53 protein-coding genes and 1 tRNA gene (1 of these 54 only partly in view) are annotated in these 56,166 nt (G+C 75.5%); 37 read left to right on the top strand and 17 right to left on the bottom strand.

Features of this window, described 5'->3' with window-relative positions; translation table 11 throughout:
• Positions 1-445, bottom strand: partial view of a zinc-dependent metalloprotease gene (locus tag ACPCUX_RS01805; RefSeq protein ID WP_423388067.1) — the 5' portion only. 1,148 nt of this gene lie to the left of the window's left edge; only the first 445 of its 1,593 coding nucleotides appear in the window; the start codon lies at positions 443-445; its stop codon lies off the left edge, out of view.
• A gap of 165 nt (positions 446-610) precedes the next feature.
• Here ACPCUX_RS01805 and ACPCUX_RS01800 point away from each other — a divergent pair, with 165 nt between their 5' ends.
• Together ACPCUX_RS01800 and ACPCUX_RS01795 are read left to right on the top strand one after the other, a co-directional pair.
• Positions 611-1,627, top strand: a complete 1,017-nt coding sequence (locus ACPCUX_RS01800) for an NAD-dependent epimerase/dehydratase family protein (RefSeq protein WP_415298188.1) — start codon at positions 611-613, stop codon at positions 1,625-1,627.
• Between the two features lie 68 nt (positions 1,628-1,695).
• Positions 1,696-2,805, top strand: coding sequence for a YlbL family protein (locus ACPCUX_RS01795; protein ID WP_114553670.1), 1,110 nt, complete (start codon positions 1,696-1,698; stop codon positions 2,803-2,805).
• A gap of 15 nt (positions 2,806-2,820) precedes the next feature.
• On the opposite strand, the gene ACPCUX_RS01790 is transcribed toward ACPCUX_RS01795, so the two are convergent.
• Positions 2,821-3,450: a PPA1309 family protein gene (locus tag ACPCUX_RS01790; protein WP_423388066.1), complete on the bottom strand. Its 630-nt coding sequence runs from the start codon at positions 3,448-3,450 to the stop codon at positions 2,821-2,823.
• 152 nt (positions 3,451-3,602) lie between these two features.
• On the opposite strand from ACPCUX_RS01790, the gene ACPCUX_RS01785 reads away from it, so the two are divergent.
• From ACPCUX_RS01785 to ACPCUX_RS01760, 6 genes are all read left to right on the top strand, one after another.
• A complete protein-coding gene (locus ACPCUX_RS01785) occupies positions 3,603-6,662 on the top strand; it encodes a UPF0182 family protein (RefSeq protein WP_423388065.1) in 3,060 nt (1,019 codons plus the stop codon).
• 132 nt (positions 6,663-6,794) lie between these two features.
• A complete protein-coding gene (locus ACPCUX_RS01780; RefSeq protein ID WP_171467624.1) occupies positions 6,795-7,847 on the top strand; it encodes an aldose 1-epimerase in 1,053 nt (350 codons plus the stop codon).
• A 62-nt stretch (positions 7,848-7,909) separates the two neighbouring features.
• Positions 7,910-7,983 (top strand) — tRNA-Met (locus ACPCUX_RS01775).
• A 197-nt stretch (positions 7,984-8,180) separates the two neighbouring features.
• Positions 8,181-9,059, top strand: a complete 879-nt coding sequence (locus tag ACPCUX_RS01770; RefSeq protein ID WP_076405159.1) for an ABC transporter substrate-binding protein — start codon at positions 8,181-8,183, stop codon at positions 9,057-9,059.
• A 7-nt stretch (positions 9,060-9,066) separates the two neighbouring features.
• Positions 9,067-9,996: an amino acid ABC transporter permease gene (locus ACPCUX_RS01765; RefSeq protein ID WP_423388064.1), complete on the top strand. Its 930-nt coding sequence runs from the start codon at positions 9,067-9,069 to the stop codon at positions 9,994-9,996.
• A complete protein-coding gene (locus tag ACPCUX_RS01760) occupies positions 9,993-10,787 on the top strand; it encodes an amino acid ABC transporter ATP-binding protein (protein ID WP_076405161.1) in 795 nt (264 codons plus the stop codon). Before ACPCUX_RS01765 ends, ACPCUX_RS01760 begins: the two co-directional genes overlap by 4 nt.
• Positions 10,788-10,839: 52 nt before the next feature.
• Here the strand turns inward: ACPCUX_RS01760 and ACPCUX_RS01755 are convergent, their stop codons facing one another.
• Complete coding sequence (locus ACPCUX_RS01755; RefSeq protein ID WP_415298198.1) at positions 10,840-13,041, bottom strand: serine/threonine-protein kinase; 2,202 nt, start codon at positions 13,039-13,041, stop codon at positions 10,840-10,842.
• Between the two features lie 95 nt (positions 13,042-13,136).
• Here ACPCUX_RS01755 and ACPCUX_RS01750 point away from each other — a divergent pair, with 95 nt between their 5' ends.
• The 3 genes from ACPCUX_RS01750 to ACPCUX_RS01740 all read left to right on the top strand — a co-directional run bounded on the left by ACPCUX_RS01750 (position 13,137) and on the right by ACPCUX_RS01740 (position 15,961).
• Entirely contained in the window at positions 13,137-15,140 is a 2,004-nt protein-coding gene (locus ACPCUX_RS01750; RefSeq protein ID WP_423388063.1) for a thioredoxin domain-containing protein, read from the top strand.
• 66 nt (positions 15,141-15,206) lie between these two features.
• Complete coding sequence (locus ACPCUX_RS01745; protein WP_061266925.1) at positions 15,207-15,683, top strand: dsRBD fold-containing protein; 477 nt, start codon at positions 15,207-15,209, stop codon at positions 15,681-15,683.
• On the top strand, positions 15,680-15,961 hold the full coding sequence (locus ACPCUX_RS01740) for an acylphosphatase (RefSeq protein WP_085388322.1): 282 nt from the start codon (positions 15,680-15,682) through the stop codon (positions 15,959-15,961). The genes ACPCUX_RS01745 and ACPCUX_RS01740 overlap by 4 nt, the downstream gene beginning before the upstream one ends.
• Before the next feature lie 31 nt (positions 15,962-15,992).
• Here the strand turns inward: ACPCUX_RS01740 and ACPCUX_RS01735 are convergent, their stop codons facing one another.
• Complete coding sequence (locus ACPCUX_RS01735; RefSeq protein WP_423388062.1) at positions 15,993-17,114, bottom strand: M15 family metallopeptidase; 1,122 nt, start codon at positions 17,112-17,114, stop codon at positions 15,993-15,995.
• A gap of 193 nt (positions 17,115-17,307) precedes the next feature.
• On the opposite strand from ACPCUX_RS01735, the gene ACPCUX_RS01730 reads away from it, so the two are divergent.
• Positions 17,308-18,438, top strand: a complete 1,131-nt coding sequence (locus tag ACPCUX_RS01730) for a DUF2235 domain-containing protein (protein WP_423388061.1) — start codon at positions 17,308-17,310, stop codon at positions 18,436-18,438.
• A gap of 34 nt (positions 18,439-18,472) precedes the next feature.
• Positions 18,473-19,018 (top strand): DsbA family protein, encoded by a 546-nt coding sequence (locus ACPCUX_RS01725; protein WP_043658284.1) that lies wholly within the window; start codon positions 18,473-18,475, stop codon positions 19,016-19,018.
• An 85-nt stretch (positions 19,019-19,103) separates the two neighbouring features.
• On the opposite strand, the gene nhaA is transcribed toward ACPCUX_RS01725, so the two are convergent.
• Positions 19,104-20,519 carry a Na+/H+ antiporter NhaA gene (gene nhaA, locus ACPCUX_RS01720; protein WP_423388060.1) on the bottom strand — a complete coding sequence of 472 codons (1,416 nt, stop codon included), beginning with the start codon at positions 20,517-20,519 and terminating at the stop codon, positions 19,104-19,106.
• 394 nt (positions 20,520-20,913) lie between these two features.
• Between nhaA and ACPCUX_RS01715 the strand changes: the two genes are divergently transcribed.
• The 4 genes from ACPCUX_RS01715 (at position 20,914) to ACPCUX_RS01700 (ending at position 24,777) form a co-directional block, all read left to right on the top strand.
• Positions 20,914-21,393, top strand: coding sequence for a nucleoside deaminase (locus ACPCUX_RS01715; protein WP_034655539.1), 480 nt, complete (start codon positions 20,914-20,916; stop codon positions 21,391-21,393).
• A gap of 59 nt (positions 21,394-21,452) precedes the next feature.
• On the top strand, positions 21,453-22,928 hold the full coding sequence (locus ACPCUX_RS01710; RefSeq protein ID WP_423388059.1) for an NCS2 family permease: 1,476 nt from the start codon (positions 21,453-21,455) through the stop codon (positions 22,926-22,928).
• A gap of 101 nt (positions 22,929-23,029) precedes the next feature.
• A complete protein-coding gene (gene glp / locus ACPCUX_RS01705) occupies positions 23,030-24,331 on the top strand; it encodes a gephyrin-like molybdotransferase Glp (RefSeq protein WP_423388058.1) in 1,302 nt (433 codons plus the stop codon).
• On the top strand, positions 24,328-24,777 hold the full coding sequence (locus tag ACPCUX_RS01700) for a molybdenum cofactor biosynthesis protein MoaE (protein WP_082774251.1): 450 nt from the start codon (positions 24,328-24,330) through the stop codon (positions 24,775-24,777). Before glp ends, ACPCUX_RS01700 begins: the two co-directional genes overlap by 4 nt.
• 168 nt (positions 24,778-24,945) lie before the next feature.
• Here ACPCUX_RS01700 and ACPCUX_RS01695 read toward each other — a convergent pair whose 3' ends face one another.
• Complete coding sequence (locus ACPCUX_RS01695; RefSeq protein ID WP_137280175.1) at positions 24,946-25,218, bottom strand: hypothetical protein; 273 nt, start codon at positions 25,216-25,218, stop codon at positions 24,946-24,948.
• A gap of 98 nt (positions 25,219-25,316) precedes the next feature.
• Entirely contained in the window at positions 25,317-26,423 is a 1,107-nt protein-coding gene (gene moaA / locus ACPCUX_RS01690; protein WP_423388057.1) for a GTP 3',8-cyclase MoaA, read from the bottom strand.
• 257 nt (positions 26,424-26,680) lie between these two features.
• On the opposite strand from moaA, the gene ACPCUX_RS01685 reads away from it, so the two are divergent.
• The 3 genes from ACPCUX_RS01685 to ACPCUX_RS01675 are packed head-to-tail and all read left to right on the top strand — an operon-like array spanning position 26,681 to position 31,832.
• Complete coding sequence (locus ACPCUX_RS01685; protein ID WP_423388056.1) at positions 26,681-27,946, top strand: XdhC family protein; 1,266 nt, start codon at positions 26,681-26,683, stop codon at positions 27,944-27,946.
• Positions 27,946-28,815, top strand: a complete 870-nt coding sequence (locus ACPCUX_RS01680) for an FAD binding domain-containing protein (RefSeq protein WP_423388055.1) — start codon at positions 27,946-27,948, stop codon at positions 28,813-28,815. The genes ACPCUX_RS01685 and ACPCUX_RS01680 overlap by 1 nt, the downstream gene beginning before the upstream one ends.
• Complete coding sequence (locus ACPCUX_RS01675) at positions 28,812-31,832, top strand: molybdopterin-dependent oxidoreductase (RefSeq protein WP_423388054.1); 3,021 nt, start codon at positions 28,812-28,814, stop codon at positions 31,830-31,832. Before ACPCUX_RS01680 ends, ACPCUX_RS01675 begins: the two co-directional genes overlap by 4 nt.
• 51 nt (positions 31,833-31,883) lie before the next feature.
• On the opposite strand, the gene ACPCUX_RS01670 is transcribed toward ACPCUX_RS01675, so the two are convergent.
• The gene (locus ACPCUX_RS01670) at positions 31,884-32,570 is read right to left on the bottom strand and encodes a nucleotidyltransferase family protein (RefSeq protein WP_423388053.1); all 687 of its coding nucleotides are present in this window, start codon (positions 32,568-32,570) and stop codon (positions 31,884-31,886) included.
• Positions 32,571-32,747: 177 nt separating this feature from the next.
• On the opposite strand from ACPCUX_RS01670, the gene ACPCUX_RS01665 reads away from it, so the two are divergent.
• Together ACPCUX_RS01665 and ACPCUX_RS01660 are read left to right on the top strand one after the other, a co-directional pair.
• Positions 32,748-33,899: an SPFH domain-containing protein gene (locus ACPCUX_RS01665; protein WP_423388052.1), complete on the top strand. Its 1,152-nt coding sequence runs from the start codon at positions 32,748-32,750 to the stop codon at positions 33,897-33,899.
• 2 nt (positions 33,900-33,901) lie between these two features.
• Positions 33,902-34,978 (top strand): hypothetical protein, encoded by a 1,077-nt coding sequence (locus tag ACPCUX_RS01660; RefSeq protein ID WP_423388051.1) that lies wholly within the window; start codon positions 33,902-33,904, stop codon positions 34,976-34,978.
• 5 nt (positions 34,979-34,983) lie between these two features.
• On the opposite strand, the gene ACPCUX_RS01655 is transcribed toward ACPCUX_RS01660, so the two are convergent.
• Positions 34,984-35,391, bottom strand: a complete 408-nt coding sequence (locus ACPCUX_RS01655) for a winged helix-turn-helix transcriptional regulator (RefSeq protein ID WP_031316645.1) — start codon at positions 35,389-35,391, stop codon at positions 34,984-34,986.
• 143 nt (positions 35,392-35,534) lie between these two features.
• Here ACPCUX_RS01655 and ACPCUX_RS01650 point away from each other — a divergent pair, with 143 nt between their 5' ends.
• Complete coding sequence (locus ACPCUX_RS01650; RefSeq protein WP_423388050.1) at positions 35,535-36,413, top strand: SDR family oxidoreductase; 879 nt, start codon at positions 35,535-35,537, stop codon at positions 36,411-36,413.
• Positions 36,414-36,463: 50 nt separating this feature from the next.
• On the opposite strand, the gene ACPCUX_RS01645 is transcribed toward ACPCUX_RS01650, so the two are convergent.
• Positions 36,464-36,847 (bottom strand): universal stress protein, encoded by a 384-nt coding sequence (locus ACPCUX_RS01645; RefSeq protein ID WP_034653722.1) that lies wholly within the window; start codon positions 36,845-36,847, stop codon positions 36,464-36,466.
• Positions 36,848-36,892: 45 nt separating this feature from the next.
• Positions 36,893-37,750, bottom strand: coding sequence for an IclR family transcriptional regulator (locus ACPCUX_RS01640; protein WP_423388049.1), 858 nt, complete (start codon positions 37,748-37,750; stop codon positions 36,893-36,895).
• Between the two features lie 70 nt (positions 37,751-37,820).
• Here ACPCUX_RS01640 and eda point away from each other — a divergent pair, with 70 nt between their 5' ends.
• From eda to ACPCUX_RS01610, 6 genes are all read left to right on the top strand, one after another.
• Complete coding sequence (eda, locus tag ACPCUX_RS01635; RefSeq protein WP_423388048.1) at positions 37,821-38,480, top strand: bifunctional 4-hydroxy-2-oxoglutarate aldolase/2-dehydro-3-deoxy-phosphogluconate aldolase; 660 nt, start codon at positions 37,821-37,823, stop codon at positions 38,478-38,480.
• Between the two features lie 3 nt (positions 38,481-38,483).
• Positions 38,484-39,605, top strand: a complete 1,122-nt coding sequence (locus ACPCUX_RS01630) for a sugar kinase (protein WP_034653729.1) — start codon at positions 38,484-38,486, stop codon at positions 39,603-39,605.
• Between the two features lie 86 nt (positions 39,606-39,691).
• Positions 39,692-40,087 (top strand): hypothetical protein, encoded by a 396-nt coding sequence (locus ACPCUX_RS01625; protein WP_423388047.1) that lies wholly within the window; start codon positions 39,692-39,694, stop codon positions 40,085-40,087.
• A gap of 112 nt (positions 40,088-40,199) precedes the next feature.
• Positions 40,200-40,664: a zf-TFIIB domain-containing protein gene (locus ACPCUX_RS01620; RefSeq protein WP_137280189.1), complete on the top strand. Its 465-nt coding sequence runs from the start codon at positions 40,200-40,202 to the stop codon at positions 40,662-40,664.
• Positions 40,665-40,689: 25 nt separating this feature from the next.
• Positions 40,690-41,460: an SDR family NAD(P)-dependent oxidoreductase gene (locus ACPCUX_RS01615; protein WP_085388304.1), complete on the top strand. Its 771-nt coding sequence runs from the start codon at positions 40,690-40,692 to the stop codon at positions 41,458-41,460.
• Between the two features lie 48 nt (positions 41,461-41,508).
• Entirely contained in the window at positions 41,509-42,486 is a 978-nt protein-coding gene (locus ACPCUX_RS01610; protein ID WP_144680469.1) for a bile acid:sodium symporter family protein, read from the top strand.
• Between the two features lie 102 nt (positions 42,487-42,588).
• Here ACPCUX_RS01610 and ACPCUX_RS01605 read toward each other — a convergent pair whose 3' ends face one another.
• Positions 42,589-43,050, bottom strand: coding sequence for a SufE family protein (locus ACPCUX_RS01605; RefSeq protein WP_021482841.1), 462 nt, complete (start codon positions 43,048-43,050; stop codon positions 42,589-42,591).
• 182 nt (positions 43,051-43,232) lie between these two features.
• Positions 43,233-44,144, bottom strand: a complete 912-nt coding sequence (locus ACPCUX_RS01600; RefSeq protein ID WP_021483735.1) for a sulfurtransferase — start codon at positions 44,142-44,144, stop codon at positions 43,233-43,235.
• A 136-nt stretch (positions 44,145-44,280) separates the two neighbouring features.
• Between ACPCUX_RS01600 and ACPCUX_RS01595 the strand changes: the two genes are divergently transcribed.
• Positions 44,281-44,811, top strand: a complete 531-nt coding sequence (locus ACPCUX_RS01595) for an SAM-dependent methyltransferase (protein WP_251177101.1) — start codon at positions 44,281-44,283, stop codon at positions 44,809-44,811.
• Positions 44,812-44,818: 7 nt separating this feature from the next.
• Here ACPCUX_RS01595 and ACPCUX_RS01590 read toward each other — a convergent pair whose 3' ends face one another.
• Positions 44,819-46,213 carry an aspartate aminotransferase family protein gene (locus tag ACPCUX_RS01590; protein ID WP_423388046.1) on the bottom strand — a complete coding sequence of 465 codons (1,395 nt, stop codon included), beginning with the start codon at positions 46,211-46,213 and terminating at the stop codon, positions 44,819-44,821.
• A gap of 90 nt (positions 46,214-46,303) precedes the next feature.
• Between ACPCUX_RS01590 and ACPCUX_RS01585 the strand changes: the two genes are divergently transcribed.
• From ACPCUX_RS01585 to ACPCUX_RS01560, 6 genes are all read left to right on the top strand, one after another.
• Entirely contained in the window at positions 46,304-47,224 is a 921-nt protein-coding gene (locus tag ACPCUX_RS01585) for a LysR family transcriptional regulator (protein WP_423388045.1), read from the top strand.
• A 68-nt stretch (positions 47,225-47,292) separates the two neighbouring features.
• Positions 47,293-48,606, top strand: a complete 1,314-nt coding sequence (locus tag ACPCUX_RS01580; protein ID WP_423388044.1) for a transcriptional regulator — start codon at positions 47,293-47,295, stop codon at positions 48,604-48,606.
• Positions 48,607-48,786: 180 nt separating this feature from the next.
• Entirely contained in the window at positions 48,787-50,310 is a 1,524-nt protein-coding gene (locus ACPCUX_RS01575; RefSeq protein WP_423388043.1) for an aldehyde dehydrogenase family protein, read from the top strand.
• A 162-nt stretch (positions 50,311-50,472) separates the two neighbouring features.
• The gene (locus ACPCUX_RS01570) at positions 50,473-50,946 is read left to right on the top strand and encodes a DUF779 domain-containing protein (RefSeq protein WP_423388042.1); all 474 of its coding nucleotides are present in this window, start codon (positions 50,473-50,475) and stop codon (positions 50,944-50,946) included.
• A gap of 81 nt (positions 50,947-51,027) precedes the next feature.
• The gene (locus ACPCUX_RS01565) at positions 51,028-51,312 is read left to right on the top strand and encodes a DUF6412 domain-containing protein (RefSeq protein WP_034653680.1); all 285 of its coding nucleotides are present in this window, start codon (positions 51,028-51,030) and stop codon (positions 51,310-51,312) included.
• Between the two features lie 115 nt (positions 51,313-51,427).
• Complete coding sequence (locus ACPCUX_RS01560; RefSeq protein ID WP_423388041.1) at positions 51,428-52,219, top strand: YidC/Oxa1 family membrane protein insertase; 792 nt, start codon at positions 51,428-51,430, stop codon at positions 52,217-52,219.
• Between the two features lie 142 nt (positions 52,220-52,361).
• On the opposite strand, the gene ACPCUX_RS01555 is transcribed toward ACPCUX_RS01560, so the two are convergent.
• Positions 52,362-52,727, bottom strand: coding sequence for a DoxX family protein (locus ACPCUX_RS01555; RefSeq protein WP_144722427.1), 366 nt, complete (start codon positions 52,725-52,727; stop codon positions 52,362-52,364).
• 154 nt (positions 52,728-52,881) lie between these two features.
• Here ACPCUX_RS01555 and ACPCUX_RS01550 point away from each other — a divergent pair, with 154 nt between their 5' ends.
• Complete coding sequence (locus ACPCUX_RS01550; RefSeq protein ID WP_144722428.1) at positions 52,882-53,319, top strand: winged helix-turn-helix transcriptional regulator; 438 nt, start codon at positions 52,882-52,884, stop codon at positions 53,317-53,319.
• A 45-nt stretch (positions 53,320-53,364) separates the two neighbouring features.
• On the opposite strand, the gene ACPCUX_RS01545 is transcribed toward ACPCUX_RS01550, so the two are convergent.
• Positions 53,365-54,228 (bottom strand): hypothetical protein, encoded by an 864-nt coding sequence (locus ACPCUX_RS01545; RefSeq protein ID WP_423388040.1) that lies wholly within the window; start codon positions 54,226-54,228, stop codon positions 53,365-53,367.
• 177 nt (positions 54,229-54,405) lie between these two features.
• On the bottom strand, positions 54,406-56,121 hold the full coding sequence (gene aceB / locus ACPCUX_RS01540; protein ID WP_423388039.1) for a malate synthase A: 1,716 nt from the start codon (positions 56,119-56,121) through the stop codon (positions 54,406-54,408).
• Positions 56,122-56,166: the final 45 nt, after the last annotated feature.

The following is a 56,166-nucleotide window of genomic DNA, read 5'->3' as shown; positions in this document are numbered from 1 at the left end:
CGGGGAGCGTGTGCTCGACCCACTCGGACCGGCTCCACGCCTGGCTCTTCCCGCCCGACGGCGGCAGGTCGGTGACGGCGTCGAGCCAGAGCTCGGCGACGGACAGCGCCTCGGTGACCGCGCGCTGCTGCGCCGGCGAGATCGACGGGTCGCCCTCGGCGACGGCGACCTGGCGCGCGACGTCGTGCGAGACGTCGGTGTTGACCGGGCCGTCGCTCGGCGTCGAGAGCATGCGCTGCACCTGCGCGAGGACGTGCTGGAAGAGCTGCGGGTCGGCCGCGCCGCCCGCGGCGAGCGCCTGCGGGTCGAGCCCGCGGGCACGCAGCTCGCGCAGCGCCTCGTCGGCGTCGGGCCCGAGCATCGAGCGGAGCAGCTCCTCGAACCGCGGGTCGAAGGGCGTGTCGTCGTCCGGTCCGGGCGTGCGGTCGGGGGGAAGGCTGCTCATGGCGACTCCTCACGGTAGCGTCGGTGATCACCGTAACCACGATCGAGCGCCGAGAACGGGGGCTGGGCCATGTCCGAGGGCCGGGTTCGCTCACGGCGCAGCGAGGCGCTCCCCGCGGCGGGCGAGCCCCCGGCCGGTCCGGGGGAGGACCCCACGGCGAGCGGGGTGACCGCCCCGGCGGACGAGGTCGCCGACCCTCACCCGGTGGTGGTCGTCGGCGTCGGGCAGGTCGCGGACGCGGTGCGCGCGGGCCTGGGCGCCGCCGAGGCGTCGCCCGTGGACGCGCTCGTCTGGCCCGCCGGGGCGCGACGGCTCGTCGTGGTCGCGCCCGCGGGGGAGTTCGGGACGCCGCGCGCCCGGACGGACGCCGAGCAGCGCGCGCGCCTCGCGCTCCTGGGCCGGCGCGCGGGGGAGGCGGCGGTCGCGGCGGGGATCGAGCACGTCGTCGCCGTGTCGTCGGCCGCGGTGCACGGCGCGTCGCCCGAGCGGGGCGTCATCGACGACGACGACCCCGTGGCCGCCGACGACGGGCCCGGCTTCGCGGGCGACCTCGTCGCGTTCGAGGACGCGCTGCGCGACGCGCTCGACGGGGTGCCGCTCGCGCTCGTGCGGCCGGCGGTCGTCGTCGGGCCGGGCGTGGACACCGTGCTCACGCGGCACTTCGAGGCCCCGCGCCTGCTCACGGTGCGTGGCGGCGGCCGCACGTGGCAGCTCGTGCACGTCGACGACGTGGTGGGCGCGGTGCGCGTCGCGCTGGACCAGGGTCTCGTCGGCGGTCTGACGGCCGGGCCGGTGCGCGACGGCGAGCCCGACGCGCTCGACTCGGAGACGGTGGCCGCGGCGGCCGGGATGCGCACGGTGCAGCTCCCGCCCGCGACGGCGTTCGGCACCGCCGAGCGGCTGCACCGGGTCGGCGCGCTCCCGTCCCCGGCGAACGACCTCGCGTTCGTCGTGCACCCGTGGTCGGTCTCGGCGCGGCGCCTGTACGACGCCGGGTGGCGCCCGGAGTGGTCGGGCGCCGCGGCGCTCGAGGTGCTCCTGGCCGAGGTGCGCGGCCGCACGGGCGTCGGGGGCCGTCGGTTCGGCGGCCGGGACGCCGCGGCGCTCGGCGCAGCCGGGGCGGCCGTCGCAGTCCTGGGCACGGCCGCCGTCTGGCGGCAGGCCCGCTCGCGCCGCCCGTAGGGGCGGCTCCCGGGCGGCGTCCACGCCGTCGGCAGGGAGATCCCAGCAACCTCGGGGATGATGTCCCGGTGAGCGACGCCCCCTCCTTCGACGCCCTCCTCACCGAGGACGAGCACGACCCGCCGCCCGTGACCCGGCGGTCGCTGACGTTCGGCATCTCCCTGCTCGCGACGACGTTGCTCGTCGCGGGCCTCGCGATCCTGCCCGCGCCGTACGCGGTGCGGTCGCCGGGCCCGACGGAGGACACGCTCGGCCAGCAGGACGGCACGCCCCTCATCTCGATCACGGGCGCCGAGACGTACGACTCGACGGGCGAGCTGCTCCTGACGACCGTGTCCGTCGCCGGCGGCCCGGGCTACCCGGTGAACCTCGGCCAGGTGGTGCAGGGCTGGTTCGACCGGTCGCGCAGCGTGCGCCCGGTCGAGGAGGTCTTCCCGACGGGCCGCACCAAGGAGGAGACCGAGCAGCAGGGCCAGGCGGAGATGATCAGCTCGCAGGAGAACGCGACGGTCGCCGCCCTCACCGAGCTGGGGTACGACGTGCCCGCGACGCTCACGGTCGAGGGGACGGTGCCGGACAGCGGGTCCGACGGCGTCGTCGAGCCGGGGGACGTCATCGTCGCGCTCGACGGCGCGCCCGTGCGGACGTACCAGGACCTCATCGACGGTCTGGCGGCGGTCGCCCCGGGCGACGACGTGACGCTGCGCGTGCAGCGCGACGGCGCGGAGACGGACCTCACGGTCGCGACGACCGACGGCGGCGACACCGCGCTGCTCGGCGTGTTCATCGACCCCGCGTTCGACTTCCCGGTCGACGTCGAGATCCAGATCGAGGACATCGGCGGCCCGAGCGCGGGCACGATGTTCGCGCTCGGGATCGTCGACCAGCTCACGCCCGAGGACGAGGCGAACGGCGTCGTCATCGCGGGCACGGGCACCATGAGCGTCGAGGGCGACGTGGGGCCGATCGGCGGCATCCAGCAGAAGCTCTACGGCGCGCTGCGCGACGGCGCGACGTGGTTCCTCGCCCCGCAGGCCAACTGCCCCGAGGTCGTGGGGAACGTGCCCGACGGCCTGCACGTGGCGGCGGTCGCCACGCTCGCCGACGCGCGCGCGGCGATGGAGGCGATCGGCGCGGGCGAGGGCGACTCGCTGCCCACGTGCGAGGCGCGCGGCTGACGACGCCCCGGGCCGTCAGTCCTCGAGCGTCGCGCGCAGCGCCTCGACCAGCCCCGGCACGAGGTCCGGTCCGCCCGCGACGTCCGTCGCCGAGTCGTGGGCGCGCGACCGGACGGCGCACCACGTGGTGCCGTCGCGCAGCACGCCGACGGCGAGGCGCACGTCCTGCCGGTCAGGGTGGTTCGTGAGGTAGTCGAGCGCGGCGTCCGGGTCGTCGGGGACGCCCTCCTCGGCGGCCGGCGGCAGCACGATCCGCTCGACGACGAGCGCGGCGCCGTCGACCGTCGCCGGCCACGCGACGCGGGCGAGCCCGTCCTCGAGGTCGCCGTCCACGGCGAAGCCCTCCTGCTCGATCGACAGCAGGTGGTGCGGGTCCGCCTCGGCGGCGGCCACGACGTCGGGCGGGAGCCGGTCGGCGAGCGTCGGGTCGGCGCCGAGGGCGCCTGCCGTCCCGACGAGCGCGAAGAGCCGGGGCGGGACGTCCCAGCCCGCGTCGGCCGCGTGCGACTCGATCTCGTGCACCGCGAGCGCGAGCGCGTGCTGCGGGGTGGGGCCGCCGGGCGCGACCGGGTCGGGACCGGCGTCGCGTCCGGGCACGGGGGTGGTGGCGTCGGGACCGGGGGCGGCGTCGTCAGGCTGGGGCATGACCCCATCGTCCCTCATCGGCGCCGCCCCGCGCCGCCGCGGGCCGGGTGCCGGCCGTCCCCCACGAGGCGCCGGACCGTGGGAACCTTGGGGGAGGACCGGGCGTTGACCCCGGTGCACGCCCGAGCCACGACCGAAGAGGTATACCCACCGTGTCATTCGCCGCAGCGCCCCGCCGGCCGTCCTCCGGGGGGCGGCCCGCCCGGCGCCGGAGCCCGATCGGGATCGCGATCGCCGTCGTCGGCGCCCTCGTCGTCCTCCTGCTCCTGCTCGCCCAGTTCTGGACCGAGGTGCTGTGGTTCCAGCAGCTCGACTTCGCGAACGTCCTGTGGACCCAGTGGGGCACGCGCATCGCGCTGTTCGTCGCGGGCTTCCTCGTCATGGGCGGGCTCGTCTTCCTGTCGTTCTCGCTCGCGTACCGGTCGCGGCCCATCTACGCGCCGTCCACCCCCGAGCAGGCGACCCTCGACCAGTACCGCGAGGCGATCGAGCCGCTGCGCAAGGTCGTCATGATCGTGGCCCCGGCGCTCGTCGGCTTCTTCGCCGGCGCGGCGGCGTCCTCGCAGTGGCAGACGGTCCTCCTCGCGCTGAACTCGGTCCCGTTCGGCACGACGGACCCGCAGTGGGGCATCGACCTGTCCTTCTACGTCTTCACGCTGCCCGCCCTCCGGTTCGTCGTGAGCTTCCTCATGGCGGTCGTCATCATCGCGGGCATCGCCGCGGTCGCGACGCACTACCTCTACGGCGGCCTGCGGATCGGCGGCGGCTCCGACGCGGGCCCGCGCACGACGACCGCCGCACGCGTCCAGCTCTCGGTGATCTCGGCGCTGCTGCTCGTCCTCATCGGCGCGAACTACTGGCTCGACCGGTACTCGATCCTCACGTCGGGCGGCGCGAAGTTCGACGGCGCGTCGTACGCGGACGTGCACGCGGTGATCCCGTCCAAGGCGATCCTCACGGTCGTCGCGCTCTTCGTCGCGGCCCTGTTCGTGGTGACCGCGGTGCGCGGCAACTGGCGCCTGCCCGCCATCGGGGTGGGCCTCATGGTGGTCTCCGCCATCGCGATCGGCGGGATCTACCCGGCCGTCGTCCAGCGCTTCCAGGTCACGCCGAACGCGCAGGACTTCGAGGAGGAGTACATCCAGCGCAACATCGACGCGACGAAGGCTGCCTACGGCATCGACAACGTCGAGACCGAGCAGTACAACGCCAAGACCGAGGCCGAGGCCGGCGCGCTGCGCGAGGACGCGGACACGACGGCGTCGATCCGCCTCCTGGACCCGGAGATCGTCAGCCCGTCGTTCAGCCAGCTCCAGCAGAACAAGCAGTACTACCAGTTCTCGAGCTCGCTGTCGGTGGACCGCTACACGATCGACGACGAGAGCCGCGACACCGTCATCGCCGTGCGCGAGCTCAACCAGGACGGCCTCGGTGCCGACCAGCGCAACTGGGTCAACGACCACACGGTCTACACGCACGGCTTCGGCGTCGTGGCGGCGTACGGCAACCAGATCGGCCCCGACGGCCGGCCCGCGTTCTACGAGGGCTCGATCCCGTCGACGGGCGCGTTCACGGACGCGGGCGGCTACGAGCCGCGCATCTACTTCTCGCCCGAGGCGCCCGAGTACTCGATCGTCGGCGCGCCCGAGGGTCGTGAGCCCTGGGAGCTCGACTACCCGGTGGACGACGCGGGCGGCCAGGTCAACAACACGTTCCCCACGGACGAGATCGAGGCCGGGCCGAGCGTCGGGTCGTTCGTCAACAAGGTGCTCTACGCCCTGAAGTTCGGGTCCGAGCAGATCCTGTTCTCCGACCGTGTCACGGACGAGTCGCAGATCCTCTACGACCGCAGCCCGCGCGACCGCGTCGCGAAGGTCGCGCCGTACCTCACGCTCGACGGGCGCGTGTACCCGGCGGTCGTCGACGGCCGCGTGAAGTGGATCGTGGACGGCTACACCACGTCGAACGCCTACCCGTACTCCACGTCGGAGTCGCTCGAGGACTCGACGCGCGACTCGCTCGTCGCGGCCAACTCGGTCGAGGCGCTCGCCCCGCAGCAGGTGAACTACATCCGCAACTCGGTCAAGGCGACCGTCGACGCGTACGACGGCTCGGTCGACCTGTACGCGTGGGACACGGAGGACCCGGTCCTCCAGGCGTGGTCGAACGTCTTCCCGAGCTCCGTGCAGCCGCTGTCCGAGATCTCGGGCGACCTCATGAGCCACCTGCGCTACCCCGAGGACCTGTTCAAGGTGCAGCGCACGCTCCTCGCGAGCTACCACGTGGACGACGCGAACGAGTTCTTCTCGGGCCAGGACTTCTGGCGCAGCCCGGAGGACCCGACGGCGAGCGGGAACGTCAAGCCGCTCCAGCCGCCGTACTACCTCACGCTGCAGATGCCGAGCCAGGAGGCGCCGACCTTCTCGCTCATGTCGACGTACATCCCGGGCGGTGGCTCGGACCGCAACATCCTCACCGGGTTCCTCGCGGTCGACGCGGAACCGGGCAGCGAGGCCGGCGTGCGGTCGGAGGACTACGGCACGCTGCGGCTCCTCGAGCTGCCGCGCAACGCGACGGTGCCCGGACCGGGCCAGGTGCAGAACAACTTCAACACCGACCCCACGGCGGCCGACGGCCTGCTGGCACTGCGCCGCGGTGACTCGACGGTCATCAACGGCAACCTGCTGACGCTGCCGGTCGGTGGCGGCCTGCTCTACGTCCAGCCGGTGTACGTGCAGTCGACCGAGGGCACGCGGTTCCCGCTGCTGCGCAAGGTGCTCGTCTCCTTCGGTGACGAGATCGGCTTCGCCGACACGCTCGACGAGGCGCTGGACCAGGTGTTCGGCGGCGACTCCGGCGCGAACGCCGGTGACGCGGACGGCGGCGTCGAGACCGAGGTCCCGGACCAGCCGGCCGACGGCGAGTCGCCGGACGCGGGCACGACCGACCCGGACACGACCGACCCCGGCACCGAGCCCCCGGCCACCGAGGAGCCGGCCCCGCCGGCCGACGGCGGCACGGTCGACGGCGGCGCGCGCGCCGAGCTCGACCAGGCGCTGCGCCAGGCGCAGCAGGCCATCGAGGACGGCCAGGCGGCGCTCGCCGAGGGCGACTTCGCGGCCTACGGCGAGGCGCAGGACCGCCTCCAGCAGGCGCTCGAGTCGGCCCTCGCGGCCGAGCAGGCGCTCGACACCGAGTCGTCGGCGGGCTGACTCACCGGTCGCGCGAGCGACGCAGCGCCACGGGCGGGCGGGGACACCAGCGAGTGTCCCCGCCCGTCCGTCGTCTGCGGCCGACCGGGACGGAGTTGTCATTTCCCGCGCCGGGCGGGAGGATCGCTCCTCGTGACTTCTGCAACGGTTTGCAGCAACGCTTTCAGCGCGGCGGGCGACGAGACCACGACCGTGCCGGCGGTGCGGCTGCACCACACCTCCGGCGCCGAGCTCGTGGTCACGCTGCGTGGCGCCGCCGTCCTCGCGTGGCGCGCCCCCTGGCGCGGCGCCGACGGCGTCGAGCGCGTCGAGGACCTCGTCGACGGGTACGCCGACGAGGCGGAGGTCGCCGCGCACGACGCCGCGCGGTCGGCGCTCATGGCGCCGTTCGTCAACCGCCTCGCGGGCGGGGAGTACGTGTTCGACGGCGTCCGGCACCACGTGCCCCCGGTGCTCCCCTGGGAGCCGCTCACCATGCACGGGTTCGCGCGCACGCTCGACTGGACGGTCGTCGAGGACGCGGGGGAGGGCGGGGTCGCCGCGCGCGACACGGCGGCCGCCGACGGGGCGGAGCGGGAGTCCGTGACGCTCCGGACGGTCGTCCACGCCGACGCGCACGCGGGCTACCCGTTCGCGCTCGTGCTGGAGGTCCGGTACGTCCTCGGCGCCGGCTCCCTCGACGTCACGCTGTGCGCCCGCAACGTCGGGACGACGGCGGCCCCCGTCTCGCTCGGCTGGCACCCCTACCTCCGGGTCCCCGGGCACGGCACGGTCGACGCGCTGGAGCTCACGGTGCCGGCCCGTCGCGCCGTCGTGACCGACGGCGGGATGCTCCCGCTCGCGGGGGAGGCCGCGTTCGGGGCGATCGACGGCGTCGGTCCGCTCCCGCTCGCGGGCACGAGCCTCGACCACGCGTTCGCCGACCTCCGGGCCGACGCCGACGGCCGCGCGCGCACGGTCGTGCGCGACCCCGCCACGGGGCAGGGGCTCGCCGTCTGGCAGGAGCGTGGCCTCGTGCACGTCTACACGGGCGACGGTCTGGCGCGGCGGGGCCGCGCCGCCATCGCGGTCGAGCCGGTGGAGACCCTGACCGACGCGTTCAACCGTCCCGACTGCGCCGCCGACGTGCGGCTCGAGCCGGGGGCTGTCCGCGAGTTCGGCTTCGGGGTCGAGGTCCTGGCGTGACCCACGTCTCGTCCACCCGATTTGGCCTGGTCCGGAACCTCACGTAGAGTAGTGATCACCGACGCGGGGTGGAGCAGCTCGGTAGCTCGCTGGGCTCATAACCCAGAGGTCGCAGGTTCAAATCCTGCCCCCGCTACTCCTGAGAGGCCCTCGGTCAGCAGACATGCTGACCGAGGGCCTCTCGCTTTCTCCGGTGCGGGTCAGCGTCCTCGTGCTGTGACGCGCCCCACCCGGCCGAGGTACGGGCGGGGGAAGCCCGGCCCACGGCCCGGCGTTATCGTCAGTGGCCGGCGCCCACCACTCCCGCGGGCGCCCGACACCCGGAAGGTCACCATGCGCCGTCTGCGTCCCCGTCCCGCCGTCCTAACCGCCGTCACGGCGGTCGCCGCGCTCACGCTGGCGGCCTGTTCGTCGGGTGCCGACGACGGCGGCGACGCCGCGAGCCCGAGCGAGAGCGCGTCGGGCGACGCGCAGTGCGAGCCCGGTGCGCTCCCGACGCTCACCGACGGCGTGCTGACCGTCGGTGCGGGCGAGCCGTACTCCCCGTGGTACGTGGGGGAGCAGGACTCGGGCGAGGGCTTCGAGTCGGCCCTGATCTACGCCGTCGCGGACCGCCTGGGCTACGCGGCCGACGACGTGGTGTGGGAGACGGTGACGTTCGAGCAGATCATCAGCCCGGCCGTGAAGCCGTTCGACGTGGCGGCGTACCAGACGTCGATCACGGACGAGCGCAAGCAGGCCGTCGACTTCTCGAGCCCGTACCTCACGACGCGCCAGGGCGTCATCGTCATGGAGGACGGCCCGTACGCGGGCGCGACGACGCTGGCCGAGCTCGACGGCGCGCGCATCGGGGTCACCGCCGCCCAGACCAGCCTCACGCTCGCGGAGGCCGCGTGGGGCGAGGACGCCGACATCTCGCCGTACAGCGCTGCGGGCGACGGCATGCAGGCGCTGCAGTCCGGAACGATCGACGCGATGGTCATGGACGTCGACCAGGGGGTCGCCGCCTCGACCGAGTACTTCCCGGACTCCGTCGTCATCGGCACCCTGCCGGACGAGGGCGTCGTCGAGCAGTACGGCCTCGTGCTGGACCTCGGCTCGGAGCTCACGGACTGCGTGTCGCAGGCCGTCGACGACCTGGAGGCGGACGGCACGCTCGCCGAGCTGCGCACGACGTGGCTCAAGTCGGACGACATCCCCGTCCTCCAGTGACCCGGCCATGACCGTGCCCGACGACGCGCGCCCGCCCGGGCGCGTCTGGTCGCCCGACGGCGCCACGGCCGCCGCGTGGTCGCCGTCGCCGCTCGCGCTCGACCGGGCTGCGTTCCGGCGTGCGCAGCGGCGGCGCTCGCTCCTGGTCGCGCTCGTGAGCACGGTGCTCGTCGTCGCGGCGGTCGTGCTCGTCGTCGTGAACGCACCGGGCTGGGAGCGCGCGCGGACCGCGTTCTTCGATCCGGCGATGGCGTGGGAGTCGCTGCCCGCGATCCTCGAGGGCCTGTGGCTCAACCTGCGCGTGTGGGTCGTCGCGGGCGTCGTCGGCACGGTGCTCGGGCTCGGCCTCGCGGTCGCGCGCACGAGCCGTATCCCGGCGCTGTTCCCGCTGCGCGCGTTCGCGACGGTGTACGTCGACCTGTTCCGCGGCGTGCCGCTCCTGCTCGTGCTGCTGCTCGTCGGGTTCGGGCTGCCGGCGTTGCGGCTGGAGTGGCTGCCGACGTCGGGCGCGTTCCTCGGCGCGCTCGCGATCGTCCTCACGTACACCGCGTACCTCGCGGAGGTGTTCCGCGCGGGCATCGAGTCGGTGCACCCGTCGCAGGTCGCGGCGGCGCGCTCGCTCGGCCTCACGCGCGCGCAGACGACGCGGCGCGTCGTGCTGCCGCAGGCGGTGCGCAACGTCACCGCGCCGCTCGCGAACAACCTCGTCTCGCTGCAGAAGGACTCGGGCCTCATCTCCGTCCTCGGCGCCGTCGACGCGATCCGCGCCGCGCAGATCGCGACGACGGGCAGCTACAACTTCACGCCCTACGTCGTCGCGGGGATCCTGTTCTTCCTCGTGTCGTTCCCGCTGACGCGCGCGGTCGACGCGTACCAGGCGCGCCGCGGCTGGGGCCGGTCGCTCGCGACGGTGAGCGGAGCGGGGGACATCCGATGAGCGCGTCCGCGACGTCCGGCGCGATCCCCCAGGACGCGCGTCACCTGCTGTCCCTGCGGGGCGTGCGCAAGACGTACCCGGCTGCGGGCGCCCCGGGCGGGCGGCGGGTCGTGCTCGACGGCATCGACCTCGACGTCGACGCCCACCGGTGCGTCGTGCTCGTCGGGTCGTCCGGCTCGGGCAAGTCGACGCTGCTGCGCGTCGTCAACCTGCTCGACGAGGTCGACGACGGCCAGATCCTGCTCGACGGCGAGGACGTCGCCGACCCGCGCCTCGACGCGAACCGCGTGCGGGCGCGCATGGGCATGGTCTTCCAGGCGTACAACCTCTTCCCGCACCTCACGGTGCTCGACAACGTGACCCTCGCACCCCGGCTCGTGCACCGGCGCTCGCGCGACGAGGCCGAGGCGGCAGCGGTCGAGATGCTGGGTCGCGTCGGGCTCGGGCACAAGGTGACGTCCTATCCCGACCAGCTTTCGGGCGGCGAGCAGCAGCGGGCGGCGATCGCGCGCGCCCTCGTCAACGGCCCCGAGCTGCTCCTGCTCGACGAGGTGACGTCCGCGCTCGACCCCGAGCTCGTGGGCGAGGTGCTCGACCTGCTCGCCGAGCTGCGCGCGGAGGGCCGCACGATGCTCGTCGCGACGCACGAGATGGGGTTCGCGCGCCGCGTCGCCGACGAGGTGTGCTTCCTGCACGAGGGCCGCGTCCACGAGCGCGGCACGCCCGAGCAGGTGCTCGGCGACCCGCAGCGCGAGCGGACCCGCGCGTTCCTGCGCCGTCTGCACGCCTGAACCCGCCCCTCGGGACCGCGCCGAGCACCGCCCGACCCGGCCCGAACCCCGGTCAGCCGCGCAGCACGAGCACGACCGTCGCAGCGACCGACGCGCAGGCGACGAGGACGTACGGCCACGTCCACGTGCGCTGCCCGGCGACGCGCAGCACCACGGCCACCGCGAGCGCCGCCAGGGCGAGCACGGGACCGTCGACGAGCGGGGCCAGGTCGACCGAGACGCGCAGGGTCTCCAGGAGCTGTGGCGGCAGGGGGACGAACGGCTGGCTCTGGCGGGCTGCGCCGTCGGGCACGAGCCACAGCGTGCGCAGCACCGCCAGGACCGCGAGGACGCGCGGCAGGGCGCGCAGGAGCGCGCCCCCGACCCGGGCGCGGTCCCAGGACGACGACGCGGCAGGTCGGACGGGCCGTGCGGACCGTGCGGCGGACGCCGGGGCCGCCTCCTGGCGCGGCGCCGACGTGGCCGCGGGCGTGCCGGCGGCGCGCGGGCCCGGGGTGCTCGCAACCGCCGCACCGGTGATCCGCGGCCGGACGGACTCCCGACGCACGGCGGGCGACGGCGGCGTCGGGCCGAGGTGCCGGACGGGGCTCCGACGCGGCGGGACCGACGGCGGGACCGGCCGGCCGACCTGCGTGGCGACGAGGTCGGGGGAGTCCACGACGCGGGTCCGTCCGACCGCAGGCGGGACCGGCTCCGGCCGGGGTCGCGCCGACGGACCGCGGCCCAGCGTGGAGACCCGCTGCACGGGCACCGGCCAGGGACGCGGGTCCGGGGAGCCGGACGCCGGCACCGGGACGGGGCCGTCGGTCCGCGACCGCGAGCCCCGGGCCACGGGCTCGGCGCCGGAGCCCGGCACGGGGAGCATCGGGTGCGTCGGGCGACGGTACTCGCGCCACCCGCGCAGGGTGTCGGCGTGGCCCGCGGGCGGTGCCGCGGCCTGCCACCGCATCGCCTGCCAGAGCCAGTCCTTGAGCTCCGCCGGGGTCCGGCCGTCGGCCACGTGCGCGCCGATGCTCGCGACGTGGTCCGCGATGACCTCGGCGGCCGCGCCGTCGAACCCGTCGCCGTGCACCTCGGCCAGCACGCTCATCAGCGTCGCGTCGTAGACCAGGGCGTGCCACGGCTCCCGGACGCGGGCCGCGTCGGCCGCCCTGCCGACCGGCGAGACCTCCGTCGCCCGCTCGGCCCGGACGGGTGCGCCGGTGGCGGCGGCCAGCCCGGCGACGGGGCCCAGCGCGCGCTCGGCCGCGGTGGCGCCGTCGGCCACGATCCGTGACGTGAGGAGCAGGGTGTCGTCGGGGGAATCCCCGGCGAGCCGGGCGCGCAGCACCGCGACGACGCTCTCGAGCGCGGGGCGGTGGTTCGGCTGGTAGCGGGTCGCCGACAGGATGAGGTCCTGCAGGTGGGGGTCGATCTCGGGCAGCTCGGCCGGGGACGGGGCCGGTTCCGTCCCGGCCGGCACCCCGACCAGGTCGTCCGGGACCTCCCGCACGAGGTCGGCGGCCTCGAGGTCGCGGCCGAGGAAGTTGAGGTCCGCCGGCACGACCCCCGTGGTGGCGAAGATCAGGAGCAGGCCGAGCGCGTACACGTCCGAGCGGGGGTGCACGCGGCGGGCGAACAGCTCCGGCGCCATGTACGCGAGCGTCCCGACGGGTTGGGTGGACGTCGCCGTGTCGAACAGCTTGGCGATGCCAAGGTCGATGAGGACCGCCCGGTCGCCGTCGACCATGATGTTGGCGGGCTTCAGGTCGCGGTGCACGCAGTGCTGCTCCTGCAGCACGAGCAGGGCCTCCGCGACGTGCGAGGCCAGCCGCAGCGCCTGGCGTCCGTCCAGCGGGCCCGACGCGCGGACCTGCTCGCGCAGCGTGGTGCCGGGGACCAGCTCCATGGCGAACCACGGCTGGTCGTCGTCCAGGCCCGAGCGCACGAACGCGGGGAAGCCGCGCCCGCCCACGGCCTCCAGCAGCCTCGCCTCCTGCGCGAAGCGCTCGCGGGAACCCTCCTGGAGACCCGTGAGCACCTTCACGGCGACCTCCGCGCCGTCCGCGTCCGTCGCGCGGTAGACGTGCGCGAACCCGCCGTGCCCGAGCACGTCGCCGAGGGTGAACGGGCCCTTGCGGTCACCGCTCGCCGGCACCTGGCGGACGGGCCGGCGGGGCAGCGGCGCGGGGCCCGGCCCGGCGTCCGGATCGGCGGCAGGTCGGACGGGGACGTCGGTCGCCACCGCGAGGGCGGGCTGCTCGGGGCCGGGCATGGGCGCAACGTTACAAGCGCGCCGCTCCGGGACGGAGCAGACAACTCCGACGGCCCGGGCCGCGAGCGGCGCGTCGACCTGGGAGGCTGGACGTCATGGTCAACCGTCTCGCCGCCGCCGTGAGCCCGTACCTGCGCCAGCACGCCGGCAACCCGGTCGACTGGTACCCGTGGGGCGCCGAGGCGTTCGCGGAGGCGCGCCGCCGGGACGTGCCGGTCATGGTCTCGGTCGGGTACGCCACGTGCCACTGGTGCCACGTCATGGCGCGCGAGAGCTTCTCCGACCCGGACATCGGCGCGCTCCTCGCGCGCGGGTTCGTCGCGGTGAAGGTCGACCGCGAGGAGCACCCCGACGTCGACGCGAGCCTCCTCGCCGCGGCGAGCGCGTTCACCCCGGACCTGGGGTGGCCGCTCACGGTGTTCACCACGCCCGACGGTGCCCCCTTCTACGCGGGCACGTACTGGCCGCCCGTGCCCGTGGCCGGGCGACCCGCGTTCCGGGACGTGCTCGACGCCGTCGCGCAGGCCTGGGAGCAGCGGCGCGACCAGGCGGTCGAGACGGGGGACGCGATCCGCGCGGCGCTGCGCGACGCGGCGGCGGGCCGCCGGACGGGCGTGCCGCGCGCGGCCGCGACGGCGGTCGACGGCTCGGGGGCGTCCGGCGGCGCGGACGCCGGGCCGGTGGCCGACCTGGCCGAGCACGCCCGCCGGGTCGTCGAGCGGCTGGAGGCGGCGGAGGACCGCGTGCACGGCGGCTTCGGGGGCGCCCCCAAGTTCCCCGTCGCCCCGACGCTCGAGCTCCTGCTCGACGTCGCGGCGTCGTCCGTCGTCGACCCGGAGGTCGCGCGGCGCGCGCTCGTCCTCGCGGGACGCACGGTCGACGCGATGGCGGCGAGCCCGCTGCGCGACGTCGACGGCGGCTTCTTCCGGTACGCGACCCGGCCGGACTGGTCGGAGCCGCACTACGAGCGGATGCTCTACGACAACGCGCAGCTGCTCTCGGCCGCGACGACGCTCGCCGTGCTGCGCCGGACCGGGCCCGTGGACGGACCGCTGCGCACGCCCGCCGAGGCGCCCGGCACGCCCGACCCGGGCGAGGTCACCGCCGAGGTGGCGGGCGACGTCGGGCGCTTCCTCCTGCGCGTGCTGCGCCTGGCCGACGGCGCGTTCGCGAGCGCGCAGGACTCGGAGTCCGTCGTGGACGGCGAGCGCGTCGAGGGCGGGTACTACCTGCTCCCGCCGGGCGAGCGCGCGCACCACGAGCCGCCGCCGCTGGACACGAAGGTGCTCACCGGGTGGAACGGGCTCGCGATCGAGGCGCTCGCCCGCGCCGGGCACCACCTGGCGCTGCCCGACCTCACCGACGCCGCGCGGGCGGCCGCCGACCGGTTGCTCGCGACCCACGTCCGGGCCGACGGGTCGCTCGTGCGCGCGTCGGAGGGCGGGGTCGCCTCGGACGCCGTCGCGACGCTGGAGGACCACGGCGCGCTCGCGACGGCGCTCCTCGTGCTCGGGGGCCTGACCGGGGAGGCGCGGTACGTGCGCGAGGGTCTGCGCCTCGTCGACGCGACGGTCGGCCCGGGCGGCGACCTCACGCCCCCGCAGGGCACGGACCCGGTGCTCACCGACCTCGGGCTGGCGGCCGGGGCGGCGGCCGACCCGTCGGAGGGCGCGGTGCCCTCGGGCACGACGGCGGCCGCCCGGGCCGCGCTGCTCGCCCACCTCGCGACGGGCGAGCCGCGGTACCGGGACGCGGCGCTCGCGCACGCCGCCGCGTCCGCTGCGGCGAGCGAGCACCCGCTCGGCGCGGCGGGGGTGCTGCGCGTCGCCGTCGGGCTCGCGGAGCCGCCCCACCAGCTCGTGGTCGTCGCCGACGCCGACCGGCACGCGGGGTTCCTCGCCGCCGCGCGCGACTGGTACCACCCGGGTGCGCTGCTGCTCGCCGCGACGCCCGACGACGCCGCGACCCTCGCCGCCGACGGCGTCGCCCTGCTCGCCGACCGCGGGCCGGGCGCCTACCTCTGCGCGGACTTCGTGTGCCGGCTCCCGGTGCACGACCCCGCGGCGCTGCGGGACCAGCTCGGCGCCCGGACACCCTGAGACCGGGGGTGCAGCGCACTCCCGGCGGTCGCATGATGGAAGGACGGTGCGGCACGAGGAGGAGCCATGAGGGCATCGGTCGGGGACAGGATCGTGACCGCCTCGGGCGTCGTCGGCGGGGCGGTGCGCGACGGGGTCGTGGTCGAGCTGCGGCACGAGGACGGCTCGCCGCCGTACCTCGTCGAGTGGGCCGACACGGGCGAGCGGACGCTCGTCTACCCGGGGTCGGACAGCTACGTCGAGCACGTCCCGGGAGCGGAGACGGGCGACGGCACGGACACCACGAAGGTGTGGCGCGTGCAGGTGAGCGTCGTCGAGTCGGAGGGCCGGACGACGGCGGAGGCGGTCCTCGTCGCGGAGACGCCGGAGCACGTGCGGACCGTCGGGCGGGCGCGGCGCGACCCGCACGACCGCGACGTCCCGCTCATCGGCGACGAGATCGCCGTCGGGCGGGCGCTGCGCCGGCTCGCGGACCGGCTGCTGGACGACGCCGAGTCGGACATCGCGTCGTCGACGGGCGCCCCGGCGCACGTGCACCAGTGACGCGCCCGGGGGAGGGCGCGGCGCCCGGTGCCGCGGACGCCGCCGTGCGAGCGCGCGTGCACGGGCGCGTGCAGGGCGTCGGCTTCCGCTGGGCGACGCGCGAGCGGCTCGCCAGGCTCGGCCTCGACGGCACCGCGACCAACCGGCCCGACGGCACCGTCGAGGTCGTCGCGTCCGGGGCGCCGGACGCCGTCGACCGCCTCGTCGCCTGGCTGCGCGACGGCCCGACGCCGGGCGACGTCACGCACGTCGACGTCGAGCGGGCGCACGCCTCCTGAGGACGCGCCCTCGCCGTCCTCGGCGCCGGGCTCAGCCGTCGGCGCGCGCCAGCACGGACTCCCAGTGCCACGGCTCGGGCACGCGCCCGTCGGGCTCGGCGAAGTCGGGGTGCGTCCAGCCGTAGGTCTCGGCGTGCTGCTTGAGCCACTCGTACTGCGGGGTGCCGAACGCCTGGACGCCGCCGCCCAGGTCGACGGCGAACCCCAGCCCGTGGTTCGAGCACCCGGGCGGCGCCGCGATGGGCGACGACGGGTCGTACAGGCCCTGCTGCTCCTCGAAGGTCCGGTAGGAGGAGTTGATCGTCAGGTGCACGCCGAACCGCTCGACGTACGCGGCGTCGAGCGCGACGAGCCCGTCCAGCACGTCGGCGCGCACCCGGTCGGTGGGGGACCACGGGATCGGCGCGAGGGCGGAGTCGGGCACGCGGCCGCTGTCGGGGTCCCACACCTGGTCCGGCGCCGGGCAGGAGACGGCGTCCTGCGCGACCGACGTCTCCTCCGTCGACGTGCTCACGACCCCGAGGCCCGCGCCCAGGTCGAGCACCGCCTGCTCGAGCGTCGCGAGGTCGTCGTCCGCGAGCCCCGCGTCGGCAGCGGCGTCGGCCGCGGCCGCGGTGTCCAGCGCGTCGCGCAGCCGGGCGCGGACCGCCTCGTCGGCACCGAGCCCCTCCGTGGCGGCGTAGATCTTCTCGCCGAGCTCGCGGGCGGTCGCGAGGCTCGCGCGCGCCGCGGTCACCTCGTCGCGCGCGTGGTCGAGCATCGAGGCGTGCACGGCGTCCGAGGCCGACACGAGCGACCGGTCCGCCGCGTCCGTGCCCGTGGTCATCCGGTCGAGGAACGGCGCCGCGAGCAGGGCGCGGGCGTCGTCCACCTCGGTCGTCAGCGCGGTCCGCACCGCCGGGTCCGCGACCTTCCCGTCCGACGCCGCGAGCAGGTCCTCGGCGGTCGCGGCCCGGTCGGCCAGCGCGTCGTACTCGGTGTCCCGGTACCAGGCGAACGCCCCGCCGCCCCCGCCCAGCACGAGCACGAGCGCCACGACGGCCGCGATCCACGCGGCCCGGTGCCGGCGCGGCTCGCGCGCGTGCCGACGCTCCCGGCCGCCCGGCGGGTGGTCCGCGGGGCCGGCGGGCGGGGCGGTGCTCGTGGCGGTCACACCGCCAGAACCTACGGCACGACGGCGGCCCTCCCGGACGGATCCGGGGGTGCGCACGGACACGCTCACGGCTTGCTCACGAACCCCGACCGGTCCGTGCGTCGGCGGGCGCCGTCGTGCATCAGCCGGGGCGCGACGACCCTCCCCAGATGGTGTCCCCGACGCGCCGCCGGGGACGGATCGAGGAGGGACCATGAAGCGGCTGGTGCTGTGCTGCGACGGCACGTGGAACTCGCCGGTGAACGCGAGCGTGTCGAACATCGAGAAGATCGCGCGCTCCGTCCGCACCGGCATCGGACCGGACGGCGTCCAGCAGATGGTGTTCTCCGTCGAGGGCGTCGGGGCGCAGGGCTACCTCGTCGACCGGCTCCTCGGCGGGGCGTTCGGCTACGGCCTGACGCGCAACGTCGTCGCGGGGTACCGCCACCTCGCGCTCAACTACGAGCCCGGCGACGAGATCTACGTGTTCGGGTTCAGCCGCGGGGCGTACACCGCGCGCAGCGTGGTCGGGATGGTCGCGACCGTCGGCCTGCTCACCCAGGACGCGCTGGCGCGCGACCACCTGTGCGAGGCGGAGGAGGTCTACCGCGACCGCGACCCCGCCCGCCGCGCCGAGCGTGCCCGCGCGTTCCGCGCCGCGTACTGCCACGACCACGTGCCGGTCGCGTTCCTCGGGGTGTTCGACACGGTCGGCGCGCTCGGCGTGCCGGGCCTGTCGCGCCGCCGGAGCCGGTTCCACGACGTGCGCCTGTCGACCGACGTGCGGTGCGCCCGCCAGGCGCTCGCCATCGACGACCGCCGCATCACCTTCGAGCCGTGCCTCTGGGACGTGCCCGTGGCCATGGCGCCCCGGGTCAAGCAGGTCTGGTTCCCCGGCGGGCACAGCGACGTCGGGGGCGGCGCGCGGGCGCGCGCCCTGTCGGACACCGCGCTGCTGTGGATGCTCGGCGAGGCCGTCGCGCGCGGTCTCGTCGTCGACGAGGAGCGGCTGCGCGCGCAGCTCCACCGGGACGACGAGCTCGTCTGCCGCGTCCGCCCCGGGCTGCTGTTCGGCGCGCTCAACCTCGTCAAGCGCCTGCACCACCGCCCGCGCTTCCGCGGCGCGCTGCGCGTCCTCGCGGGCGTGCCCACCCCGCCCGAGACCGTCGACGCCGTCTACCTCGCCGAGACGGCGGTGACGCTCAGCGCCGACCCCGCGTCGGTCTACGCGCGCCACGCGCGGAACCTCGCCTGGTGGCGCGACAGCGCGGGCCCGGACCTCGCGCGCCTCGTGGAGCCCGTCCCGGGCGCGGCCCAGGAGACCCGGCCGCTCGCGCTGGCCTGACCAAGGGCACCGCGCCCGTGCCATGCTGGGCAGCGTGAGCGAGCAGACCCCCGACCGCGTCCCGGCCGAGCAGCTCGTCCCCGCCGACGCGCACGTCCTCGGGGACCCTGCCGCGCCCGTCACCATCGTCGAGTTCGGCGACCTCGAGTGCCCGTACTGCGCCGCTGCCGCCCCGGTGCTGCGGCAGGTCGTCGAGTCCTCCGGCGGCCGGGTGCGTCTCGTGTTCCGCCACTTCCCGCTGTTCGAGATCCACCCGCACGCGCTGTCGGCCGCGCTCGCCGTCGAGGCGGCCGCCGCGCAGGGCCGGTTCTGGGAGATGCAGGCCGCGCTGTTCGCGCACCAGGACCAGCTCGGCGAGGCCGGGCTCGCCGAGCGGGCCGAGGAGCTCGGCCTCGACGGCGCGTCGGTCGTCGGGGACGCGGCCCAGCGGTACGCCGCGCCGGTGCAGCGCGACTACGCCGACGCGCTCGCGGTCGGCGTGCAGGGCACGCCGACGCTCTTCGTCGACGGCGTCCGCTACCGGGGGCGCGTCACCGCGGAGGGCCTGCGGGCCGCCATCGCCGCCGCCGCGCGGCCGTAGGGCGCTCGCGGGGTCGGGGCTCCCGGGCGGCGACCACACTCGTACCCGTGGGGTGCCGTGCCGTGTGCTCCCACGCGCCGCCCCGTCACGTGGTCGCGGGCGGGTGCCAGGGGAGTGGCGGGAGCTCGGGCGGCGGGCCGTCCGCGCCGGGCGAGCACAGGGGCCAGCGCTCGCCGAAGAGCCGGAGCGCCACGGAGCCGAGCACGGCGGCGACGAGCGAGCCCGCGAGGATGCCGATCTTGGCCTGCTCGACGAGCGCCTCGTCGTCGAACGCCAGCTCGGCGATGAAGAGCGAGATGGTGAACCCGATGCCGGCGAGGATCGCCCCGCCGAGCAGGTGGGAGTACCGCACGCGCCCCGGCAGGTCGCCGAGGCCGAGGCGCAGGGCCAAGGTCGCGGCCCCGAAGATGCCGACGGCGTTGCCCACGACCAGCGCGACGGCGACGCCGATCGTCACGGGCGACGTGGCCGCCGCGCGCAGCGACTCGCCGTCGAGCTGCACACCCGCGTTCGCGAGGCCGAAGACGGGCACGACGACGTACGCGCTCCACGGGTGCAGCACGCGCTGGAGGCGCTCGCTCGTGGGCACGGCCGCGCGCGCGGCGAGCTCGGTGAGGTGCTCGCGCTCCGCCGTCGTCTCCTGCGCGAGCCGCTTGGCGTACTTCGGCACGACGGCGACGTCCACGGGCCGCGACGAGCGCGACGGCACGAGCAGGCCCACGAGCACGCCCGCGAGCGTCGCGTGCACGCCCGACGCGTAGACGGCGCCCCACAGCGCGATCCCGGCGAGCGCGTACGGCGCGAGGCGCCAGACGCCGAGCCAGCGCATCACGAGGATCACGACGACGAGCACGGCGGCGACGAGGAGGCCCGGGAGCCAGAGGTCGTCGGTGTAGAAGAGCGCCATGACGGTGATGGCGCCGATGTCGTCGACGACGGCGAGCGTGAGGAGGAAGAGCCGGAGCTGGTCGGGGCAGCGCGGCCCGAACAGGGCGAGGATGCCCACGAGGAACGCGGTGTCCGTCGACATGACGATGCCCCACCCGTGCTCCGCGGGAGACCCCGCGTTGAACGCGACGTAGATGAGCGCGGGCACCGCGAGGCCGCCCAGCGCGCCCAGCGCGGGGACGGCGACGGTGCGGCGGTTGCGGAGCTCGCCGCTCGTGACCTCGCGGTTGATCTCGAGGCCGATGACGAGGAAGAACACGGCCATCGCGGCGTCGTTGACCCAGTGGTGCAGGTCCATCTCGAACGCCCACGGCCCGACGCGCCAGCCCGCCTCCGTGGACCAGAGCGCGTCGTAGGCGCCAGACCACGCGGAGTTCGCCCACACGAGCGCGACGACCGTCGCGGCGAGGAGCAGGACGGCGCCGCCCGCCTCGGTCGCGAGGAACGAGCGCAGCGACGGCGCCACGGGACGGAGCTGGAAGCGCAGCGGCGGGCCCGGCCGGGCGGGGACGCGGACGACGGGGAGGGACGACGGCGGAGCGGGCTCGGTCACTGGGCCTCCGGGTGGGTCGGGACGGGGCGACGCCCCGGGCGTCGGACCTGCGCTGGGACAACTCTTCCGGCCGGCAGATCCTTCCGCAACAGTCCTCGCGGGGGAGCTCCGAGCGCGGACCCCCGGTGACCTCGTCCATATCGTGGAAAAGTTCTTCCGAAACCCTTGTGGCGTCCGTGACGCGCTGATAGCGTCGAGCGTGCCAACGGCGGGCCCGGGCCGAGCGACACGCTCGGTGGTCGACACGTTCGATCCGACACCGGCAGCTACCTACCAGGCGGACGTGACAACTCGCCTGCAGCGGCCCGCCGGCCGCCTCCTCCCGGCTCACCGACGAGCCCGGACGCCGGAGGCGGAGCACCCGGCGTCGCTGCCCGAACCGTGGAGACTCACCATGGACACTCTTGTCGTGGACACCGCACACCTGGACCGAGCCGTCGCCCTCGCGGTCGACAGCGTCGCGCACGCCGGAGGACCCTTCGGCGCCGTCCTCGTCACCGCCGACGGGCAGGTGTTCGAGGGCAACAACCGGGTCACGCAGGACAACGACCCGACCGCGCACGCCGAGGTCACCGCGATCCGGCGCGCGTGCGCCGCGCTCGGCACCTTCGATCTCACGGGCGCGACGCTCTACTCGAGCTGCGAGCCGTGCCCCATGTGCCTCGCGTCCGCCCTCTGGGCGCGCGTGCACGCCGTCCACTACGCCGCCGACCGGTACGACGCCGCGCGCGCCGGCTTCGACGACGCCGCCTTCTACGACTTCTTCGACGCCGACCCGGCCGACCGGGTCATGCAGGTCGTGCACGAGCGCACGGCCACCGCCACCGCGCCGTTCGACGCCTGGCGCGCCCTCGAGTCCCGGGTCGAGTACTGACCGGCCGCGCGGCCGGTCAGTACCTCAGGAAAGGGCACAAGGACGTGACTCTCCTCGGCATGCGGCGGGAGACCGCCGGGAACGACGACGCACGCGGCACCGGACCGGCCCCCGGCCGGCTCGACCGCTTCTTCCGGATCACCGAGCGCGGCTCGACCGCCGGGCGCGAGCTCCGCGGCGGGCTGGTGACCTTCTTCGCGATGGCGTACATCGTCATCCTCAACCCCCTCATCCTCGGCGGGACGAGCGCCGAGAACGCGCCCGTCGACGTCGCGGGCGGGTGGCTCCAGACCGCGCAGGTCGGCGCGATGACCGGCCTCGCCGCCGGTGGTCTGACCATCCTGTTCGGGCTCGTCGCGAACCTCCCGTTCGCGCTCGCGGCCGGGCTGGGCATCAACTCGTTCCTCGCCGTCGCCGTCATCGGCGACGTCACGTGGCCCGAGGCGATGGGGCTCGTGCTCGTCAACGGCCTGCTCATCGTGCTGCTCGCCGTGACGGGCGCGCGGTCGGCGATCTTCAACGCCGTCCCGCGCCAGCTCAAGGCCGCGATCACGGTCGGCATCGGCCTGTTCATCGCGTTCATCGGGTTCGTCGACGCCGGGTTCGTCACGCGCACCCCGGGCGGGCCGCCGGTCCAGCTCGGCGACGGCGGGTCGATCACCTCGGTCCCGACGCTCGTGTTCGTCGTCGGGCTGCTCACCATGGGCGTCCTCGTGGCGCGCAAGGTCAAGGGCGGGCTGCTCATCGGGCTCGTCGCGACGACCGTCGTCGCGATCGTCGCCGAGTCCGTGCTGCACCTCGGCCCGGCGTCGGAGACGAACCCCGGCGGCTGGCACCTCACCGTGCCCGCCCTGCCGAGCTCGCTCGTCTCGGTGCCCGACCTCAGCCTGTTCGGGCAGCTCTCGTTCGGCGCGTTCGACCGGATCGGGGCGCTCGCGGCGACGATGCTCGTGTTCACGCTGTTCTTCACGAACTTCTTCGACGCGATGGGCACGATGACGGGGCTCGCCAAGCAGGGCGGCCTCGCCGACGCGGACGGCAACTTCCCGCGCATCAAGTCGGCGCTCGTCGTCGAGGGCGTGGGGGCGGTCGTGGGCGGCGCGACGTCGTCGTCGTCGAACACGGTGTTCGTCGACTCGGCGGCGGGCGTGGGCGAGGGGGCGCGGACGGGCCTCGCCTCGGTCGTCACGGGCGGGCTCTTCCTCGTCGCGATGTTCCTCACGCCGCTCACGGCGGTGGTGCCGATCGAGGTCGCGAGCGCGGTGCTCGTCGTCGTGGGCGCGATGATGATGGGCCAGATCAAGGAGATCGACCTCACCGACTTCACGGTGACGCTGCCGGTGTTCCTCACGATCGTGACGATGCCGCTCACGTACTCGATCGCGAACGGCATCGGCATCGGGTTCGTCACGTGGGTCCTGCTGCGGACCGCGTGCGGGAGGGCGCGCGACGTCCACCCGCTGCTGTGGGTGGTCGCGGCCGGGTTCGTCGTGTACTTCGTGCGCGGTCCGCTCACCGCGGCCGTGGGAGGCTGAGCCTCGACATCGACCGCACGGCCGACGGGTCGCCCGCTCCTGGGGGTGGCCCGTCGGCGTGCGGGGAGCGGGAAGGGCGAGGCATGGCAAGAACAGCACGGGTGAGCGTCGACGAGCACCGCGCGGACGTCGCGGCCCTCCTCGCACCCCTCGTGGACGCGGCCCGACGCCGCACCCGCACCGAGGACGTCGACCTCGCCGACGCGCTCGGCCGGGTCCTCGCGGGCGACCTCGTCGCGCCCGTCGCCGTCCCGCTGTTCCGCAACGCGCAGATGGACGGGTACGCCGTCCGCGCCGCGGACGTCGCCGACGCGCGGGCGGACGCGCCCGTCCGGCTGGCCGTGGTCGCCGAGATCGCGGCGGCGCCGGGCGTCCCGCCCCGGCTCGCGCCGGGCACGGCTGCCCGCATCATGACGGGCGCGCCCGTGCCCGAGGGGGCGGACGCCGTCGTGCCCGTCGAGGACACCGCGACCGGGACGTTCGCCCGCACGCCCGCGGGCACGGCGCGCGCGGGCGTCACCGACCCGGCGGCCGGACAGGCCTCCACGACGCCGACCGACCCGGAGCCCGTCGAGGTCCAGGTGCCGCGGGCCGCGGGGGACTTCGTGCGCGAGGCGGGCTCCGACGTCCGCCCGGGCGACGTCCTGCTGCCCGACGGGACCGTCCTCGCGCCGCACCACCTGGCCGCCGCCGCGGCGTGCGGGGTCGGGCGCGTCCGGGTCGTCGCGCGGCCGCGGGTCGCGGTCCTGTCGACGGGGTCGGAGCTCGTCGGCCCGGGGGAGACCCCGGGGCCCGGGCAGGTCTTCGACGCGAACGCCGACGCGCTCGGCGCCGCCGTGCGGCGCGCGGGCGGCGACGTGGTGCTCACGGCCCGGTGCGGCGACGACGCCGAGCGGTTCGCCGCCGTGCTCGCCGAGGCCGCTGCGGTCGCGGACCTCGTCGTGACGTCGGGGGGCGTGTCGCAGGGCGCGTACGAGGTGGTCAAGGACGTCCTCGGCGGCGGTGCGTCCTCCGACGTGACGTTCCGCTCCGTCGCGATGCAGCCGGGCGGGCCGCAGGGGTTCGGCACCGTGGACGGGACGCCCGTGCTCACGTTCCCGGGCAACCCGGTGAGCGCCCAGGTGTCCTTCGCGATGTTCCTGCGCGAGCCGCTCGAACGGGCCGCGGGGCTCCCTGGCGCCGAGCGCGTGCGGACGGCGGTGCTCGCCGAGCCGCTGGCGTCGCCCGCGGGCAAGCGGCAGCTCCTGCGGGGCGCGACCGGTCCCGGGGGCACGGTGCGCGTCGTCGGGGGAGCGGGCTCCCACCTGGTCGCGTCGATGGCGCGCGCGGACGTGCTCGTGGACGTCCCGGCCGACGTGACAGAGTGGGCCGCCGGGACCGAGGTGGAGGTGCGGGAGCTGTGACGCAGACGACGGACGGCGGCGCGCCGCCCACAGACCCGAGCCGTGTGACGACGGACGTCCTCGACGACGCCGTGTCGCGCGCCGTCGAGGACGCCGTCGGGGGCCCCGAGTGCGGGGCCGTCGTGACGTTCCGCGGCGTGGTCCGCGACGTCGACGGCGGCCGGGGCGTGACGCGGCTCGACTACGAGGCGCACCCCGACGCCACGGCCGTGATCCGGCGCTGCGTCGCGGACGTGGCGGCCGAGACGGGGCTGCGGGTCGCCGCGGTCCACCGGTACGGCAGCCTGGGGATCGGCGACGTCGCGCTCGTCGCGGCGGCCGCCGCGGGCCACCGCCGGGAGGCGTTCGAGGCCTGCTCGCTGCTCGTCGAGCGCATCAAGGCCGAGGTACCGATCTGGAAGCGCCAGCACTTCGACGACGGCGTCTCGGAGTGGGTCGGGCTGTAGGACGCGTCCGTGAACCGCCCGCGAGACGACGAGAGGCGAGAAGTGGCCCCCGGCCGGAGCCGGGGAGGGGCCACTTCTCGCCTCTCGTGAGTTCCTTCTGATCCGCCGGGCGACGACGATGTCGGGCGGGGGCCCGGCCGTGCGGGCCGGGAGGGGGGGAGGGTCGGGTCAGCGCTCGGCGGGGCGGTTGTCGAGCAGCATGCCGATGCCGAGGCCGACGGCGGTGCCGAGGACGAGGCCGAACCAGCTGAGCACGACGACCCCGACGACGGCGCCGACGGCTGCGCCCAGGACGCTCTTGGTGCCGGCCTTCCAGGCGGCGGACCGCTCGTCGGTGCGGTAGATCGGGAGCGCGGACGCGCCGTTGTCCGGGGTCGTCGAGGACGCGCCGGAGATCGAGGAGGATGGGCGGTTGGTGGGTGCAGGAGAGATCGTCGTCACGACATTCATGGTAGGAAGAGACGGCGGCTCTGACCTGGGCTGATGCCCTGAGGTGACCGGCTTCACCCTATGATCTGCGCCACCGCCGGGCGCCCGCCTCAGCCGCCGATCGCGCCCATGCTGCGGGTCGTCGCCGCGAAGGCGTCGGCGGCGAGCGTCGGGGCGTCGCTGCCGTGCGCGAGCGGCTTGCGCCACATCGCGCCCTGCCACGCGCGGGCGAGGGCGTCGTCGCGCTCGTCCTCGGCGAGGTCCGCCGAGCGCAGGATCGCGCGCAGGTCGGTCTCGTCGTCGCCGAACAGGCACGAGCGCACGGTGCCCTCGGCGGTGAGCCGGGTACGGTCGCACGCGCCGCAGAACGAGCGCGTGACGGAGGCGATGACGCCGACCGTCTGGGGCCCGCCGTCCACGAGCCACTCCTCGGCGGGCGCCGACGGGTCGTCGCGCCCGACCTCGTGCAGGTCGAAGCGGGTGCCCAGCACGGCCAGGAGGTCCGTCGCCGACACGAGGTCGTCGCGCGTCCAGCGCCCGTCGGCGTCGAGCGGCATCTGCTCGATGAACCGCAGGTGGCAGCCGTGCTCGACGGCCCACGCGAGGAGGTCGGCCGCGCCCGCCAGCGTCTCGGGCATGAGGACCGCGTTGAGCTTCACCGGGGCGAGGCCGGCGTCGAGCGCGGCGCGGATCCCGGCGAGCACGTCGGGGAGGCGGTCGCGCCGCGTGAGGCGCGCGAAGTGCGCGCGGTCGACCGAGTCGAGGGAGATGTTCACGCGGTCGAGCCCGGCGTCGACGAGCCCGCGGACGCGCTTGTCGAGGCCGATCGCGTTGGTCGTCAGCGAGAGGGACACGTCCGGCGCGGCGGCGCGCGCGGCGCGCAGGATGTCGGCGAGGTCGTTCCGCAGGAGCGGCTCGCCGCCGGTGAACCGGACGTCGGTGATGCCGAGCCGCTCCACCGCGACCCGCACGACCCGGCCGATCTCGTCGGGCGTGAGCAGGTCCTCGCGGGGGATCGCGGGCAGCCCTCCGGCGGGCATGCAGTACGTGCACCGCAGCGAGCACTTCTCGGTGATGGAGATGCGCAGGTCGCGCGCCACGCGGCCGTACCGGTCGACGAGCGCGTCGGTCGCCGGGCGGGCCGGGTCCAGGTCGTCCGGGGCGCCGGAGGGCACGGCGGGCCGCACCCTGGGCATCCCGAGCGAGACGGCGGTCATGGGCCGATCGTAGTCGTCCCTCCCGCCAGGACGGTGACCTGCGCCTCACCGCGTGCTAGCGTGGAGTCCGTCGAGCGGAAGACGGGTTCCGCTGGACGGAATTTCCCCTCGACGTGCGAGGGGCGTCGACGGGCGGATTCAAGCCCTGCGACCGGGAGCGTCACAGCCGACGCCGGCCCGGGTGCGCAGGGGACTCACCGCAAGGGTTCACTGGAAGGACGCCGGTACGCCGGCACCCTGGCGGAAGCGAGGCCACGATGCTCCACATCGTCGACCGGCTCGCCCCCTGGCTCGGTCCGGGGCAGCCGCCCTTCGCCGTGGCGACCGTGGTCGCCGCGTCGGGGTCCGTGCCGCGCCCGGTCGGCACCGCGATGGCGGTCCGCGCCGACGGCGCCGTGCTCGGCAGCCTCTCCGGCGGGTGCGTCGAGGGTGCCGTCCACGCCGCGGCGCTCGACGCGATCGCGTCCGGCACGAGCCACCGCGAGACGTTCGGGTACAGCGACGACGACGCGTTCGCCGTCGGGCTGAGCTGCGGCGGGACGCTCGACGTCCACGTCCAGCCCGTGCTCCCGGACGACGACGCGACGCGCGCCCTGCACGCGCTCGCTGCGCGAGCCGAGCCCGCCCCACCCGTGGCGCTCGTCCGCCGCATCGACGGCGGCGCGCGCACGGCCGTCGTCGTGAACGACCCGGGCGCCACCGACGAGGCAGCGGTCGCCCGGGCGCTGCGCGGCCTCGTCGGGGCCGACAGCCTGGCCGCCGCCGCGGCGCAGGTCGTGGCGGTGCTGCGCGCGGGCGGCACGGCGACCGTGCACGCGGCGCACGGCGGCCCGGGCGCGTCGCCGTCGGCGGGGCGCGCCGCCGCACCGGCTCCGGCAGGAACAGGAGCCGGCGACGCGTGCGACGCGGCCGAGCCCGTCACGCTGCTCGTCGAGACGCGGCTGCCCGCGCCGCGGTTCCTCGTGTGCGGGGCCAACGACTTCGCGGGCGCGCTCGTGCGGCACGTCCGGCTCCTCGGCTACCGCGTGACGCTCGTCGACGCGCGCGAGGTGTTCGCCGACCCGCGCCGCTTCCCCGAGGCGGAGGTCGTCGTCGAGTGGCCCGACCGCTACCTCGCCGCCGAGGCCGCCGCGGGCCGGCTCGACGCGCGGACCGCCGTCGCCGTCCTCACGCACGACGCGAAGTTCGACGTGCCGCTCCTGCGGCTCGCGCTGGACCTGCCGCTCGCGTACGTCGGCGCGATGGGCTCGCGCCGCTCGCACGCCCAGCGCGTCGCCGCGCTGCGCGCCGAGGGCGTGGGCGAGGCCGCGCTCGCGCGCCTGCGGTCGCCCATCGGGCTCGACCTCGGCGCCGTCACGCCCGAGGAGGTCGCCGTCTCCATCACCGCGGAGCTCGTCGCCGCCCGGCACGGGCGCTCCGCCGTCGTCCCGCTCAGCAGCAGCTCGGGCCCGCTCCACGCGGAGCCCGCCGCACGACCGGACGGTGCACCGACGCACCGCCCCCACCCCGAGGAGGCCCCCTGATGGACCTGGGCACCGTCACCGACCTCGTCCCGACCGCCGACCCCGCCGACTGGCGCGAGGGCGACGCGTGGCTCGCGGGCGGGACCGTCCTGTTCTCCTACGGCAGCGAGACGCTCCGGCGCCTGCTCGACCTGACGAGCGCGGGGTGGCCCGCGCTGACCGTCACCGACGAGGGCCTCGAGATCGCCGCGACGTGCACCGTCGCCGAGCTGTGGGCGTTCGAGGAGAGCGCGCAGGCCGCGCCCGTGCGCGACCGGTGGCGCGCGCTGGACCTCGTGCGGCCGTGCTGCGACAGCTTCGTCGCGTCGTTCAAGATCTGGAACACGTCGACCGTCGGGGGCAACGTCTGCACGTCCCTGCCGGCCGGGCCGATGATCTCGCTCACCGCGGCGCTCGACGGGGTCGCGGAGGTCTGGGGGCCGGGCGGGACCCGGCGGGAGCAGCCCGTCGTCGACCTCGTCACGGGCGAGCTGCGCAACACGCTCGCGCCCGGGGAGCTCCTGCGCGCGATCCGCCTGCCGGACCACGCGCTGCGCTCGCGCACGGCGTTCCGCCGCCTGTCGCTGTCGAACCTCGGGCGCTCCGGCGTGCTGCTCTTGGGGCGGGTCAACCCGCCCGACGCCGGGGGCGCCTTCGTCCTCACGGTCACCGCCTCGACGCGCCGGCCCGTGCAGCTCCGTTTCGCGGCGGACGCGCTGCCCACCGCCGCCGACCTCGTCGCCACGCTCGACGCCGCGATCCCCGCCGACCTCTACCACGACGACATCCACGGGCTGCCCGAGTGGCGCCGGGACATGACCTACCGCCTCGGCGAGCAGATCCGCGCGGAGCTCGTCGACGGCACGACCTCGGACGGAGGCCTCCGATGACGACGACGCCCGCCCCGCACCCGGCCCCGCCGGTGACGATCGATGGCCGCACCGCCCGCACCGAGCCCCGCGCAGGCCAGTGCCTGCGCACCTACCTGCGCGAGCAGGGCGCGCTCGGCGTGAAGAAGGGGTGCGACGGCGGCGACTGCGGCGCGTGCACCGTGCACGTCGACGGCGTCCCGGTGCACTCGTGCGTCTACCCCGCGCGGCGCGCGGCGGGCCACGAGGTGACGACGATCCAGGGGCTCGCGGCGACGTCGTGCCCGGGCGGTGCCGCCGGGGACGAGCCGGCGGGCGCGTGCGACCACGACTCCCACGGCCCGCAGGAAGCGCTGCACCCGGTGCAGCAGCAGTTCCTCGACGCGCAGGGCTTCCAGTGCGGGTTCTGCACCGCCGGGATGATCATGACCGCCGCGACGTTCGACGACGCGCAGCGCGAGAACCTGCCGCGCAACCTCAAGGGCAACCTGTGCCGCTGCACGGGGTACCGCGCGATCGAGGACGCGGTCCTGGGGCGCGGCGACACGACCGGGACCGCGCCGGGCACGGGCGAGCGTGCGCCGTCGGGCGGCGACCGGGCCTCTACCTCGCCGGACCAGGGTTCTACCTCGGGGGACCGGGGGTCTACCTCGCCGGACCACGGCTCTACCTCGGCGGAGCAGGGCTCTGGCGAGGCGGGCCGGGCGTTCGGGCGCGACGTGCCCGCGCCCGCGGGCCGGGGGGTCGTCACCGGGACGGTGCGGTACACGCTCGACGTGGACCCGGCCGACTTCCCGGGCCTGCTCCACCTCAAGCTCGTGCGGTCGCCGCACGCGCACGCGCGCGTGGTCGCGATCGACACGACGGACGCGCTCGCGGTGCCTGGCGTGCACGCCGTCCTCACGCACGAGGACGCGCCCGCGACGCGGTTCTCGACCGCGCAGCACGAGCTGTTCACCGACGACCCCGACGACACGCGGATCCTCGACGACGTCGTGCGGCACGTCGGCCAGCGGGTCGCGGCCGTCGTCGCCGAGACCGTCGCCGCCGCCGAGGAGGGGGTGCGCCGGGTCCGCGTCGAGTACGCGCCGCTGCCCGCCGTCGTCGACCCGGAGGAGGCCATGGCCCCGGGGGCGCCGCTCGTGCACCCCGAGCTCGACGCCGCGGCCGCGCGCGTCTCGCGGCCGGAGGCGAACGTCGTCGCCGAGGTGCACAGCGAGCTCGGCGACGTCGAGCGCGGGCTCGCGGAGGCCGACGTCGTGCACGAGGCCACGTACCGCACGCACCGCGTGCAGCACGCGGCGCTCGAGACGCACTGCGCCGTCGCGTCGCTCGACAGCGACGGGCGGCTCGTCGTGCGGTCGTCCACGCAGGTCCCGTTCCTCGCGCGCCGCCACCTGGCGCGCGTCCTCGACCTCGACCCGGAGCGCGTGCGCGTGCACTGCGAGCGCGTGGGCGGCGGGTTCGGCGGCAAGCAGGAGGTGCTCACGGAGGACGTCGTCGCGCTCGCGACCCTGCGGCTCGGCCGGCCCGTGCAGCTCGAGCTCACGCGCCGCGAGCAGTTCGTCGGCACGACGACGCGCCACCCGTTCCGCATCCGCGTGCGCGCGGGCGCACGCCGCGACGGCACCCTCACGGCGCTGCACCTCGACGTCCTCAGCAACACCGGGGCGTACGGGAACCACGGGCCGGGCGTCATGTTCCACGGGTGCGGCGAGTCGCTCGCCGTCTACCGGTGCGACAACAAGAAGGTCGACGCCCACTGCGTCTACACGAACACGGTGCCCGCGGGCGCGTTCCGCGGGTACGGGCTGTCGCAGATGATCTTCGCGGTCGAGTCCGCGGTGGACGAGCTCGCGCGGCAGCTCGGCATGGACCCGGTCGAGCTGCGGCGCCGCAACGTCGTGCGCGACGGCGACCCCATGCTCTCCACGCACCCGACGCCCGAGGAGGACGTGCTCTACGGCAGCTACGGGCTCGACCAGTGCCTCGACCTGGCCGCCGACGCGCTCGCGCGCGGCCGGGCGCGCGACGTCGTTGCGTACGGCGCGGGCGCCGGGTCGGGGCCCGACGCGCTCCCGGACCTCGGCCCGGAGTGGGGCGTCGGAGAGGGGACGGCGCTGTCCATGATCGACACCGTCCCGCCCCGCGGGCACTACTCCCACGCGCGCGTGCGGCTGCGGCCGGACGGGGTCGTCGAGGCCGAGGTCGGGACCGCCGAGTTCGGCAACGGCACGACGACCGTCCACGCCCAGCTCGTCGCGAGCGCGCTCGGGCAGGACGCCGCCGACGTCGTCGTGCGGCAGTCCGACACCGACCTCGTCGAGCACGACACCGGGGCGTTCGGCTCCACCGGCACGGTCGTCGCGGGCAAGGCGTCGCTCGCCGCCGCGCAGGACCTGGCCGAGGCGGTGCTCAAGGTCGCGGCCGGGGTCGCGGGCGCGGCGCCCGGCGACTGCCGGCTCGTGCCCGGCGGCGTCGACTGCGCCGGGACGGTGCTGCCGCTGACCGACGTCGCGCGTGCCGCCGACGACGCCGGGATCGCGCTCGTCGCCGAGGGCCGCTGGGGCGGCACCCCGCGCTCGGTCGCGTTCAACGTCCACGGCTTCCGCGTCGCGGTGCACCGCGGGACGGGGGAGATCCGCATCCTCCAATCCGTCCAGGCCGCCGACGCCGGAGAGGTCGTCAACCCGCGCCAGTGCCGCGGCCAGGTCGAGGGCGGCATCGCGCAGGCCCTCGGCGCGGCGCTCTACGAGAACGTGGTGGTCGACGAGACGGGCCGCGTGACGACGGACATCTTCCGCCAGTACCACCTGCCCACGTTCGCGGACACCCCGCGCAGCGAGGTCTACTTCGCGCGGACGTCGGACACCGTGGGCCCGATGGGCGCGAAGTCGATGAGCGAGAGCCCGTTCAACCCCGTCGCACCCGCGCTCGCCAACGCGATCCGCGCCGCGACGGGCGTGCGGTTCACCGAGCTCCCGCTCGCGCGCGACCGCGTCTACCTGGGCATCAAGGCCGCCGCCTCCACCCGCTGAGCGCGGGAAGCAGTCCCGTCCGACGCCGGTCGGCGCGACTGCTTCACGCACTCAGCGGGGCGTGGGGTCGTCCAGGAGGTCGAGGTCGGCCGCGGTGTCGAGGTCGCGGCCGTCGCCGGGGTGGTCGACGACGTCGACCAGGTCGGCGTGGGCGCGCAGGAAATCGCGTGCTCCGTGGTCGCCGCGGGCGCTCGCGGCCGCGGGCCGCGCGAGCGCGGCGTCGAGGACGAGCGGGTGCGCCCACCGAGGGCGGCCCGTCCCCGCAGCGTCCTCCGCCGCGTCCTCCGCGGCGCCCCCGGCGAGCCATCGCGACGCGGTCACGCGCCCGGGGCGGTGCGCGGCGAGGAGGTGCGCGACGTCGTCGGGCCCGACGCCGGGCTGGTCCACGTGCGCGACGACGACCCGGGCGGGGCCGAGACCGAGAGCGGCGGCGACGCCGACGCGCAGGGACGACGCCATCCCGGTGGCCCAGTCGGGGTTGTCGACGACGCGCACCCCGGGCGCGTCGAGCGACGACCCGGCCCGCACGCGCGCGGCCTCGGCGCCGAGCACCACGACGACGGCGTCGCACCCGCCCGTGAGCAGGACCCTCGTCGCGTGCTCGACGAGCGTCCCGCCGCGGTGGGGGAGCAGCGCCTTGGGGCCGCGGCCGAGGCGCGTCCCCGCGCCGGCGGCGAGCAGGACCGCGACGGCGGGCGCGGCAGCCGTCGGCGGGCCCGACGGTGGCGAGGTGGGCACCCGGCCAGGATAGGTCGCCGCGCCGCGCGCGCGTCGTGGCCACCAGTGGGTTTTACCCGTCCTTGGCCATTTCATCGGCAGACGGGGATGCCGCTATGCTCGGCGCGCCGGGGCGACGCGGCGGGTCGCGGACCTGCTCGCTGGCGACCGTCCCGCACGACGAGCGAAGGAGTCCGGATGAGCTTCATGGAGAAGCTGCGCGGCCAGCTGATCGACATCGTCGAGTTCCTCGACGAGAGCCGGGACACGATCGTCTGGCGCTTCCCGCGCCAGGGCAACGAGATCAAGAACCAGGCGAAGCTCGTCGTGCGGGAGGGGCAGAGCGCCGTCTTCGTCAGCGAGGGCCGGCTCGCCGACGTGTTCGGGCCGGGCACGTACACGCTCGAGACCAAGAACCTGCCGATCCTGTCGACGCTGCAGGGCTGGAAGCACGGGTTCAATTCGCCGTTCAAGGCGGAGGTCTACTTCGTCACGACGCGCCAGCTCACCGACCTCACGTGGGGCACGCAGAACCCGGTGATCCTGCGCGACCCCGAGCTCGGCGCGGTCCGGCTGCGCGCGTTCGGCACGTACGCCCTGCAGGTCGTCGACCCGGCGGCGCTGCTGCGCCAGCTCGTGGGCACCGACCCGCAGTTCCGCACCGACGAGATCGGCGACTACTTCCGCCGCCTCGTGGTCGGCCAGCTCGGGCCGGCGCTCGCGGAGGCCGGCGTCGCGGCGGTCGACCTCGCCGCGAACCAGGGCCAGATCGCCACGCGCCTCGCGGGCCAGCTCTCGGAGGACCTGTCGGAGTACGGCATCGCCGTCCGGCGCTTCGTCCTCGAGAACGTCTCCTTCCCGCCCGAGGTCGAGGCGGCGCTCGACAAGCGCACCCAGATGGCGGTCGTCGGGAACCTCGACCAGTACACGAGGTTCCAGGCGGCGAACGCGATCGAGACCGCGGCGGGGAACCCCGGCGGGGCGGGCGACGGCCTGGGCCTCGGTGCGGGCATGGGCCTCGGGGCTGCCATGGGGCAGCAGCTCGCGCAGTCCCTCGGGACGCCGTCGGCCCCGCAGACTCCGCCGGCGCCCGCCGGCCCGCCGCCGCTGCCCGCCGCGGAGTCGCCCTGGTACTGGGCCGTGGACGGCGCGCAGGCCGGTCCCGGCACGACGGCGGACCTCGCGGGCCACGTCCGGTCCGGGGCCCTGACGCGCGGTTCGCTCGTCTGGCAGCAGGGCATGGACGCGTGGACGCCCGCCGGGCAGGTCCCGGCGCTCGCGCCGCTGTTCGCCGCGACCCCGCCGCCGCTGCCCCCGACGGGCACCTCCGGCGACCCGGCGGCGGGCTGACGGTGAGCGACATCCCCGGCGAGCTGGTCCGCACGCGCTGCGACGCGTGCGGGTCGCAGCTCGCGTACGCGCCGGGCACGCAGCACCTGCGCTGCGTCGCGTGCGGTGGCACGGTCGACATCGTGCACGCCGCGGGCGACGCCGTCGACGAGCACTCGTTCGACGCGTGGGCCGCGGCCCAGGGCGGCGTGCGTGCCGGTCTCCTCGACGCACGCACGCTCGTGTGCGACGGCTGCGGCGCGACGACGCAGGGCACGGACCTGTCCGTCGCGTGCCGCTTCTGCGGGGGCCACCTCGTCGTCGCGGCGGAGGCCGACGGGCTCGTGCAGCCGGAGGCGGTCGTGCCGTTCGGCGTCGAGCAGGCGCAGGCGCGCGAGGAGTTCCGGCGGTGGGTGCGCTCGCGCTGGTTCGCACCGGGCGAGCTGAAGAAGGTGGGCGACACCGAGTCCCTGCACGGCTCGTACGTGCCGCACTGGACGTTCGACGCGCGCACGTCGTCCGCGTACACGGGCCAGCGCGGCGACGCGTACTACGTCACCGTGAAGCAGGGGGACGAGGAGCGCCAGGAGCGGCGCGTGAGCTGGACGTACGTCGCGGGGCACGTCGAGCGCGACTTCGACGACGTGCTCGTGCCCGCGTCCTCCCAGGTTGCCGAGCGCGACCTCGCGCGGCTCGGGCCGTGGCCGCTCGCGCAGGCCGTGCCCTTCCGCGCCGAGTACCTCGCGGGCTTCGCGGCGGCCCGCTACGAGGTCGAGCCGCCCGTCGGGCTCGAGCGGGCGCAGCAGCAGATGGCGCCCGTGATCCGGCGGGACGTCGAGCGCGACATCGGTGGCGACGAGCAGCGGGTGGCGTCGGTCCGCACCGCGTACGCCGACGTGATGTTCAAGCTCGTGCTCCTGCCGTTGTGGGTCGCGACGTACGTCTACGCGGGCAGGCAGTGGCAGGTGATGGTCAACGCGAACACGGGACAGGTGGTCGGGCGGCGCCCCTACAGCGTCGGCAAGATCGTGCTCGCGGTCGTCGCGGGCCTGCTCGTGGTCGCCGCGCTCGTCTGGTGGTACCTGCGCTCGCAGACGTGAGCTGGTCAGTCCCGGCGCGCGTCGTACGCGCGCTGGGACGCCGACACCTCGTCGACCGCGCCCTCGAGGACGTCGATGAGACCCGAGAGGCTGTCCGCGACGCGGCGCCCGAGGTCGGTGAGGGAGTACTCGACGTGGGGCGGGATGCTCGCCCGCACCTCGCGCACGACGATGCCGTCGCGCTCGAGGGACTGGAGGGTCTGCGCGAGCATCTTCTCGCTGACCCCGTCGATGCGGCGGCGGAGCGCGTTGAAGCGCACCGCGCCGTCGCGCAGGCCGGCGACCGTGAGCACGCCCCAGCGTCCGGTCACGGCCTCGAGCACGTGGCGCGAGGTGCAGCCGCGCTGGAAGACGTCGGCCACCATCGCGTCGGTGGGTCCGGTGTCCTCCGCGGGGCGGGCGTCGGTCGTCATCGCCCCAGGATACGGCGCGCTCGCGCACACAGCGCTGTGAGATAGAACGCACTCTCTAGTGGTTTGCACTTACGAAAAGTGAGCGCATGCTGGTGGTCGTGCGGCCGACCGGCCGCGCACCCCGCACTCGAAGGAGCCCGCGCATGTCCATCGCCGTCACCGGAGCCAGCGGCCACCTCGGCCGCCTCGTCGTCGAGTCCCTCCTCGCCCGCGGGGCCGACGCGTCCCAGGTCGTCGCGCTCGCGCGCACGACCGCCAAGGTCGCGGACCTCGCCGACCACGGCGTCGAGGTCCGCGAGGCCGACTACGCACGGCCCGAGACGCTCGCCCCGGCGCTCGCCGGGGTGGACGTCCTCGTGCTCGTCTCCGGCTCCGAGGTGGGGCAGCGCGTCGAGCAGCACCGCAACGTCGTCGACGCCGCGCGGGCCGCCGGGGTCGCGCGCGTGATCTACACGAGCGCCCCCCACGCGACGACGTCCGCGCTCGTGCTCGCGCCCGAGCACAAGGCGACCGAGGAGCTCCTCGCCGCCTCGGGCCTCGCCACGACGGTGCTGCGCAACAACTGGTACACCGAGAACTACGTCGGCGACGTGCTCGGCGCGCGCGAGTCCGGCGAGATCGTCGCGAGCGTGGGCGACGGCCGCGTCGCGAGCGCGAGCCGCGCGGACTTCGCCGAGGCGGCGGCCGTCGTCGCGCTCGCCGCGCACGAGGACGCGTCCGCGCACGCGGGCGCCGTGTACGAGCTGAGCGGCGACGTCGCGTGGACGTACGACGACCTGGCTGCCGCGGCCGCCGAGGTGCTCGGGCGCCCCGTCGTCTACCGGCGCGTGTCGCCCGACGAGCACCGCGCGCTCCTGCTGGGCGCCGGCCTGGACGAGGGGACGGCGGGGTTCGTCGTCGCGCTGGACGGCAACATCCGCGACGGCCTCCTCGCCGAGGTCACCGAGGACCTGCGCCGGCTCCTGGGCCGCCCGACGACGCCGCTCGTCGACGGGCTGCGGGCCGCCGTCGCGCAGGGCTGAGCCGGCCGTCCGGCCGTCCGGGCGACCGAGCGGCCGCGCGACGGCGTCCGTCAGTGGGACGCCTTGACGACGAGCACGGGGACGGGCGAGTCCAGCAGGACGCGCTGCGTGGTGCTGCCGAGCAGGAACTTGCCGACGGGTGAGCGCTTGCGCGCCCCCACGACGACGAGGTCGGGGGTCGTGCGCTCGGCCTCGTCGATGATCGCCTCGGCCGGGTCGCGGTGCTCGGGGCGGTACGACACCTCGGGGCGCGCGACCTGGGCGGGGAGCGTGTCGAGCAGGTGCGCGAGGCTCGCGGGGACGCCCGCGTCGGCGTCCTGCGGCGTGAGCACGAGGACCGCGAGCGCGGTCGAGCGGTGGACCGCCTCGGCGACGGCCGCCCGGAATGCGGTCTCGCCCTGCGGGGAGTCGTTGTACGCCACGAGGACGGTCATCGCGCAGGCCCTTCCGTCATTCCGTCGTGCTGCGGTTGAACTCTCTCACAGCGCGGCGTCCGTCGCCGGTCGGCGGGTCGCCCCGTCGCCGGAGCCGCGGAGCGCGGCCTCGGGCACCGCCAGGGTCGGGGGCAGCAGGGGCGGCACGACCTCCCGCAGGACCGCCTCGATCTCCCGTCGTCGGCGCGGGCCGAGCCGCTCGGCGGGCGCCGTGACGCTCACGGCGGCGACCGGCTGCCCGGCGCGCAGGACCGGGACGGCGACGCAGCTGATGCCCGGCTCGTTCTCCTCCGTCTCCGTGGCGAACCCCGTCGCGCGCGTGGCCTCGCACGTCGCCCGCAGCGCGGCGGGCGTGACGGGGTGGTCCTCGGGCGCGGCGGCGGCGTACCAGGCGAGCGCGCCGTCGTCGAGGGTCCGCTGGGAGAGCAGCGCGCGCCCGAGCGCGGTGGTCGCCGCCGGGCGGCGGCGCCCGACGGCCGACCAGACGCGGACGGCGCGCGCCGGCTCGACCTTGTCGAGGTAGACGATCTCGGTCCCGGCGAGGGTGCCGAGGTGCACGAGCTCGTCGGTCGCGCGGCACACGGCGACGAGCACCGGGTGCAGGAGCGCGGGGAGGTTCTCCTCGCCGAGGTAGACCGTCGCGAGCGCCGTCGCCGCGGGGCCGAGGCGGTAGTCGCCGGTCGTCGCGTCCTGCTCGGCGTACCCGCGGAACCGCAGGGCCGCGAGCGTGCGGTGCAGCGACGCCTTGTGCAGCCCGAGCGAGCGCGCGAGGTCCCCGAGCGCGACGCCCTCGGGGCCGGCCGCGGCGAGCGCCTCGAGCGCGACGAGGGCCTTGTCGACGCTGCCGAGCGGGCTCTCGGCCGACCCCGGGGTGCCCGACGGCGCACGGCCGGCTTCCGCCATGGTGACTCCTTCGCCTAGAGTGCGTTCCGTAGTGAACAACAGGTGTTCACCATAGCGAAACGGAGCCTGGATGTCACCCCTGGGACCCCTGGAGGGGATCGCCCGTGCCCGCGTCGTGCCGGTCGTCGTGGTCGACGCCGCGGCGCAGGGCGTCCTCGTCGCGAGCGCGCTGCGCGACGGCGGCCTGCCCGTCGCCGAGGTCACGTTCCGGACCGCCGGGGCGCGCGCGGCGATCGAGGCGATCGCGCGCGAGGTGCCCGACGTGCTGGTCGGGGCGGGCACCGTCGTCACGGCCGCCCAGGTCGACGAGGCCGTCGACGCCGGGGCGCGGTTCCTCGTCTCGCCCGGCCTCTCCGCCGCGGTCGTGCGTCGCGCCCAGGAGCTCGGCGTGCCCGTCGTCCCCGGCGTCGCGACGCCGTCGGACGTCATCGCCGCGCTCGACCTCGGTCTCGACGTCGTCAAGCTGTTCCCCGCGAACGTCGTCGGCGGGCCGGCCGCGGTCAAGGCGTTCTCCGCGCCGTTCCCCGGCCTGCGGTTCGTGCCGACCGGCGGCGTGAGCGCCGCCAACCTGCTCGACTACCTCGCCCTGCCCGCCGTGCTCGCCGCCGGCGGCTCCTGGATGGTCGACGCCGCGCTCGTGCGCGCGGGCGACACCGCCGAGATCAGCCGACGCACGCGCGAGGCCGTCGCGCTCGCCGCGACCGCCCCCCACCCCGCCGAAGGAGCCTGACCCATGACCGACACGACCACCGCCCGCGCCCCGCTCGCCGTCCGCCCCGCGGCCGACTGTGCCTACGACGTCGTCGCGCTCGGCGAGGTCATGCTGCGCCTCGACCCGGGGGAGCGCCGCATCAAGACGGCCCGCCGCTTCGACGTGTGGGAGGGCGGCGGCGAGTACAACGTCGCGCGCGGCCTGCGCCGTGCGTTCGGCCTGCGCGGCGCGATCGTCACCGCGCTCGCGGACAACGAGGTCGGGCGCCTCGTCGAGGACCTCATGCTCACGGGCGGCCTCGACACGCGCTGGGTCCGGTGGCGCGAGGACGACGGCATCGGCCGCACGGTGCGCAACGGGCTCAACTTCACCGAGCGCGGCTTCGGGGTGCGCGGCGCGGTCGGCGTCTCCGACCGCGGCAACACCGCGATCGCGCAGCTCCGGCCCGACGACGTCGACTGGGACGCCGTGTTCGGCAGCGGCGTCCGGTGGTTTCACACCGGGGGGATCTTCGCCGCGCTGTCGGAGTCGTCCGCCGACGTCGCGGAGGCGGCCATGGCCGCCGCCCGCCGCCACGGCACGGTCGTCTCCTACGACCTCAACTACCGCCCCTCGCTGTGGAAGGGCATCGGCGGCGTCGAGCGCGCGCAGGAGGTGAACCGCCGCCTCGCGCGGTACGTCGACGTGATGATCGGCAACGAGGAGGACTTCACCGCGTCGCTCGGGTTCGAGGTCGAGGGCGTCGACGAGAACCTCACCGACCTCGACACGTCCGCGTTCCGCGCGATGATCACGCGCGCGGCCGAGGAGTACCCGAACTTCCAGGTCGTCGCGACGACGCTGCGCGGGGTGCGGACCGCGACGGTCAACGACTGGGGCGCGATCGCGTGGTCGCGCGTGCAGGGCTTCGCCGAGGCGACGCACCGCCCCGGCCTGGAGATCCTCGACCGCGTGGGCGGCGGCGACTCGTTCGCGTCGGGCCTCGCGTACGGGCTCATGGAGCTCGGCTCGATCCAGGAGGCCGTCGAGTACGGCGCGGCGCACGGGGCGCTCGCGATGACGACCCCCGGCGACACGTCGACGGCGTCCCTCGCCGAGGTCCGCAAGCTCGCGTCGGGCGGCAGCGCGCGCGTGCAGCGCTGACCGTCGACCTCCTGTCTCCCGCCGTGCCGGGCCGCACGTCCAGGGTTAGTGTGGGCGCGCTGTCGGCGGGAGGCGGGAGGTACGGCGTGGCTGGTGGGGCCTTCGTGCCCGGGCTGCCCCGCCGCGGCGCCGAGGAACCGCCGGACCTGGGTCGAGCCCTGGAGCACGCGCGCATCCTCCGCGCGGCGGGAGACCCGGCCGGTGCCGCCCAGGTCCTGGACCGGGCCTTCGCCGCCGAGGGCGTGCGGACCCGCACCGTCGCCGAGCGCGTCCGGTTCCGCGCCCTGGTGCTCCGTGCCGACCTCGCGCTCGCCCTGCACGACGACGCGGCCGCCGCACGGTTCCTCGAGGGCGTGGAGTGGTTCCGCGCCGGGGCCGACTTTCTCCCGCGCGTGGCCGACGCGCTCGCCGCCCTCGACGACGAGGTGCACCTCGCCGACGAGCTGCGTGACCGCCTCGGGAGCGAGCGCCGCACGGGCTGAGCCGTACCGGCAGCCTGCCCGGCCGGGAACCGCTCGCGCCGGAGCCGCGTTGGACTGCGCAGTACCGGTGCGGGCGCCGACCGCGCCCGGCCCATCTCGCGAGGAGGCAGACATGCTGTGCCCCACCGACCAGACCGTGCTCGTCATGACCGAGCGCAAGGGCGTGGAGATCGACTACTGCCCCACGTGCCGCGGCGTGTGGCTCGACCGCGGCGAGCTGGACAAGATCATCGACCGCTCGGTGGAGAGCGAGATCGCCGCCGAGGCCGCGGGCCCGGCCGCCGCCGCGCCGCCCGCCCCTGCCGCGCCCGCCCCGACGTCGTACCCGCCGGCCGCCGCCGTGGACTACGGCAGCCCCGCCCCGCGCTCCGGGGAGCGGTACGGCGACCGCCGCGACGACGACCGCGACCGCTACCGCGACGACCGGTACCGCGACGACCGCTACGACGAGCGCTCCCGCGACGACCGGTACCGCGACGACCGGGACCGCCGGTACGACGGCCGCGACGGCTACGACCCCCGCTACCGCAAGCGCAAGAAGAAGGAGTCCTGGCTCGAGGACCTCTTCGACTTCTGACACGCCCCGTGGTCGACTGTCCCGCGTGACCGTCCTCGACTCGTTCTCGCTCGTCGGCCGCACGGCCCTGCTCACCGGCGGCAGCCGCGGCATCGGGCGCGCCGTCGCCCGCGCGCTCGGCGAGGCGGGGGCCCGCGTCGCGGTCACGGCGACCACCGCGGCGGCGGCCGACGAGGCCGCCGCCGCGCTCCGGGACGCCGGGACCGACGCCCGCGGCTACGTGCTCGACGTCACCGACCGCGAGCAGGTGGACGACGTCGTCGCGCGTGCCGCCGCCGACCTCGGCACGGTCGACCTGCTCGTCAACAACGCGGGCGTGTCGATCGGCGGCGCGGCCCTCGAGATCGGCGACGACGTGTGGCATCGCACGCTCGCCACCAACCTCGACGGCGTCTGGTACTGCTCGCGCGCCGTCGCCCGGGAGCTCGTCGCGCAGGGTCGGCCAGGGACGATCGTCAACGTCGGCTCCATGTCCGCGTCGATCGTCAACCGGCCCCGCTGGCAGCCCGCGTACCTCGCGTCCAAGGCGGCGGTGCACCAGCTCACCAAGGGCCTCGCCGCCGAGTGGGCGCCGCACGGCATCCGCGTGAACGCGGTGGCGCCCGGGTACGTGCGCACCGAGGCGTCGCCGGTGGACCGGCCGGAGTACCACGACGACTGCGTCGCGCCCGCCGCGATGCAGCGCTGGGCGGAGCCGGAGGAGATCGGGCCGCCCGTCGTCTTCCTCGCGAGCGCGGCGTCGAGCTTCATGACGGGCGCCGTCGTCACGGTCGACGGCGGCTACACGCTCTTCTGACCGGGCGGGTGCCGTCCCGGGTCGTGCGCCGGGCTAGGCTCGGTCCCCGTGCGTGCAGTCCTGAGCAGGTGGGTCGACCCCTTCGTCGTGACGCTGCTCGTGGTGCTCGTGCTCGGGCTCGTGGTGCCCGTGGGGCCGGGCGCGCAGCGCGCGGTCGACGCCGCCGCGGACGTCGCGGTCACCGTCCTCTTCCTCGTCTACGGCATGCGCCTGTCCACCCGGGAGGTCTGGGCCGGGCTGCGCAACTGGCGCCTGCAGGGCGGGATCCTCGCCGCGACGTACGTCGTCTTCCCGGTGCTCGGGCTCGTCACGGCGTGGGCGATCGAGCCGCTCGTCGGGGCGCCGCTCGCGGCCGGCATGCTCTACCTGTCCCTGCTCCCGTCGACCGTGCAGTCGTCCGTGGCGTTCACGTCCGTCGCGCGCGGCAACGTCGCCGGGGCGATCTGCGGCGCGACGGTGTCGAACGTCGCGGGCATGGTGATCACGCCGCTGCTCGTGCTGTGGCTCATGACGGGGACCGGCGGGGGAGCCGACGGACCCACGGGCGGGCTCGGCGGCCTGCGCACCGTGCTGCTCCAGCTGCTGCTGCCGTTCGTCGTCGGGCAGCTCCTCCAGCCGTGGGCGGGGGACTGGGTCCGGGCGCGGCGCTGGCTCACGCTCGGCGTCGACCGCGGCACGATCCTCGTCGTGGTGTTCGGCGCGGTCGCGGCGGCGTCGTCGGCGGGCGTGTGGTCGAGCGTGTCCGGGTGGTCGATCGTCGCGCTGCTCGTCGTGAGCGCGATCGTCCTCGCCGTGATGCTCGCGGCCACGTGGTGGGGCGGCGCGGCGCTGGGGCTCTCGACCGAGGACCGGGTCGCCCTGCTCATGTGCGGGTCGAAGAAGTCGCTCGCGACGGGCCTGCCCATGGCGAGCGTGCTGTTCCCCGTCGCGGTCGCCGGCGTCGTGGCGGTGCCGGTCATCGTCTTCCACCAGCTCCAGCTCGTCGTCTGCGCCGTCCTGGCGCGCCGCCTGGCCCTCCGCGACTGACGCCCCTGGCCCGCCTACCGAGCTGACCATGCGGAGGCGTCCCGTCGTGGCGGCCGGGCGGGCAACGACCACATGCTCGGCGGGTTCGGAAGGGGCCTCCCGTCAGCCGCGGGCCGCGACCTGCTCGCGGACCTGGCGCTTGGCGCGTGTGAGCATGCCGTTCATCCCACCGATGCGCAGCGGGCTCACCGCGCGCGTCAGGCCGATCGACATCGGGAAGTCGTCGGGCACGTCGAGCACCTCCTGCACCGTCAGGCCCGAGAGACCCTGCGCGAGGATCGACGCGAAGCCGCGCGTCGTCGGGGCCTCGGCCGGGGCGGTCGCGTAGAAGTGCACGACGCCCGCGTCGTCGACCTCCGCGAAGGCCCGCACCGGCGACTGGCACTCCTCGATCCGCTCCAGCAGACCGGGCGCGCTCGCGTAGCGCTCGGGGAGGTCGGGCAGCTCGTTCGCGAACTCGAGCAGCAGCTGGAGGCGCTCGCGCTCCGGCATCGCGAGGAAGTCCTCGCGGATCTCCGCGAGCGTCGCGGGCAGGTCGGGCGAAGCGTCGGAGGGGGAGCTCATGGGGGCGATCCTCGCATCGGGGCCGGGGCGGCGGGACGGCAGTCCCACCGTGCGGAACGCTCCGCGGACGCGTCGTATGCCCGCGGCACGCCGACGGCGCGCGGCCCGTCGTGGAGGACGGGCCGCGCGCCGTCGGGGAGGACGGGCCGCGCGCCGTCGGGCACGCTCGCGCGGGACGCGGGTCAGTTGAGCGACGCCGGGGCCTCGCCGGGCTCCTCGCCCTTGACGATCGGCACGCGCACGGCGTTGCCCCATTCGGTCCACGAGCCGTCGTAGTTGCGGACCTTGTCGAAGCCGAGCAGGTACGTGAGCGCGAACCACGTGTGGCTCGACCGCTCGCCGATGCGGCAGTACGTGACGACCTCGTCGTCCGTCGCGAGGCCGAGGCCGCCCTCCTGGTAGATCGCCTCGAGCTGCTCGCGCGACTTGTAGGTGCCGTCCTCCGCGACCGCCGTCGCCCACGGCACGTTGCGCGCCGTCGGGATGTGGCCGCCGCGCAGCACGCCCTCCTCCGGGTAGTCCGGGATGTGCAGGCGCTCGCCCGTGTACTCCTGCGGGGAGCGGATGTCGACGAGCGGCCCGTTGCCGATGTGGGCGAGGACGTCCTCCTTGAACGCGCGGATCGTCACGTCGTCGCGCTCGACGACCGGGTACTCGACCGCGACCGGCTCCGGGACGTCCGTCGTGACCTCGCGGCCCTCGGCGATCCACTTACCACGGCCGCCGTCGAGCAGGCGCACGTCCTCGTGGCCGAACAGCGTGAAGACCCACGCCGCGTAGGCCGCCCACCAGTTGTTCTTGTCGCCGTAGACGACGATCGTCGTGTCGCGCGCGATGCCCTTGCTGCCGAGGAGCTGGGCGAAGCCCTTGCCGTCGATGTAGTCGCGCGTGTCGGGGTCGTTGAGGTCGGTGTGCCAGTCGATCTTCACCGCGCCGGGGATGTGCCCGGTCTCGTAGAGCAGCACGTCCTCGTCGGACTCGACGACGACGACGCCCGGCTCGCCCAGGTGCTCGGCGAGCCAGTCGGTGCTCACGAGGCGGTCGGGGTGGGCGTACTGCGTGATCTTCTCGCTGGTGTCGAGCGGTGCGGGCATGGTGTCCTCCGGGCGCGTGGTGGGCGTTCGCTCGTCAGGCTAGGTCGGCCGTCCGCATCACGGAAGGCTCGTGACGCATGCTGAGACGGTGTAAACGCACGCTGCGGACGCTCGCTCCGGTGGCCACACTGGACGCGTGACCGCCGCCGTCCCGGAGCGCGTGCGGCGGGCCGTGGCGCTGCTCGACCTCCGCGGCGACGAGGCCGTGCTCGAGATCGGCCCCGGTCCCGGGGCGGCTGCCGAGCTCGTGCTCGCCACCCACCCCGGCGTGCGGTACGTCGCGCTCGACCGGTCCGCCACGGCGGTCGCCCGCACGACCGCCCGCAACCGGGTCGCTGTCGACGACGGCCGCCTCGTCGTGCGGCGCGGGGAGCTCGCGGCGACCGGCGGTCCGGACGTCCCCGGCGGCCCGTTCGACGTCGCGTTCGCGGTGGACGTCAACGTCTTCTGGACGCGCGTGGCCCACGCCGAGGCGAGCGCCCTCGCCGCGCTGCTCGTCCCGGGCGGAGCGCTCTGGCTCGTCCATCAGACGCCCGACGGCGCAGACGACCGGGTCCTCGACGGCGTCCGCGCGTCGCTCGACGTCCCCGCGCTGGGCCCGGTGACGGTCGTGCGCGACGGGGTGCTCGCCGTCGGCGCGCGCCGGGTGGCCGACCCGCCCGGGTGACCGGCGGTCAGCCCAGGAGCTCGCGCGTCGCGTCGCCGAGCGCCTGGTCGAGCAGCTCGAGGCCGAGGTCGAGCTCGTCCTCGCTCACGGTGAGCGGCGGGGCGATGCGGAACACGCCGCCCATGCCGCGGAGCTGCACGACGTTCATGTGGAGCCCGAGCTCGAGCGCCCGCCGGGTGACGAGCGCGCCGAGGGCGTCAGCGCCCTCCTTCGTCTCGCGGTCGAGCACGAGCTCGATGCCCTGGAGCAGCCCGCGCCCGCGGACGTCGCCGATCGTCGCGTGGCGGTCCTGGAGGTCGAGCAGCCCGGCGCGCAGGCGGTCGCCGAGCACCCGGACGCGGGCATCCATCCGCTCGGCCTGGAGCACGTCGAGCACGGTGGTGCCGACCGCCGCGACGAGCGGGTCCGAGACGTGCGTCGTGAAGAAGAGGAAGCCGCGCTCGTGCGCGCGCGCCTCGATCTCGGCGCTCGTGACGACGGCGGCGAGCGGGAGCCCGGCACCGAGGGTCTTGGAGAGGGTGAGGATGTCCGGCACCACGGGCTCCTCGCCGTCGCGCCCCTCGAACGCGTACCAGGAGCCGGTGCGGCACAGCGCCGTCTGCGCCTCGTCGAGGATCAGGAGCATCCCGCGCTCGTGGCACTTGTCGCGCAGCGCCGCGAGGTAGCCCGGTGGGAGCTCGACGATCCCGCCCGAGCTGAGGATCGGCTCGACGAGGCACGCCGCGAGGCTGCCCGTCGACTGCACGTCGACGAGGTCGAACGCGAGGTCGAGCTGGCGGCGCCAGTCGTGCGTGCCGTCGGGCGCGAGGTGGTCGGGCCGGTACGCGTTGGGGACGGGGATGACGAGGTTGCCGGGCGCCGTCGGGCCGTAGCCGCGGCGGCCCGCGCTGTACGTCGCGGCGGCCGCGGCGTGCGTCATCCCGTGCCACGACCCGGCGAGCGAGACGACCTCGTGCCGCCCCGTGACGAGCTTCGCCATCCGGATCGCGGCCTCGTTCGACTCGGCCCCGGTCGTCAGCAGGAGCACCTTCTCGAGCGGGTCGGGCAGCGTGTCCGCGAGCCGGCGCGCGACGTCGACGACCGGGCGCGACAGCATCCCGGAGAACAGGTGGTCGAGCGTCCCGACCTGGCGGCGCACCGTCTCGACGATCGCGGCGTGGCTGTGCCCGAGGATCGCGCTCATCTGCCCCGACGTGAAGTCGAGGACCCGGCGCCCGTCCGCCGTCGTGACGAAGCTGCCCGCCGCACTCTCGACGATCTCCGGCGTGAACGGCCCGCCGTACCGCACGAGGTGACGGTCGGCGTCGGCCCAGAACCGCGCGGCGTCGTCCGCGGCGGCCCGCCCCCCACGGTGGGACGGGGCGGACGGCGGTGCGGGCGCGGGGGAGGGCGGGAACGTCATGCTCGGAGCGTAGGGACGCGCCGCTGTGCGCGTACAGCGCGAGTCTGCGTACAGTCTGTGCGGGGAACCCGCACAGAAGGGAGTGCGCACGTGCTCAACGCGGCCCGGCTGCAGATCCTCGCGCGGCTCGAGAGCCTCGGGACCGTGCGCGCCGTCGGGGCCTCGCTCCACCTGAGCCCGTCCGCCGTCTCCGCGCAGCTCGCCGCGCTCGAGGCCGAGACCGGCGCGCGCCTCCTGGAGCGCACGGGCCGACGCGTCCGCCTCACGCCCGCCGGCCGCACGCTCGCCCGGCACGCGCGCGTCATCCTCGACCAGATGGCGCTCGCCGAGGCCGAGCTCGCCCATCCCGACGGCGAGCCGGCCGGCGTCGTGCGCGTCGCCGCGTTCTCGAGCGCGGTGCGCGCGCTCGTCATCCCGCTCGCGACGCGGCTCGCCGTCGAGCACCCGCGCGTCGAGGTGGAGGTCGACGAGCTCGACCCGCGCGAGAGCGGGCCCGCGCTCCGGCGTGGGGACGTCGACGTCGCGGTGACCGCCGACCTGCTCGACGGCGCGCTGCTCGCCGGGCCCGACGTCGCGACCGTCCCGCTGCTCGAGGACCCGGTCGTGCTCGTCACGGCGCGCGGCGACCAGGCCCCCGGCGAACCGGCCGACCTCGCGCGCCTCGCCGACGCGCCGTGGGCGGCCGACCTCCCCGGGCGCTACCTGTCCACGCTCGTCGAGAGCGCGTGCCGCGAGGCCGGCTTCGAGCCGCGCGTCGTCGCCCGGCTGCCCAGCTACGAGCTGCTGCTCGCGCACGTCGAGGCCGGGCTGTCCGTCGCGCTGCTGCCGGGCCTCGCCGTCGACCCGCGGTACGCCGTCGACGCCCGCCCGCTCCGCGCGCCCCGGACCCGCCCGGTGTACGCGGCCGTGCGCCGCGGGGCCGCGCCGACCGCCGCGACCACCGTCGTCCTCGGCGCCCTGCGGTGCGTCGCGCGCGAGGTCGCCGGTCACGCGCCGCCCGGCACCGGCTGACGCCCGCTCGCGCCGGATCCCGCGCGACCTACACTGGCCCCAGCACCGCACGACGACGTGGAGGTCCCGTGCCGCGCACTCCCGCACCGCCGCCCCGCTCCGAGGAGCACCCGCGCCGCCCCGACGCGCGCCGCGACCCGCGCTCCGTGCGCGCCGCCTACCGTTCGTTCCTCGACCACGGCGTCCTCCCGCGCGGCGTCCACCCGCTCGTCGCCGACTCGTGGCGCCGGTCCGTGCACAGCGGCGTCGACCCGGAGGCGCCCCGCACCGACTCGGGCCTTGCCCACGACGACCTCGTCGCCTACCGCGAGGCGCACCCGCTCGCGGGCGTCATGCCGGTCGTGCGCGAGCTCGTCGTGGACGCCGCCGCCGACGACGGCCTCGTCGTCGCCGTGTCCGACGACGCGGGCCGCCTCCTGTGGGTCGAGGGTGACCGGGCGCTGCGCGACGCCGTCGACCGCGTCGGGTTCGTCGAGGGGTCGGTCTGGCGCGAGGAACGGGTCGGGACGAATGCTCCCGGCACCGCGCTCGCGACGCGCAGCCCCGTCCAGGTCCTCGGCGCCGAGCACTTCTCCCGGCCCGTGCAGGCGTTCAGCTGCACGGCCGTGCCCGTCCACGATCCCGCGAGCGGGCGCGTCCTCGGGGTGCTCGACGTGACGGGGCGCCAGTCCGCCGCGTCGGGCGTCGTGCTCTCGCTCGTGCGCGCGACCGTGCTGAGCCTGGAGCGCGAGCTCGCCCAGCGCGCCGCGGCGACGGGGCCCGACGACGGCCCCGGCCGGGTCCCGGGACCGCCGCGCGACGGCGCGCCCGAGCTGCTCGTGCTCGGCACGGCGCCCGTGCTGCGCTCGCCGGACGGCCTCGACCACCGCCTCTCGCTGCGCCACGCCGAGATCCTCGTGCTCCTCGCGACGCACCCCCGCGGGCTGTCCGCCGACGAGCTCGCCGTCCTGCTGCACCCCGGCGAGCTCTCCGACGTGACCGTCCGCGCCGAGGTGTCGCGCCTGCGGCGCGTCGCGGGCGCGCTCCTCGCGGGGTCGCGCCCCTACCGGCTCGCCCGGCCACTGCGGACCGACGCCGACGTCGTGCGTGACCACCTCGCGGTGGGCGACGTCCGCGGCGCCGTCGCCGCCTACCGCGCGCCGCTCCTGCCGCGCTCGGGCGCGCCCGCCGTCGAGCACCTGCGCGCCGAGCTCGCGGCCGAGCTGCGCACCGCCGTCGTGGCCGCGGGCAGCGCCGACGTGCTCGACGCGTGGACGCGCACCGACGACGGCGCCGAGGACCACGCCGCGTGGACGCGGCTGCAGCGCGTCGCGGACCACGGCAGCCCGCTGTGGCTGCGCGCCCGCGCCCACCTCGACCTGCTCGACGACGAGCTCGCCTGAGGTCCGGCAGACGCCGCCCGCTGCAACGGTCCTGCAACCCTGCGCCGCCTACCGTCGGCCGCACGGCGCGACGAGGCGCCGGGCCGCGCACCGCCGTCGGACGCTCCCCGCCCGACGGCGACCTCCCCCAGGGCGCGGCGAGGACCAGCACTGCGAGTCAGCACTGCGAGGAGGCAGACGATGACGGTCTACGCAGCCCCCGGCACGGACGGGGCGATCGCCGAGTACAAGGCCCGGTACGACCACTGGATCGGCGGCGAGTACGTCGCGCCGGCCGGCGGGCAGTACTTCGAGAACCCGAGCCCCGTGACGGGCCGGACCTTCACCGAGGTCGCGCGCGGCACCGCCGACGACATCGAGCGCGCTCTCGACGCCGCGCACGGCGCCGCCCGGTCGTGGGGCCGCACGAGCGCGACCGAGCGCGCCAACGTCCTCAACAAGATCGCCGACCGCATGGAGGAGAACCTCGAGCGGATCGCCGTCGCCGAGTCGTGGGAGAACGGCAAGCCCGTCCGCGAGACGCTCGCCGCCGACATCCCGCTCGCGATCGACCACTTCCGCTACTTCGCGGGCGCGATCCGTGCGCAGGAGGGGTCGATCTCCGAGATCGACGAGGACACCATCGCGTACCACTTCCACGAGCCGCTCGGCGTCGTCGGCCAGATCATCCCGTGGAACTTCCCGATCCTCATGGCCGTGTGGAAGCTCGCCCCGGCGCTCGCGGCGGGCAACTGCGTCGTGCTCAAGCCCGCCGAGCAGACGCCCGCGTCGATCCTCTTCCTCATGGACATCATCGGGGACCTGCTGCCGCCCGGGGTGGTGAACGTCGTCAACGGGTTCGGCGTCGAGGCGGGCAAGCCGCTCGCGTCCAGCCCGCGCATCCGCAAGATCGCGTTCACCGGCGAGACGACGACCGGCCGCCTGATCATGCAGTACGCGAGCCAGAACATCATCCCGGTCACGCTCGAGCTCGGCGGCAAGTCGCCGAACATCTTCTTCTCCGACGTCGCCGACGCGCGCGACGACTTCTACGACAAGGCCCTCGAGGGGTTCACGATGTTCGCCCTCAACCAGGGCGAGGTGTGCACGTGCCCGTCGCGCGCCCTCATCCAGTCGTCCATCTACGACACGTTCCTCGGCGACGCGATCGAGCGCACGAAGGCCGTGCGGCAGGGCAACCCGCTCGACACCGAGACGATGATCGGTGCGCAGGCGTCGAACGACCAGCTCGAGAAGATCCTGTCGTACATCGAGATCGGCAAGGCCGAGGGCGCGAAGGTCTTCACCGGCGGGTCGCGCGCCGAGCTCGGCGGCGACCTCGCGGGCGGGTACTACGTGACGCCGACGATCTTCGAGGGCAAGAACTCGATGCGGATCTTCCAGGAGGAGATCTTCGGTCCGGTCGTCGCGGTGACCGACTTCTCCGACTTCGACGACGCCATGACGATCGCCAACGACACCCTCTACGGCCTCGGGGCCGGCGTCTGGTCGCGGTCGGGCAACACCGCCTACCGCGCGGGCCGCACCATCGAGGCCGGACGCGTGTGGACGAACTGCTACCACGCGTACCCCGCCGCCGCCGCGTTCGGCGGCTACAAGGGCTCCGGCGTCGGGCGCGAGAACCACAAGATGATGCTCGACCACTACCAGCAGACGAAGAACCTCCTCGTCTCCTACTCGGCCCAGAAGCTGGGCTTCTTCTAGACCAACCCCACCCGCCCTGCCCGCCTACCGACCACGGGCTCGGCCCCCTCTCCCCCCGGCCGCCGAGCAGGTGGTCCTGGCTCGTCCGGCCGTCCGGACGGACCAGGACCACCTGCTCGCGGCGCCGGGATCGCCTGGTCGGCCTGACACGTGGAGGGTTTCGTGGTCGACGACGTCCCCTCGGTCCGTCCGGTTGGCGCGCCACCCGCGCGGGTCGCGCTCACCGACGACGCCGCGGCGCTGCTCGCGCGGCTGCGGACGGTCCACGGCGAGCTCATGTTCCACCAGTCCGGCGGGTGCTGCGACGGGTCGTCGCCCATGTGCTACCCGCAGGGCGAATTCCTGCTCGGCGACGCCGACGTGCACCTCGGTGACCTCGTCGTCGACGCGCCCGGTCGCACGGACGGTCCCGGCGCGGACGGCCCCGCCGGGGCGGACGGCGCGGCGGGCCGGTTCGTCGTGCCCGTGTGGATGAGCCGCGCGCAGTTCGAGTACTGGAAGCACACCCACCTGACGATCGACGTCGTGCCCGGTCGCGGCGCGGGGTTCAGCGTCGAGGCGCCCGAGGGCGTGCGTTTCATCATCCGGTCGCGCCTGCTCACCGACGACGAGTGGGCGGCGCTCGACATAGCCTAGGCTGACCTCACCGACGGGCTCCACGACGGGCCCGACGGCGGGCCCCACGGGGCCCCGACGGCCCGGAGAGGAGGCAGCGCGATGAACGACCTGCTCGTCGTGGCGCGCGACCTCGCCTCCGCGCTCACGCTCCTGCTCGGCACGTCGACCCTCACGGCCACGCTCTTCCTCCTCGGCGCCACCGCCCTCGTCGCGGCCGTGGCCGCCGTGGCCGCGCGCTGGGGCGCACCCCTCGCGCTCGGTGTGGCGGCTCGCCCCGCGGGCCGCCTGCGCGACACGGTCGACGTCGGTCCCGCCGTCACGCAGAGCGACCCGGACGCCCCGGGTCGTGCCCGACCCCGGGCTCCCGGCCGACTCCTCGGCTGATCACCCGGCCGAGGGACCCCACCCGCACCCGCGTCGCTGCGCGGCGTGCTGCTGCCTGCCCACCGCAGGGTGATCGGCGAACGCGTACCCCGCACGTTCGACCGAGGACACCACCATGAACCTGCTCGACCTCCCGCTCGTCTCCACCGTGCTCGACGCCGCGTACCGCGCGCTGATGGGCCTGTCCGACCTGCTCGAACCCCTCGCGGGCGGCGCCGCGGCCGCGGCGGCCGTCGTCCTGCTGACGCTCGCCGTGCGCGCCCTGCTCGTCCCCGTCGGCGTGTCGCAGGCGAAGGCGGAGCGCGACCGCGCGCGTCTCGCACCGCGGCTCGCCGAGCTCCAGCGTCGGCACCGGAACGACCCCGAGCGGCTGCGGCGCGCAACCGTGGAGCTCTACACCCGCGAGGGCACGACGCCGCTCGCGGGGTGCCTCCCGATGCTGGCCCAGGCGCCCGTGGTCGGGGTGGTCTACGCGCTGTTCCTGCACGCGGAGATCGCCGGCCACGGCAACGCGCTGCTCGGCCACACCCTGTTCGGCGCGCCCCTGGGCTCGAGCCTCGTCGGCGGGCTCGGGGCGGGTGGTGTGCCGACCGTGGTCGTGGCCGGCGTGGTCGTGCTCGCGATCGCCCTCGTCGGCGAGCTCACGCGCCGCGCCTCCCTGCCCGGCGGTCGGCTCGCGCTGCCCCGGACGACGCCCGGTGCCGACACCGGGCCGAGCATGTCCGGTGCGGCGGTGCTCTCCGGCCCGGGCCTGCAGAACGCGCTCGGTGCCCTGCAGTTCGTCACCGCCGTGATCGCCTGCTTCGTGCCCCTCGCCGCTGCCCTGTATCTGCTCGTGACGGTGACGTGGACGCTCGGGCAGCGCCTCGTCCTGCGCCGCCGGTACCCGCTCGTCGCGACGGCGTAGCGGAGGCCGCGGGGCTGTCCAGCGGACCGCCGGCCGCGCGAGAGTGTCGGGGTAGGGCCGATCTGTCGCCCTGTCGCGGGGCCGTCCGCGCGGTCCGCGCAGCCCCGCGGCGGCCTGGGGCGGGCCGCGGCCCGCCCGCGGGTCACAGCGCCGCGAACCGGCCGACGGCGACGAACACCGCGAGGGCGAGCAGCACCACGTTCGCCGGGACGGCCTTGGCCTCGCCGAGGCGCACGTGCAGAGGGATCGCGCCGACCTGCGTGAGCGCGAGCCCGACCGCGGCGACGGGGGTGAGCACCGGCGCGACGCCGAGCGCCCAGGGGAGGATCACGCCGACGGCGCCGGCCACCTCGAGCCACCCGATGGCGCGCACGCCCGCCGCGCGCTCGGGCGTGACCCAACGCATCTGCTCCTGGAGCACCGGGATCGGGCGCAGGGCCTTCATGAGCCCCGCGCCGAGGAAGGCGAGGGCGAGCAGACCGGAGGCGATCCACAGGGCGACGTTCATGCGTGAGTCCTTCGAGAGGAGGCGGCGACGGCCCAGGGCGGCCGGTCACTCTTTGTGCCTGGGCACATGATGGGTAACCATGAGCACCGGTACAAAAGGCACACCGGTGTGCGTGAGGCACACGGAGCAGCATCCGGAGAAGACGGAGACCCCCATGACGACGACGCCCAGCACGGACGTGCCGGTGGTGCGCGAGCTCGCCGAGCGCCACGGCATCCCGGTCGACCGCGGCTGCGCCGCGGCGGAGGCGACGAGCGAGGTGCGCTCGGTCCTCGACCGGGTGGGCGACAAGTGGAGCGTCCTCATCCTGGGGATGCTCTCCGCCGGCCCGCAGCGCTTCACCGGGCTGCTCCACGGGATCGACGGGATCTCGCAGCGCATGCTCACCCTCAACCTGCGCCAGCTCGAGCGGGACGGCCTCGTGAGCCGCACCGTGCACGCCGTCGTGCCGCCGCGCGTCGACTACGCGCTCACGGGGCTCGGCGAGACGCTGCTGCCGCCCGTGCTCGCGCTCGTCGAGTGGGCGCTCGCCCACACGCGCACCATCCGCGAGAACCGCGACGTGTTCGACGCGCGGCGCCCCGCGGGCTGACGAGGCCGTCCGGCCCGCGGGGCGTCGACCAGGTCGGAAGGGCGGTCAGCCCGCGAGCGGGTCGGCCGCGCGCAGGTACCAGGGCTCGTACCGCTCCAGCGAGAGCGTCCAGAGGCCGGGGGCGCCTGCCGGCACCGCGAGGCACACGTTGCCGGTCACGGTGTCGCCCGAGCCGATGAGGCCCGTGCTCACGAGCGCGTGCGGCACCGCGCCGCACCCGCCCTCGGCGTGGACGCCGTCGTCGCCGACGAACCCGACGTCGACCGCGCCCCACGCGGTCACCTGCGAGCTGGACCCGGTGTAGGTGGCGGTGACGGGCACGATCCAGTACTCGACGCCGTCGGGCGGCGGGGCGTTGACGTCGTCGTGCGCGAGCACGTCCGCGGTCGCCTCGTACGGCTCCTCGAGGAGGATCTCCCACTCCTCGCCGCCGATCGTGTACCCGTCGAACAGCCACGGGTCGTCGCGCGTGCCCGTGCCCTCCCAGTCGCCCTCGGACCAGTCCTCGTCCGACCAGCCGTCGCCCGGCCACTCGTCGCCGTACGCGTCGTCGGTCGGGGCCGTGACCCACGCGGCGATCCGGGCGCCGGCGTCGGTCGCGACGCCCGCGGCGTACCCCGTCCCGCCCCCGACCACGAGGCACACGACCCCGACGAGCAGCCCGACGGCCGTCCGAGACAGACCGCCACGCCCCGGTGCCGCGCGCGGCGGGGCCGGCTGCGGGACGTGGGGGTGCGGCGGTCCCGGGTGCGGTGCGAGGGGCTGCGGGGCGCCCGCGTACGGAGGGCCGGGGTGCGCTGCGGACGGCGGCGCCGCGTACGGGTTCGGGTGCGCGGCCGGGCCGGGGGAGGAGGGCGGCGGGCCGGGAGGGGGCGTCGGCGAGGACGGCGGCGTCACAGGGGTGCTCATGGTGCTCCGGTGTCGTGCGGGCGGGCGCCCGGACGACAGGTGCCACCGTGCGTGGCCGGATGCTCCCACACTGCGGTCTCCGCCGTCGAGGGCGATGGCACGCGCCCGTGAGCACGGCCTCGGTGCCGCCGCCGGGTGGGGCGACGGCACCGGGGCCGTGGAGGGCGGGAGACCGCGCTACGGCTGGTCCACCTCGGAACCCACGAGGAACTGCGAGTACGCCCCGATGGTGAGGAACGTCGGGAAGTCCTCGGCGAGCGCGACGGCGCGGAACACGTGCGCGGCGTCGTCGATCCGGTTCCCCGGGGTGCGCGGCAGGTCGTCGACGATCTCCGCGAGCAGCGCCTCGACGCGCTCGCGCGTGATCGGCACGCCGTTCTCGGTGCGCGTGCCGGACGCGATCCACTGCCACACCTGCGACCGCGAGATCTCGGCCGTCGCGGCGTCCTCCATGAGGTGGTCGATCGCGGCGGCCCCGACGCCGCGCAGCCACGACTCGAGGTACCGCACCCCGACGGAGACGTTCGAGCGCAGCCCCGCCGCGGTGACGGTGGCCCCGGCCCGGCGGGCCGACCCGATGTCGAGCAGCTCGTGCTGGCCCACCCGGACGTCGTCGCGCTGCCGCGAGACCTGGTTCGGCGCGTCCCCCAGCACCGCGTCGAACTCGGTGCGCGCGACCTCGATGAGGTCGGGGTGCGCGACCCACGTGCCGTCGAACCCGTCCGTCGCCTCCCGGCGCTTGTCCGCGCGCACCTGCTCGAACGCGCGCTCGGTGACGTCCGGCCGACGGCGGTCCGGGATGAACGCGCTCATGCCGCCGATCGCGTGCGCGCCGCGCCGGTGGCACGTCTGCACGAGCAGCTCGGTGTACGCGCGCATGAACGGTGCGGTCATGGTGACCTGCGCGCGGTCGGGCAGCACGTACGAGTCGCCGCGCGTGCGGAACGCCTTGATCACGGAGAACAGGTAGTCCCAGCGCCCGGCGTTCAGCCCGGCGCAGTGGTCGCGCAGCTCGTGGAGGATCTCCTCCATCTCGAACGCCGCGGGCAGCGTCTCGATGAGCACCGTGGCGCGGATCGTGCCCTGCGGCAGGCCGAGGTAGTCCTGGGCGAGCACGAACACGTCGTTCCACAGCCGGGCCTCGCGGTGCCCCTCGAGCTTGGGCAGGTAGAAGTACGGGCCTCGCCCGCGCGCCACGAGCTCGTGCGCGTTGTGGAACAGGTACAGCCCGAAGTCGACGAGCGACGCCGACGCCGAGACGCTCACGCCCGCCCGGTCGACGTACCGCATGTGCTTCTCGATGAGGTGCCACCCGCGCGGGCGGAACACGATCGTCGGGAGGTCGGTGAGCGTGGTCGAGCGCAGGCGGTACTCCTTGCGGTGCTCGCCCGAGCCGGCCGTGTGGGTCAGCGTCCCGCGGATCGCGTCGTGCAGCGCGAGCTGGCCCTCGATCACGTTGCGCCACGTGGGGCTCGACGCGTCCTCGGCGTCTGCGAGCCAGACCTTGGCGCCGGAGTTGAGGGCGTTGATCGTCATCTTGGGGTCGGTCGGGCCGGTGATCTCGACGCGGCGGTCCTCGAGTCCCGGCGCGCCGGCCGAGCCCGCCACGCGCCACGACGGGTCGTCGCGCACGGGCCGCGTCGAGGCGCGGAAGTCGGGGTCGATGCCGTCGGCGACGTCCTGGCGGCGCTGCTGGCGGTCCATGAGCAGCTCGTGGCGGCGCGCCACGAACCGGTCGTGCAGCAGCGTGAGGAAGTCGAGCGCCTCGGGCGTGAGGATCTCGCGGTAGCGCTCGCCGAGCGTGCCGGTGACGCGCAGGGTCCCGGTGACCCGCGGGCTGCTCGCGGGGGCAGGGGACGACGGGGGAGAGGTGGTCGTGGTCAGCGTGGTCATGGCGTGCTCCGAAGGTCGATGTCGCGAGGTAGAGCTCTGGCAGGC

The organism is Cellulosimicrobium sp. AB352 (assembly GCF_049538415.1).
GTDB classification, from domain to species: domain Bacteria; phylum Actinomycetota; class Actinomycetes; order Actinomycetales; family Cellulomonadaceae; genus Cellulosimicrobium; species Cellulosimicrobium funkei.
Note: the sequence above shows the minus strand (reverse complement) of the source record. Positions and strands in the feature narration are given on the sequence as shown.

Coding starts and splice junctions, on each gene's coding strand:
- ACPCUX_RS01640 (WP_423388049.1), bottom strand. CDS start 37,750: ATGGCGGAAGCCGGCCGTGCGCCGTCGGGCACCCCGGGGTCGGCCGAG.
- ACPCUX_RS01755 (WP_415298198.1), bottom strand. CDS start 13,041: ATGCCCGGCCCCGAGCAGCCCGCCCTCGCGGTGGCGACCGACGTCCCC.
- ACPCUX_RS01575 (WP_423388043.1), top strand. CDS start 48,787: ATGACGGTCTACGCAGCCCCCGGCACGGACGGGGCGATCGCCGAGTAC.
- eda (WP_423388048.1), top strand. CDS start 37,821: ATGTCACCCCTGGGACCCCTGGAGGGGATCGCCCGTGCCCGCGTCGTG.
- ACPCUX_RS01655 (WP_031316645.1), bottom strand. CDS start 35,391: ATGACGACCGACGCCCGCCCCGCGGAGGACACCGGACCCACCGACGCG.
- ACPCUX_RS01565 (WP_034653680.1), top strand. CDS start 51,028: ATGAACGACCTGCTCGTCGTGGCGCGCGACCTCGCCTCCGCGCTCACG.
- ACPCUX_RS01665 (WP_423388052.1), top strand. CDS start 32,748: ATGAGCTTCATGGAGAAGCTGCGCGGCCAGCTGATCGACATCGTCGAG.
- ACPCUX_RS01560 (WP_423388041.1), top strand. CDS start 51,428: ATGAACCTGCTCGACCTCCCGCTCGTCTCCACCGTGCTCGACGCCGCG.
- ACPCUX_RS01630 (WP_034653729.1), top strand. CDS start 38,484: ATGACCGACACGACCACCGCCCGCGCCCCGCTCGCCGTCCGCCCCGCG.
- ACPCUX_RS01555 (WP_144722427.1), bottom strand. CDS start 52,727: ATGAACGTCGCCCTGTGGATCGCCTCCGGTCTGCTCGCCCTCGCCTTC.
- ACPCUX_RS01750 (WP_423388063.1), top strand. CDS start 13,137: ATGGTCAACCGTCTCGCCGCCGCCGTGAGCCCGTACCTGCGCCAGCAC.
- ACPCUX_RS01590 (WP_423388046.1), bottom strand. CDS start 46,213: ATGACGTTCCCGCCCTCCCCCGCGCCCGCACCGCCGTCCGCCCCGTCC.
- ACPCUX_RS01770 (WP_076405159.1), top strand. CDS start 8,181: ATGCGCCGTCTGCGTCCCCGTCCCGCCGTCCTAACCGCCGTCACGGCG.
- ACPCUX_RS01760 (WP_076405161.1), top strand. CDS start 9,993: ATGAGCGCGTCCGCGACGTCCGGCGCGATCCCCCAGGACGCGCGTCAC.
- ACPCUX_RS01650 (WP_423388050.1), top strand. CDS start 35,535: ATGTCCATCGCCGTCACCGGAGCCAGCGGCCACCTCGGCCGCCTCGTC.
- ACPCUX_RS01685 (WP_423388056.1), top strand. CDS start 26,681: ATGCTCCACATCGTCGACCGGCTCGCCCCCTGGCTCGGTCCGGGGCAG.
- aceB (WP_423388039.1), bottom strand. CDS start 56,121: ATGACCACGCTGACCACGACCACCTCTCCCCCGTCGTCCCCTGCCCCC.
- ACPCUX_RS01675 (WP_423388054.1), top strand. CDS start 28,812: ATGACGACGACGCCCGCCCCGCACCCGGCCCCGCCGGTGACGATCGAT.
- ACPCUX_RS01765 (WP_423388064.1), top strand. CDS start 9,067: ATGACCGTGCCCGACGACGCGCGCCCGCCCGGGCGCGTCTGGTCGCCC.
- ACPCUX_RS01605 (WP_021482841.1), bottom strand. CDS start 43,050: ATGAGCTCCCCCTCCGACGCTTCGCCCGACCTGCCCGCGACGCTCGCG.
- ACPCUX_RS01680 (WP_423388055.1), top strand. CDS start 27,946: ATGGACCTGGGCACCGTCACCGACCTCGTCCCGACCGCCGACCCCGCC.
- ACPCUX_RS01620 (WP_137280189.1), top strand. CDS start 40,200: ATGCTGTGCCCCACCGACCAGACCGTGCTCGTCATGACCGAGCGCAAG.
- ACPCUX_RS01715 (WP_034655539.1), top strand. CDS start 20,914: ATGGACACTCTTGTCGTGGACACCGCACACCTGGACCGAGCCGTCGCC.
- ACPCUX_RS01545 (WP_423388040.1), bottom strand. CDS start 54,228: ATGAGCACCCCTGTGACGCCGCCGTCCTCGCCGACGCCCCCTCCCGGC.
- ACPCUX_RS01645 (WP_034653722.1), bottom strand. CDS start 36,847: ATGACCGTCCTCGTGGCGTACAACGACTCCCCGCAGGGCGAGACCGCA.
- ACPCUX_RS01550 (WP_144722428.1), top strand. CDS start 52,882: ATGACGACGACGCCCAGCACGGACGTGCCGGTGGTGCGCGAGCTCGCC.
- moaA (WP_423388057.1), bottom strand. CDS start 26,423: ATGACCGCCGTCTCGCTCGGGATGCCCAGGGTGCGGCCCGCCGTGCCC.
- ACPCUX_RS01730 (WP_423388061.1), top strand. CDS start 17,308: ATGAAGCGGCTGGTGCTGTGCTGCGACGGCACGTGGAACTCGCCGGTG.
- ACPCUX_RS01600 (WP_021483735.1), bottom strand. CDS start 44,144: ATGCCCGCACCGCTCGACACCAGCGAGAAGATCACGCAGTACGCCCAC.
- ACPCUX_RS01790 (WP_423388066.1), bottom strand. CDS start 3,450: ATGCCCCAGCCTGACGACGCCGCCCCCGGTCCCGACGCCACCACCCCC.
- ACPCUX_RS01745 (WP_061266925.1), top strand. CDS start 15,207: ATGAGGGCATCGGTCGGGGACAGGATCGTGACCGCCTCGGGCGTCGTC.
- ACPCUX_RS01710 (WP_423388059.1), top strand. CDS start 21,453: ATGCGGCGGGAGACCGCCGGGAACGACGACGCACGCGGCACCGGACCG.